At 60.0% G+C, this 57,671-nt stretch carries 43 protein-coding genes and 5 pseudogenes (1 of these 48 running past the window's edge); 19 read left to right on the top strand and 29 right to left on the bottom strand.

Translation table 11 applies throughout. The features are described from left to right. The 4 genes from gspK to KPG66_RS00220 form a co-directional block, all read left to right on the top strand. Positions 1–1,025, top strand: partial view of a type II secretion system minor pseudopilin GspK gene (gene gspK, locus KPG66_RS00235; RefSeq protein ID WP_013433861.1) — the 3' portion only. Its footprint begins 109 nt before the window's first position; 1,025 of the gene's 1,134 nt are visible here — the last part of the coding sequence; its start codon lies beyond the left edge, outside the window; it ends in the stop codon at positions 1,023–1,025. A 67-nt stretch (positions 1,026–1,092) separates the two neighbouring features. Further along, entirely contained in the window at positions 1,093–2,520 is a 1,428-nt protein-coding gene (gspL, locus tag KPG66_RS00230; RefSeq protein ID WP_041752922.1) for a type II secretion system protein GspL, read from the top strand. Then, complete coding sequence (gspM, locus tag KPG66_RS00225; RefSeq protein ID WP_013433859.1) at positions 2,496–3,026, top strand: type II secretion system protein GspM; 531 nt, start codon at positions 2,496–2,498, stop codon at positions 3,024–3,026. Before gspL ends, gspM begins: the two co-directional genes overlap by 25 nt. A gap of 15 nt (positions 3,027–3,041) precedes the next feature. Next, a complete protein-coding gene (locus KPG66_RS00220) occupies positions 3,042–3,821 on the top strand; it encodes a type II secretion system protein N (RefSeq protein WP_013433858.1) in 780 nt (259 codons plus the stop codon). 37 nt (positions 3,822–3,858) lie between these two features. Here the strand turns inward: KPG66_RS00220 and KPG66_RS00215 are convergent, their stop codons facing one another. Continuing rightward, entirely contained in the window at positions 3,859–4,005 is a 147-nt protein-coding gene (locus tag KPG66_RS00215; RefSeq protein WP_013433857.1) for a multidrug resistance protein B, read from the bottom strand. A 223-nt stretch (positions 4,006–4,228) separates the two neighbouring features. Here KPG66_RS00215 and KPG66_RS00210 point away from each other — a divergent pair, with 223 nt between their 5' ends. Further along, complete coding sequence (locus KPG66_RS00210; RefSeq protein WP_157864300.1) at positions 4,229–5,773, top strand: efflux transporter outer membrane subunit; 1,545 nt, start codon at positions 4,229–4,231, stop codon at positions 5,771–5,773. A 44-nt stretch (positions 5,774–5,817) separates the two neighbouring features. On the opposite strand, the gene KPG66_RS00205 is transcribed toward KPG66_RS00210, so the two are convergent. Both KPG66_RS00205 and KPG66_RS00200 read right to left on the bottom strand, forming a co-directional pair. Then, positions 5,818–6,003, bottom strand: coding sequence for a hypothetical protein (locus KPG66_RS00205; protein WP_041753952.1), 186 nt, complete (start codon positions 6,001–6,003; stop codon positions 5,818–5,820). Positions 6,004–6,068: 65 nt separating this feature from the next. After that, positions 6,069–6,410, bottom strand: a complete 342-nt coding sequence (locus KPG66_RS00200) for a hypothetical protein (protein ID WP_041752921.1) — start codon at positions 6,408–6,410, stop codon at positions 6,069–6,071. 225 nt (positions 6,411–6,635) lie between these two features. Here KPG66_RS00200 and KPG66_RS00195 point away from each other — a divergent pair, with 225 nt between their 5' ends. After that, positions 6,636–7,400 (top strand): phytanoyl-CoA dioxygenase family protein, encoded by a 765-nt coding sequence (locus tag KPG66_RS00195; RefSeq protein ID WP_013433853.1) that lies wholly within the window; start codon positions 6,636–6,638, stop codon positions 7,398–7,400. Positions 7,401–7,461: 61 nt separating this feature from the next. Here the strand turns inward: KPG66_RS00195 and KPG66_RS00190 are convergent, their stop codons facing one another. Beyond that, complete coding sequence (locus tag KPG66_RS00190) at positions 7,462–7,665, bottom strand: DUF3185 family protein (RefSeq protein WP_041753951.1); 204 nt, start codon at positions 7,663–7,665, stop codon at positions 7,462–7,464. Positions 7,666–7,833: 168 nt separating this feature from the next. After that, complete coding sequence (locus KPG66_RS00185; protein WP_041753950.1) at positions 7,834–9,285, bottom strand: MATE family efflux transporter; 1,452 nt, start codon at positions 9,283–9,285, stop codon at positions 7,834–7,836. Positions 9,286–9,743: 458 nt separating this feature from the next. On the opposite strand from KPG66_RS00185, the gene ada reads away from it, so the two are divergent. Beyond that, a complete protein-coding gene (gene ada / locus KPG66_RS00180) occupies positions 9,744–10,871 on the top strand; it encodes a bifunctional DNA-binding transcriptional regulator/O6-methylguanine-DNA methyltransferase Ada (protein WP_237069718.1) in 1,128 nt (375 codons plus the stop codon). Then, positions 10,822–11,100 (top strand): annotated as a pseudogene (locus KPG66_RS17820) (AlkA N-terminal domain-containing protein); the annotation flags it as partial. The gene ada and the pseudogene KPG66_RS17820, both read left to right, overlap by 50 nt. Positions 11,101–11,124: 24 nt before the next feature. On the opposite strand, the gene gshA reads toward KPG66_RS17820, so the two are convergent. Then, complete coding sequence (gene gshA, locus KPG66_RS00175) at positions 11,125–12,741, bottom strand: glutamate--cysteine ligase (protein ID WP_237069687.1); 1,617 nt, start codon at positions 12,739–12,741, stop codon at positions 11,125–11,127. Positions 12,742–12,877: 136 nt separating this feature from the next. Further along, a complete protein-coding gene (locus KPG66_RS00170; protein ID WP_237069686.1) occupies positions 12,878–14,506 on the bottom strand; it encodes an ATP-binding domain-containing protein in 1,629 nt (542 codons plus the stop codon). Positions 14,507–14,906: 400 nt separating this feature from the next. Between KPG66_RS00170 and KPG66_RS00165 the strand changes: the two genes are divergently transcribed. The 3 genes from KPG66_RS00165 (at position 14,907) to KPG66_RS00155 (ending at position 17,681) form a co-directional block, all read left to right on the top strand. Further along, positions 14,907–15,911, top strand: coding sequence for a sodium:calcium antiporter (locus tag KPG66_RS00165; protein WP_237069685.1), 1,005 nt, complete (start codon positions 14,907–14,909; stop codon positions 15,909–15,911). A gap of 49 nt (positions 15,912–15,960) precedes the next feature. Beyond that, positions 15,961–16,413, top strand: a complete 453-nt coding sequence (locus KPG66_RS00160; RefSeq protein ID WP_442929381.1) for a copper chaperone PCu(A)C — start codon at positions 15,961–15,963, stop codon at positions 16,411–16,413. 116 nt (positions 16,414–16,529) lie between these two features. Further along, positions 16,530–17,681 (top strand): methyltransferase, encoded by a 1,152-nt coding sequence (locus KPG66_RS00155; RefSeq protein WP_442929380.1) that lies wholly within the window; start codon positions 16,530–16,532, stop codon positions 17,679–17,681. A gap of 10 nt (positions 17,682–17,691) precedes the next feature. Here the strand turns inward: KPG66_RS00155 and metE are convergent, their stop codons facing one another. Further along, positions 17,692–19,971 carry a 5-methyltetrahydropteroyltriglutamate--homocysteine S-methyltransferase gene (gene metE / locus KPG66_RS00150; RefSeq protein WP_013433842.1) on the bottom strand — a complete coding sequence of 760 codons (2,280 nt, stop codon included), beginning with the start codon at positions 19,969–19,971 and terminating at the stop codon, positions 17,692–17,694. Between the two features lie 105 nt (positions 19,972–20,076). Between metE and KPG66_RS00145 the strand changes: the two genes are divergently transcribed. After that, the gene (locus KPG66_RS00145) at positions 20,077–20,976 is read left to right on the top strand and encodes a LysR family transcriptional regulator (RefSeq protein WP_237069684.1); all 900 of its coding nucleotides are present in this window, start codon (positions 20,077–20,079) and stop codon (positions 20,974–20,976) included. Positions 20,977–21,087: 111 nt separating this feature from the next. Here the strand turns inward: KPG66_RS00145 and KPG66_RS00140 are convergent, their stop codons facing one another. The 8 genes from KPG66_RS00140 to KPG66_RS00105 all read right to left on the bottom strand — a co-directional run bounded on the left by KPG66_RS00140 (position 21,088) and on the right by KPG66_RS00105 (position 30,067). Then, positions 21,088–22,245: an iron-containing alcohol dehydrogenase gene (locus tag KPG66_RS00140; RefSeq protein WP_237069683.1), complete on the bottom strand. Its 1,158-nt coding sequence runs from the start codon at positions 22,243–22,245 to the stop codon at positions 21,088–21,090. After that, entirely contained in the window at positions 22,242–22,550 is a 309-nt protein-coding gene (locus KPG66_RS00135) for a putative quinol monooxygenase (protein ID WP_237069682.1), read from the bottom strand. Before KPG66_RS00135 ends, KPG66_RS00140 begins: the two co-directional genes overlap by 4 nt. 33 nt (positions 22,551–22,583) lie before the next feature. After that, complete coding sequence (locus KPG66_RS00130; RefSeq protein WP_237069681.1) at positions 22,584–23,159, bottom strand: glycerol-3-phosphate responsive antiterminator; 576 nt, start codon at positions 23,157–23,159, stop codon at positions 22,584–22,586. A 9-nt stretch (positions 23,160–23,168) separates the two neighbouring features. Continuing rightward, the gene (locus KPG66_RS00125; protein ID WP_237069680.1) at positions 23,169–24,728 is read right to left on the bottom strand and encodes an FAD-binding oxidoreductase; all 1,560 of its coding nucleotides are present in this window, start codon (positions 24,726–24,728) and stop codon (positions 23,169–23,171) included. Beyond that, positions 24,725–26,404 (bottom strand): glycerol-3-phosphate dehydrogenase/oxidase, encoded by a 1,680-nt coding sequence (locus KPG66_RS00120; RefSeq protein WP_237069679.1) that lies wholly within the window; start codon positions 26,402–26,404, stop codon positions 24,725–24,727. Before KPG66_RS00120 ends, KPG66_RS00125 begins: the two co-directional genes overlap by 4 nt. A gap of 18 nt (positions 26,405–26,422) precedes the next feature. Then, positions 26,423–28,006 (bottom strand): FGGY family carbohydrate kinase, encoded by a 1,584-nt coding sequence (locus tag KPG66_RS00115; RefSeq protein ID WP_237069678.1) that lies wholly within the window; start codon positions 28,004–28,006, stop codon positions 26,423–26,425. Then, the gene (locus KPG66_RS00110) at positions 28,003–29,466 is read right to left on the bottom strand and encodes an MFS transporter (protein WP_237069677.1); all 1,464 of its coding nucleotides are present in this window, start codon (positions 29,464–29,466) and stop codon (positions 28,003–28,005) included. The genes KPG66_RS00115 and KPG66_RS00110 overlap by 4 nt, the downstream gene beginning before the upstream one ends. A 148-nt stretch (positions 29,467–29,614) precedes the next feature. After that, on the bottom strand, positions 29,615–30,067 hold the full coding sequence (locus KPG66_RS00105) for a hypothetical protein (protein ID WP_237069676.1): 453 nt from the start codon (positions 30,065–30,067) through the stop codon (positions 29,615–29,617). A gap of 706 nt (positions 30,068–30,773) precedes the next feature. Between KPG66_RS00105 and KPG66_RS00100 the strand changes: the two genes are divergently transcribed. Beyond that, entirely contained in the window at positions 30,774–31,649 is an 876-nt protein-coding gene (locus KPG66_RS00100; protein WP_272907000.1) for a helix-turn-helix domain-containing protein, read from the top strand. Between the two features lie 19 nt (positions 31,650–31,668). Here KPG66_RS00100 and KPG66_RS00095 read toward each other — a convergent pair whose 3' ends face one another. The 3 genes from KPG66_RS00095 to KPG66_RS00085 all read right to left on the bottom strand — a co-directional run bounded on the left by KPG66_RS00095 (position 31,669) and on the right by KPG66_RS00085 (position 34,770). After that, on the bottom strand, positions 31,669–32,448 hold the full coding sequence (locus tag KPG66_RS00095) for an SDR family oxidoreductase (protein WP_237069674.1): 780 nt from the start codon (positions 32,446–32,448) through the stop codon (positions 31,669–31,671). Next, positions 32,445–34,157, bottom strand: a complete 1,713-nt coding sequence (locus KPG66_RS00090; RefSeq protein ID WP_237069673.1) for an ATP-binding response regulator — start codon at positions 34,155–34,157, stop codon at positions 32,445–32,447. The genes KPG66_RS00095 and KPG66_RS00090 overlap by 4 nt, the downstream gene beginning before the upstream one ends. Positions 34,158–34,269: 112 nt before the next feature. Next, on the bottom strand, positions 34,270–34,770 hold the full coding sequence (locus tag KPG66_RS00085) for a molybdopterin-dependent oxidoreductase (protein WP_237069672.1): 501 nt from the start codon (positions 34,768–34,770) through the stop codon (positions 34,270–34,272). A 571-nt stretch (positions 34,771–35,341) separates the two neighbouring features. On the opposite strand from KPG66_RS00085, the pseudogene KPG66_RS00080 reads away from it, so the two are divergent. From KPG66_RS00080 to KPG66_RS00070, 3 genes and pseudogenes are all read left to right on the top strand, one after another. Next, positions 35,342–35,602 (top strand): annotated as a pseudogene (locus KPG66_RS00080) (helix-turn-helix domain-containing protein). A gap of 83 nt (positions 35,603–35,685) precedes the next feature. Further along, positions 35,686–35,862, top strand: a complete 177-nt coding sequence (locus tag KPG66_RS00075) for a hypothetical protein (RefSeq protein WP_442929379.1) — start codon at positions 35,686–35,688, stop codon at positions 35,860–35,862. 88 nt (positions 35,863–35,950) lie between these two features. Beyond that, a complete protein-coding gene (locus KPG66_RS00070; RefSeq protein WP_237069671.1) occupies positions 35,951–41,881 on the top strand; it encodes a DUF3320 domain-containing protein in 5,931 nt (1,976 codons plus the stop codon). 391 nt (positions 41,882–42,272) lie between these two features. Here KPG66_RS00070 and KPG66_RS00065 read toward each other — a convergent pair whose 3' ends face one another. From KPG66_RS00065 to KPG66_RS00030, 8 genes and pseudogenes are all read right to left on the bottom strand, one after another. Further along, positions 42,273–42,713 carry a CesT family type III secretion system chaperone gene (locus tag KPG66_RS00065; RefSeq protein ID WP_237069670.1) on the bottom strand — a complete coding sequence of 147 codons (441 nt, stop codon included), beginning with the start codon at positions 42,711–42,713 and terminating at the stop codon, positions 42,273–42,275. 533 nt (positions 42,714–43,246) lie between these two features. Beyond that, a complete protein-coding gene (locus KPG66_RS00060; protein WP_237069669.1) occupies positions 43,247–44,845 on the bottom strand; it encodes a hypothetical protein in 1,599 nt (532 codons plus the stop codon). 227 nt (positions 44,846–45,072) lie between these two features. After that, a pseudogene (locus KPG66_RS00055) lies at positions 45,073–45,872 on the bottom strand (IS5 family transposase). Positions 45,873–45,918: 46 nt separating this feature from the next. Beyond that, a pseudogene (locus KPG66_RS00050) lies at positions 45,919–46,053 on the bottom strand (IS5/IS1182 family transposase); the annotation flags it as partial. 204 nt (positions 46,054–46,257) lie between these two features. Next, the gene (locus KPG66_RS00045) at positions 46,258–48,018 is read right to left on the bottom strand and encodes an ATP-binding cassette domain-containing protein (RefSeq protein ID WP_237069668.1); all 1,761 of its coding nucleotides are present in this window, start codon (positions 48,016–48,018) and stop codon (positions 46,258–46,260) included. A 16-nt stretch (positions 48,019–48,034) separates the two neighbouring features. Next, positions 48,035–49,777 (bottom strand): asparagine synthase-related protein, encoded by a 1,743-nt coding sequence (locus tag KPG66_RS00040; protein WP_237069667.1) that lies wholly within the window; start codon positions 49,775–49,777, stop codon positions 48,035–48,037. Next, positions 49,749–50,519 (bottom strand): lasso peptide biosynthesis B2 protein, encoded by a 771-nt coding sequence (locus KPG66_RS00035; RefSeq protein ID WP_237069666.1) that lies wholly within the window; start codon positions 50,517–50,519, stop codon positions 49,749–49,751. Before KPG66_RS00035 ends, KPG66_RS00040 begins: the two co-directional genes overlap by 29 nt. Positions 50,520–50,645: 126 nt before the next feature. After that, a complete protein-coding gene (locus KPG66_RS00030; protein ID WP_237069665.1) occupies positions 50,646–50,789 on the bottom strand; it encodes a burhizin family lasso peptide in 144 nt (47 codons plus the stop codon). Positions 50,790–51,816: 1,027 nt separating this feature from the next. On the opposite strand from KPG66_RS00030, the gene macA reads away from it, so the two are divergent. The 3 genes from macA to KPG66_RS00015 are packed head-to-tail and all read left to right on the top strand — an operon-like array spanning position 51,817 to position 56,435. Beyond that, complete coding sequence (gene macA, locus KPG66_RS00025) at positions 51,817–53,007, top strand: macrolide transporter subunit MacA (RefSeq protein WP_237069664.1); 1,191 nt, start codon at positions 51,817–51,819, stop codon at positions 53,005–53,007. Positions 53,008–53,009: 2 nt separating this feature from the next. Continuing rightward, positions 53,010–54,986, top strand: coding sequence for a MacB family efflux pump subunit (locus KPG66_RS00020; protein ID WP_237069663.1), 1,977 nt, complete (start codon positions 53,010–53,012; stop codon positions 54,984–54,986). A 12-nt stretch (positions 54,987–54,998) separates the two neighbouring features. Further along, entirely contained in the window at positions 54,999–56,435 is a 1,437-nt protein-coding gene (locus KPG66_RS00015; protein ID WP_237069662.1) for an efflux transporter outer membrane subunit, read from the top strand. 378 nt (positions 56,436–56,813) lie between these two features. On the opposite strand, the pseudogene KPG66_RS00010 reads toward KPG66_RS00015, so the two are convergent. Then, a pseudogene (locus tag KPG66_RS00010) lies at positions 56,814–56,936 on the bottom strand (IS3 family transposase); the annotation flags it as partial. 224 nt (positions 56,937–57,160) lie between these two features. Continuing rightward, positions 57,161–57,671, bottom strand: a 511-nt coding sequence (locus tag KPG66_RS00005) for an IS3 family transposase (protein WP_237069661.1), incomplete at its 5' end; no start/stop codon positions are given.

Below are 57,671 nucleotides of genomic sequence, written 5' to 3'. Positions count from 1 at the left end.
CGCTCGCGGCCATATTGGTCTCTGGGATGCTGTGGCGGCAGCAGGTGCAGATCCGACGGATCGAGAACCAGCGGCTGTTGGCACAGGCGCGTTGGATTTCGCGCGGTGCGACCGATTGGACGCGGCTGATCCTGCGCAGTGAGGGCGACACCGCGCCGGGCTTTACGTACCTGGGTGGTATCTGGAGTGTGCCCATCGCACGCACGCGTCTGTCTGACTTCCTTGGCCAGATTGGCGAGGTACGTGCCGAGGAAGGGGCCGCAACGTACCTGTCCGGTTCGATTGAGGACGCGCAGGCGCGCTTTAACTTGCGTAACTTGGCCACCATTCCACGCCCCGGCGTCATCGCGGTCGATCCGAACCAACTGCTGGTGCTCCAGCGACTGCTGTCGTCGCTAGGATTGGATGGGCAATTGGCCGGCCGTGTCGCCAGTGCGGTGCGCGACAGCCTGGCGGGCTCCGCGACGCGCTTTCAGGTGAATGCTCAGACGCCGTTTGGCGCGAGTGGTGTGCCCGCTCAGCAGGCAGCGGCCGGCTCGGCGATCGGCGGCGAGTTGACCGATAAACCGGGACTCGAGGGCGGCAACGATGCGTCCGCGCGCCGGCCGATTCAGATGGTCGAGGCAACCGCGCTGCTGGATGTGGCCGGTTTCACGCCGGAGATGGTCGCGCGCCTTAAGCCGTTTGTGATCGTGCTGCCAACCCGCACGGTGCTCAACATGAATACCGCCAGCGCCGAAGTGATCGCCGCTAGCATACCGGGTATGTCGATCGGCGCGGCGCAAGCGCTGGTGGCGCGCCGCAGCACGGTGTTTTTTCGCAATACGGGCGAGGTGCAGCTCGCGTTACAAGCGGCCGGCATCCCCGCGGTGGAGAAAAACCTGAACACGATCGGCGTCGATACGAACTACTTCATTGTGCATGGCAAAGTTCAGCATGAGCGCGCCGAATTGATCCGTACAACTTTGATATACCGCGACGCGTTGACCAAGACCACGCGCGTTGTCAGTGTGAGGGATGAGTGATGCGCCAGCCCCGCGTCGCAATTTTTTACCCTGCCATTCAACCCCGTCATCGAACGAGGACTGCTTCTTGACCACGCTGATCGTCCAACTGCCGCCGCGTGACCCGGCGGTGCCTTCGCAGGAATGGCAACTGCCGGATCTGCCGTTCTTACTGCTCGACAAGCACGGCCGGACCCAACGCGCCGGCCGCGCGTCGCTGGCGTTGCTGCCGCGCGCCACCCGTACCGTGCTGATGCTGGCTGCACGCGATCTGCTGATGCTGGCCGCGACAGTTCCGCCGCTCAATGGACCGCGCTTGCGCCAGGCACTGCCCAATGTCATCGAAGATCACCTGATTCAGGACCCGCAGACCTGCCACATCGCGCTCGATCCGGCCGGGCCAATCGACGGCAAGCGGGTGATCGCCGCGATCGACCGCGGCTGGTTCCGCTTCATCTGTGATGCGTTTCGCAGCGCCGGCCATACCTCGCTGCGTGCGGTGCCGATCACGCGATGCCTGCCGCAACCGGGCGCTGTGCAGCACGCGCTGGACGCGATCGACTCGCAGGCTGCTGCCGGCGCGGCACTGCCCCGGGCTGCGGCCGACGGCAGCGGCCCGGCCCCGTCCAATGCTGAGCCGGGTGATGAAACGGGCGTTCCTGCGCATTTGCCGATCGTCGCCGCGATCCTCGGCGATGTCGTGCGCACGCAGCCGGCCGCGCTGCTCGGCGAGCCGGGCGAGTTGTCTGGCGCGTTCGGGCCGCATTGGGAGCTGGCGCTGGCGCGCGGCGCGCTGGGCGAGGGGTTTGCGGTACCGGTTGATGCGCTGGAGCCGACGCTTGCCGCCCTGGCCGCCGATGCGCCGGTGACCCTATACTGTCTCACTGGGGTGCCGGGCAGCGAGCCGCGCGCCGGCTGTGGCGGCAATGACGCGGCGGCGCTCGCCACGCATCTCGAGGTCCTGCCGCTGACGTTCGAGACGCTGGCACGCAACGCGCTGGCGCAGGACTTTGACCTATGCCAGTTCGAGTTCGCGCCGCAATTATGGAACCTGTCCGGCGCCACGCTCGCGCGCTGGCGCTTGCCGATCGCGCTCGCGCTCGCGTCGATCGTCGTCGCGGTGATCGGCGTGAACGTGCAATGGCTAATGTTGGCGCGGCAGCGTGATGCAATCAATGCGCAGATGACCGAGTTGTTGCTCAGCGCCTTTCCGAAAACCACGGTCGTGCTCGATCCGGCTGATCAGATGACGCGGCAACTGGATCAGTTGCGGCTGGCTGCCGGCGAGCCGGCGCCGGACGATTTCCTGTCGCTGGCCGATGCGCTTGCCCGCTCGCTGGGACCCGTGCCATCCAATACGATCGCGCAGCTGGACTATCGCAACCGCTCACTGGAGGTGACGTTCAAGCCGTCAGTCACCGTCGACAATGGGCTGACGCAGCGTCTGGCTCGCAATGGCGTAGCGGGCGAGGTGGACACCAGCACCGGCAAATGGACGATCAGGAGTGCGCGATGAAAAGCAAAAGCGCCGTAGCGACGGCTCTGGGCGATTTTTGGGACGAGCGTGCGCCGCGCGAGAAGAAGATGATCACGATTGGCGGCGCCGTGTTGGCACTGATTGTGCTGTATTCGGTGGCGTTGGACCCCGCGCTGAGTGGCCGCGCAAAACTGCGCGCTGACTTGCCCGCGATGCAGCGTCGCTTGGCGCAGATGACGGCCGACGCGAACGAGGCCCACCTACTCGCCGCGCGGGCGCAGGGCAGCGCGCCCACCGGCAATGCGCTTAAGGAGGCGTTGGCCGCGTCGCTCGCGCAACGCGCACTGGTGGCGACACAGCTAAGCGTGGCCGGCCCCAACGTCCAGCTTCAATTAAAGAACGCGCAGTTCGGCAGTTGGGTGGCGTGGCTGAACGACGTGCGCCGGCAATTTAAGGTCAAGGCTTCGGAGGCGCATGTCATTGCATTGAAGGACGACGGCCAAGTGGATGTCACCGCGACGCTGCAGCCGGCTAATACAAAATAATTCAACGGACCCACGATGTTTTTTTTCTGGCACCGGATCGCGCGCACGCTGCCCTGGATCATCGTGGGCGGCTTGGCGGTGCTCATCACGCTATTATGCATCGCGCCCGCCGCGTGGATCACGCCGCAATTCGGGCGGGCCACCGGCGGGCATGTGAACCTGGTGGACCCGGCCGGCTCGCTGTGGCACGGGTCAGCCACGCTGCTGCTGGCCCCCGGCAGCGATCGCGCCAATTCGACGCTGCTGCCCGGCCGGGTCGAATGGCATACTGCCTTTTGGCCGCTGTTTGGCGGTCGCTTGCACATGACGCTGCAGCATACCGAAGCGATGCACCAGCCGGTCACGCTGGACGCGTCGCGCAGCCAGGCCGTGCTCGGTGCCGGTTCGCTGGCGTTGCCCGCCACGTTGCTCACGGGTCTGGGCGCACCGTTCAATACGCTGGATTTGCAAGGCGACGTGCGGTTGTCCTGGACCGACATGCGCGTGCTGAACCAGCAGGCGTATGGACAGCTCACCGTGCTGCTGACCGACATGGCCTCGCGCGTGTCGCTGGTCCGGCCACTCGGCAGCTATCGTGTCACGCTGCTCGCGCAAGGCCCAGCGGCGACGTTGCAACTGGCGACGCTGCGTGGCCCGCTACAACTGAATGGCGCCGGGCAGTGGCAGCGAGGGCACTTCGCGTTCAATGGCGCCGCCCGTTCGACGAGCGAGGCCCGCGGTAGTCTGGCCGGGCTGTTGAACCTGCTGGGTCGCCGCATCGATGACGCGACATACGCGATCACCTTTGCGCGCTGAAGCCACGCGTTGAATCGCCCGTTGCGGCACATACGGTTCAGTGGCGCGGCGCCAGGCCGATGCCGCGCCGCGGCTTGGTAATCCAGACTAGACTGGCCAGGACAATGAATGCCAGGCACGAAAGCCGAAAAAAGTCGTTTGCCGCCATCATCATGCGTTGCTGCGTGACGATCTGGTTGAGCATCGCCGTCGTGCTGTCTGTCGCCGGCCAGCCTGAGGGCTTGCAGTGCGTCGCGATAGGCGTGCGTATGTGCGTATTGGCCGCATAGGCTTCACCGATTCCCGTAAACTTTTGTAACGTGGAGCGCGACGCGGATAACGCGCCGGCGTATCGCGCGGTTTATGCTGCGCATTGCGCGGCAGGCCGTTCCACGGGCCGAGCGCCGCATCCGGTTACAGGAATGTCAATGCATTTGGACTTTTGCTATTTTCCGGCGGCGCGCCGCGGCGCCGCTGCGCCGTGCCGCGCTCCTGTTCTACGCTGCGCGCTGGCGCTCGCCCTACTGCTCACCGGCTGCGCGGTGGGTCCCGACTACACGCGTCCGAGCGTCACGGTACCGGCGAGCTTCAAGGAGGCCACGCCTGGCTGGAAAGTGGCGCAACCAGCCGATCATCAAGACCGTGGCAATTGGTGGGCCATCTATCGTGATACGCAACTGGACACCTTGATGGACCGGCTCAATGCCGCAAACCAGACCGTCGCGCAGTTCGCCGCGGCTTACCGGCAGGCGCGTGCGCTGACTGCCGAGGCACGTGCAAGCGGGTTCCCGACCCTCAGTGGGTCGGCCTCCGGCAGCCGTGCCGGATCAGGCAGCGCGTCGCACGGCACGACGACAAGTGGGGTGGCGGCCGGCCACTCGCGTGTATCGAATAGTTTCAGCACGTCGCTGGACGCATCATGGGAGGCAGACCTGTGGGGTGGCATTGCCCGTGCGGTGGCGTCGCAGAAGGCCGGGCAGCAGGCGGCGGCGGCCGCGCTCGCCAATGCGCGACTGTCCGCGCAGGCGGCGTTGGCACAGAATTATTATCTGCTGCGCACGTCGGACGCACAACAAAAGGTGCTTGACGAAACCGTGGCCGCGTATCAGCGCACGCTCGAGTTGACCCAAAACCAATACAAGCAGGGCATCGTGCCGCGCTCGGACGTGATCCAAGCGCAAACACAATTGCAGTCGGCGCAATCCGTCGCGCTTGGCAATGGTATTGACCGGGCACAATATGAGCACGCGATTGCCGTGCTAGTCGGCGAGCCCGCCTCGACGTTTTCACTGCCGCCCGCACCGCTTGACGTGACCCCGCCGGCGATCCCCGTATCGTTGCCCAGCGCGCTGCTCGAGCGCCGCCCGGATGTCGCGTCCGCCGAGCGCAAGGCTGCTGCCGCCAACGAGCAGATCGGCGTAGCGATGGCCGCGTTCTTCCCCTCGCTGACGTTGTCGGCGCAAGAAGGATTCTCCAGTTCGGTGCTGGCGCAGTTGGTGCGGGCGCCGTCGCGGTTCTGGTCACTCGGCCCGGAGTTGGCTGCGTCGATCTTCGATGCAGGCCTGCGCAGCGCGAAACTCGACGCGGCACGTGCCGCCTACGACGAGCAGGTCGCGGTGTACCGGCAGACCGTGCTGGCGGCGCTTCAGGAGGTCGAGGACAACCTAACCTCGTTGCGGATCTTAGCGCAGCAAATCGCGCTGCAGCAAGCCAGTGTCGATTCGGCCCAGCAGGCGCTGGACATCGTGCTCAACCAATATAAGGCCGGCACCGTCGCGTACTTGTCGGTGCTCACCGCACAGGCGAGCCTGCTGTCTGCGCAGCAGGCGCTGCAGTCGCTGGCTGGCCAGCGCATGACCGCGTCGGTCGGACTGATCAAGGCACTCGGCGGTGGCTGGGACGTTGCGCGACTCGATACCGAAACCGGCTCGGTGGCGGCGCCGACCGCCGCTTCCGAGGTCTCGCGCAACTGATGCTGGCACGGCTCGGCCCATTATCTCAGGCACACAGGCAGCTTTCAGGCGAACAGCGGCAGCCCTTCGACCAGCACGATTGCAAACACGACGCCAAGCAGCGCGCCCAGGAGGCGTAACACGTTTGCGGTGAAGCGTGAGGCCACCGGCAACATGCCCAACGCGAACGCGCCGGCCAGCGCCATTGGGGCCAGAATGATGAACTCACCCGCCGTAAAATTGCCGGACATGGCGTGCTCCATGGATTCATGTCGTGCAACCAGTATAGGCGATGAACCGCATGCGTTCACGGCGCCTAGCGGCCGCCGAAATACGGTGACCAGGGGCCGGACGGGGGGGCATGGCGGCGCGGCGTGCGAACCAGACGAAGGTGGGGCGTTTGGCGCGGATGGCGCAGCGCCCGCGCCGGCGTGACGCGCACCGAGCGGCCCAGCGAGGCACGCCAGATGCTGTACAGACGTAGATGGACGAGCGAGTGCACCCACGCGCGTACGCTGCCGCTCCAGCGCTGCGCGATATCGCGCGACAAACGCGCGGTCAGCGCGCGCGTGCGCGCGACGTGGTGACGCAGCGAGCGCGCGGCGCGCCGTTGTGCGATACGCGTGATATGAGCGGCATGCCAGACGGTGACGGACATGCGTTTGGACAAACGAGCTGACATGATCATTGACTCGAGAGGGAAAGCGCCGAAGCGCTATTGTGTAGCGGTAACGGACTCAGCGTACACCCGAAATAGCTTATCCGACAGTGACACGGACCACGCCGCCGCGCGCGGGTTCAGCAGTTAAAAACAGGGTTGGAAGCATGCCGGGCGTACTGCACGTAAAATCATTGGAATCGAAGTCATTGAACCGGATATGCGATGGCGGAGCATTTCTCAAAGAGAGGTCAGGTCGAGTTGCTGAGGCAGCACGGTTTTGTCGTCGTGCCCGGCGTGTTGCCGGCCTCGCGTTGCGAGGCGATCAAGCAGGCGGCGCGTGCCGAGCTTGCGCAGCCGCAGGGGCCAGTCGAATTCGAGGCGGATCTATGCTATCCCGGCGCACCGCAATCGCACACCGCGCCCGGCGGCAACACGGTACGCCGCTTGCTCGACGCATACGCGCGCAATGCACTGTATCGACAGTGGGCCACGTCAACGGAAATCCGCGGCTGGATGGAATTGTATTTTGGTGAACAGGTAGCGCTTTCGCGCGCGCATCACAACTGCATGATGACCAAGCACCCGACATATGGCAGTTTGACGGGCTGGCATCGCGACATCCGGTATTGGGCATTCAAGCGCGAGGACCTCATATCGGTGTGGCTCGCACTCGGTACGGAGACCGTGGAGAACGGCGCGCTGTGGTTCGTGCCTGGCTCACACGCGGTGGATTTTGCCCCGGAGCGTTTTGATGAAGCGAAGTTCTTCCGCGCGGACGTGCCCGAAAATGCAGCGTTGATCAGCACGGCGGTTTCTCCGGCGCTGAACCCGGGTGACGTGGTGTTCTTCCACTGCAACACGCTGCATTCGGCGGGCAAGAATCTGGCTGACGACGTTAAGTTCTCACTGGTCTTCACCTACCATGGCGTCAGTAACGCACCGGTGCCGGGCACGCGCTCGGCGGCCAAGCCGGAAGTGCCGCTGTGAGCGCTGGCGGGCGGCGGGCACGCGTGGCATCCGGAGCGGGCGCGCGCTGGTCCCGCGCGCTTTAGCGCCGCGAGCTGAGCGCGAGTCCGACGATGCCGGCAACCAATGCCACCGCGCCGGCAGCGAGTAGCGTGATGGTGCGCTCGGTCGGCGTGCCGGTGAACAGGCGCGACACATCATTGCTGAACGAGTGCAGTGATGTGCCGCCGAAATACAACAGCACGATACCGCCAACAATGAGCGCGATCGATACAGCGTTGCCCATGAAAGTGTCCTCCGTCGTTGTGTGATGCTCGTCGAGCGTGACCGGATTATCGCCGATGCGCCGTGCGCCGCGGCGCACTGGATCATTTGATTGCGCATAGCCCTAAGACTTTTCGCATGAGTGACCAAGCTGCCGTGCAACGCTATCGTCCGGCATGCAGTTCCGGCTCTATCGCGACGAGTCGCCTGATTTCGACCCAGGCCGGCTAAGACATGGCCTCTGACGCGACGCGGCGCCGGTCGGTCCCGTCAACTGCGCGCCGAGACGCGGCAACACGCGCGCCAGCGTGATACCGCGCGCCGCCATGAACAGCAGCAGTGACGCCCATAGCCCATCGTTGCCGAACAGGCCGGGCAGCGTCATCGCGCCCAGCATGAACATGGCAAGCGAGATTGCCATCGCCCACATGAGATCCCGCGTACGCGTGGCGCCAATGAACATGCCATCGAACAGGAAACCCCAGACGGAGATCACCGGCAGTGCCGCGGCCCACGGCAGAAAGCGCACGGCCGTATCGCGGACCGCATGCTGATCGGTCAGGCAGCCGATGATCCATTCGCCGCCGCTCGCGTAGACCAGCGAAAAAAACAGTGCGCCGAGCCCGCCCCACACCATCGTGGTCCGCACGGCCTGACGGAGGGCGTCGCGTTGGCGCGCACCGATGGCGGCCCCGACCAGTGCTTCGGCGGCATGGGCGAAGCCGTCGAGCGCATAGGCCATGAAGGTCTGGAAGTTCAACAACAGTGCGTTGGCCGCCAGCACCAGGTCGCCTTGCGCCGCGCCGGCGTGCGCGAACCAGCCGAAACATGTCAGTAGGCACAGCGTACGCACGAAAATGTCACGATTGAGCGCAACCAATCGCCGCAGCGCGCTGGTATCCACAAGCGTGGCCCAGCGCAATGGCGGCAGCGCGCGCGGCCGCTTTCGCCACAGCAGCCACGCGCCCAGCACGAAGCCGCACGCGTCGGCCGTTGCGGTAGCTGCGCCGATACCGGCAATGCGCCAGTCAAAGACATAGACGTACAGCAGTACCGCCGCTACATTGACGGCATTGATAAACAGTTGAATGAGCAACGCAACGCGCACGCGCTGGCAGCCCAGCAGGAAACCCAGTATCACGTAGTTGCATAGCGCCAGTGGGGCGGCCCAGATCCGCGCGTGGCAATAGTCGCTGGCGTACTGCTGTAGTGCGTCGCTGCCGCCGATGAGGCGCAATGCGGTATCGATCAATGGCGTGCTCAGCGCGAGCACGACTAGGCCGATCACGATCGCCAGTGCCGACGCACGCAACAGCGTCGCGCGCAACGCGACGCTGTTGCGTGCGCCGAATGCCTGCGCCGTGAGCCCGGTGGTGCCCATGCGAAGGAAGCCGAAGCCCCAAAAAACGAAATTAAAAAACAAGCCGCCGGCGGCGACCGCTCCCAAATACGCCGGATCCGGCAGGTGGCCCGCGACGGCCGTGTCCACTGCGCCGAGGATCGGCTGGGTCAGGTTTGCCAGGATGATCGGTACCGCCAGCGCGAGCACGCGGCGATGCCACCGCACAGCACTGACCGGCGTATGGGACGGGGAGGCGGACAGCGACTGGCACGGCGGTAAGCGGTCGTTGGATTCGTTCATGGACAGCGCCATGTTGGGCAAGGTCGTGATGATGACGGGAAAGGGCCTGACGCGACGGATTCGCGTACTGTGGATAGCCGCGACATAAAAAAAGCCCGCTCATCGAGCGGGCTGAATCCATATCAGGAGGAGACATGGAGGAGACGGTTCCCACTATACGGATTCTCATGCTGCAACGCAACATCTGAACGTGGAAAATTTTAGAGTCAACCCACTATTCATCGATCGGTGATAGGTCCCTAATAATTTTGACCAAGCGCTTTGCGCTACCGAAATGACAGCGCAAGATACGTGGTGCCCGCGTACGGCGGCATCGATAAAGTGAATCACACGCCATCCATTGCCAAGGGTCCATCATGAACGATCGAGTCAACATGCCAGTTTGCCCGGCAGACCGGGCCGGTTCATCACGCGCGGTCGCGCCCACGTCTGCGTCGAAGACGTATCATTCGCTCGTCATGACGCACGATACAGCCAGTCAATCCAGCGGCGCGCCGGGCGATTACGCGAGCGATGATGCGCGTTGGGCCGCGGTGCGCGCGCACGATCCATGCGCCGATGGGTATTTCTTCTTTGCGGTCCGCACGACCGGCGTGTTCTGTCGGCCGTCGTGCAAGTCACGTGCGCCGCGGCGCGAAAATGTGCGCTTCTTCGAGTCCGCCGACGCGGCCATGGCAGAGGGCTTTCGCGCATGCAAGCGCTGCCAGCCGCTGCGCGCGCCCCGCGAGGTCGAATTGGTCGCGCGGGCCTGTTCGGTGCTGGCCGAACGGATCGACGAGCGCGTCACGCTGGCGCAACTCGGCGACGCGGTCCACATGAGTCCCTACCATCTACAGCGCGTCTTCAGTCGCATGATGGGTATCTCGCCGCGTCAATACCACGCGAATTTGCGCGCTGAGCGGCTGCGTGAAACGCTGCGCTCGGCTAGCAGCGTGACCGATGCGGCGTTGGGAGCTGGCTTCGAATCTGCGTCGCCGCTGCGCAATGCCGCACGAGGGCATCTAGGCATGACCCCATCGGCGTACCGCAGACAGGGCGCCGGCATGACGATCGCCTATGCGATCGCTTCGACCCGGCTGGGTCCGATACTGATTGCGGCCACCGAGCGCGGCCTGTGCAAGGTGGCGTTCGGCGATGATGAAGCCTCACTGCTACACGCATTGCACGAAGAGTTTCGCCATGCGAAGCGAGTCTGCGACCCTGAACGCCTCGCGCACTATGTCGAGCGGATCGACGCCTACCTGGACGGACGCGCCGATCCGACGCACTTGCCGTTCGATGGGGTGGCGACGGCGTTCCAGCGCCGCGTCTGGGATGCGCTGCGCCGGATTCCGTACGGACAAACGCGCAGTTATACCGAGGTCGCGGCCGAACTGGGTGTGCCCAACGCGGTGCGGGCGGTCGCCGCCGCATGTGCCGCAAATCCGGTGGCCTTGGTCATTCCTTGCCATCGCGTGGTCCAGAAAAGCGGTGCGTTGGCCGGCTACCGGTGGGGGCTGCAACGCAAGGCGGCGTTGCTCGACGCGGAACGGCGCGATGGCGATGTCCGCGCTGCAACGCCCGGCTCGGAAACCCTCGATGTATAACGTGTTCACCACGTCGATCGCTTATCGGCCGCCGTACGATTGGCATCGCATGGTGGGCTTTTTTGCCGCGCGGGCGACGCCTGGCGTTGAATTCGTCGATGCGCAGGTCTACCGGCGCGGTATCGAGATCGACGGCGCGCTGGGCACGCTTGAAGTGAGGCACGACGCGCCCGGTGGTGTGCTGCGCGTGACGGTGCGCGGCGCCGCCCTCCTGATGCACAGCGTGCGCCGCGTGATGCGCTGGCGGTGGGCATCAGACGCTGGTCCGGTTCAGCGTGTACGCGCGGTAGGACGCAATGAACTGATCGAAGTGGCCAACTTCAGTGTGCTCGATCTCGGCTTGTTGCTGCAGCGAGTGCGCCGCCAGGGCCGCGTAATGGGCATGCAGCTCGCGCGGCAGCGGCCGGGCACGCATCGCCGCGGCGTGTTGCGCGCTGTGCTCGAGCGCGAAGCGCACGAACGAGCGCCCGGTTGTGCGCATGTCTTCTAATACACGTGCCGAAGGGGTCAGCGCGAAGTCCTCGACCTTCGCGCGTTGCGCGGCCAGTGCGTCGCCATATCGGCTGCCGCCCTCCTGGGCGTCGAGCAACGCCGCGGCCGGCCCGATTCGCTCGAGCAACTCGAGGGCCCAGTCCCGCAAGGGCACCGGGCGGCCGCCTCGGGACAATGCAAGTCCCGGACGCCGCCCCTGCGTCACCACACGGGCGAAGTTGTTGCCTGCTTCGGTACACTCCGCCTCGTGGAGCAACGCACTCGCGTCCAGCGCGCAAAATAACAGATACGCTTCGATAAAACGCGCGGTGGTGGCCGAGATCCCGGTGGCCTCGAACGGATCGATATCCAGCAGACGCACTTCAATGTATTGCACGCCGCGCGACGCAAGCGCGTGCAGCGGTCGTTCGCCCGGTTGCGTGACGCGCTTCGGGCGGATCGTCGAATAGAATTCGTTTTCGATCTGCAGTACGTTGGTGTTGATCTGCACCCACTCGCCGTCGCGCTGGGTGCCAAGCTGCTCATACGGCGCATAGGGCTGGCTGACCGCGCTCGCCAAGTTGTGTAGATAACCGTCCAAGCTGTTGTAGTCCGCGCGCAATGCAGCCTGCGCGGACGTATTCTGATAGCCCAGGTCACTCATTCGGAGACTGGTCGCGTACGGCAGGAACAGCGTGTCGGCATCCCATGTATCCAGCGCATGCGCGCGCGCGCCCACGAAGCTGCGCGACAGCGCTGGCGAGGCGCCGAACAGCAACATGAGCAGCCAACTGCTACGGCGGAAATTGCGGATCAGCGCAAGGTAGGCATCCGACTGGTACTGGAGCGGCGAGCCGTCAACCCGCTCGTGCTGTTGCAGCAGGCGCCAAATGTCTTCGTGCAACGAAAAATTGTAGTGAATGCCGGCGATGCACTGCATTGCCCTGCCATAGCGCAGCGCCAGCCCGCGCCGATAAACATGCTTAAGCCGGCCAATATTCGACGTGCCGTATTGCGCGATCGGGATCTGTTCGTCGGGCGGCAGCACGCCGGGCATCGACGCGTTCCACAGCAACTCGTCGCCGATCGATTCGTAGACGTAGCGATGCAGCGTATCGAGCTGCTCCAGCATCGCATCGACGGCGTGCCCGGCCGGCGTGATTATCTCGAGCAACGCTTCGGAATAGTCGGTTGTCAGCTGCTCGTGCGTGAGCGCCGAGCCCAAGGCGGCCGGATGCGGCGTGGGCGCCAGCGTGCCATCGCGCTGGACTCGTAGGCTCTCCTTCTCGACACCGCGCAGGCCTTGCGCCAGCAACGGTCGATGCGCGGGCTGCGCCAACAACGCCAGGCGTCGGGCGTACCCATCCGTCGTCGGGAAGGCGGGCGTGTTCTTGAGCATTATTGGTATGGTGTACTGGAGGCCGGTCTGCCGCGGCGGAGGGATTCGCGAGTAGTGGGCACTTTAACATGCGCTGCGAAGCGTTGCTGACGTTATGCTAGGCAAGGTTAAGCGGGCAGTCGGGGGGTATCCCCGTTCAGCGCTGCGGCAGCCGCGCCGCGGCGCGGGTGGACATCACGACGATCAGCTTCATCGTGGCGCGAGTTGCTCCGACAAAAAGCTTGCGGGCGGCTCGCTCATCGAATGCATCGAAATCCACCTCGGTCAGGATTACACAGGGCGCGGCCTGGCCCTTGAAGCGGTGGATCGATTCGTACAGCACGTCGCCGTCGCGGTACTCGGGGTTGCCGAACAGATCGTAGCGGCCGGTGAAGCTGCGCAGCCGGTGCGGCCCGAGCTGTTCCAGTGCGGCAAAGCGTGATTTTTCACGGCCGCGGAATGACAGCAGCGCGATATCCTGCTTGCGAAAACCCAGCGACAACGCCTGAGTGATGGCGCGCTTAGTCGGCTCAAGGGGATCGTCGCCGTCATAGGTCGACACGGAAACGTCCGAGCCACCGAATGGACTGCCGCTTTCGATGGTGAACGACGGTCCGATCACCTCGCGCAAGTAGTCGAAGATCTCGCGTGGGCTACGATAGTTGACGCAGGCATTCAGCGTGACCCAACCCGGTAACGGGACCGGTTCGCGCATATATAAATTCTGCATCGGATCCTCCAGCCACCACCATGCGCCGCTCGGTGCTAGCAGCCGTTGCAGCGCGGCGACCCAGTGCGCGCGGAAGTCCTGTCCCTCGTCGACGATCAGCACATCAAAGCGCCACGCATCACTGGGGGGCACGTCGGCAAAGCGTGCGTCGAGCCAGCCGAAGACATCCGGGGATGCAAAGTCTGGCTCCTGCCCGCTGTCGCGCACGACCCAGTCGCACAGCTGGTGGTAGGTCGCGACCTTCGCGCCCGGCGGTGCGACGCGCGCGATGTGGTCCGCCAGGGGACGGTTGAAGCAGACGTACAGCACACGCCGGCCCTGAGCGAGCGCGTCCTTCATCACCTGGATTGCCAATTGCGTCTTGCCCGAGCCCGCCGTGCCGGTCACGCGCAGCCTGAACGGCTCGAACGACAGGCGCCGCGCCCATTCGGCCAGGCCGCCGGAGAGCCGCGTGACCAGTGTGTCCGCCTGCCCGACCAGTGCGCTGGCGTCCGGTGTGAGCGCAAGGTGATCGGACAGGAAATGATGCAGCTTGGTAGCACAGTCGAATGGGGCCTCGTCGGGCGGCAACGCGCGCTGGATGACCGCGGCGAGTTGATCCTTGCGCGTCGCGTCGACGATGCGCTCTGGGGTGACACCGGCAATGCCCGGGTCGCGCACGATGTAGTCCGGGCAATACAGCAGCGCCTCGATGCAATAGGTGCCGGCGCCGAACGCCGCGGTGAAGCGCCGATGCAGGCCTTCGATCGTGCGGGCCAACTGGACCGCGACATTGCGTTCCTTCTGCAGGTAGACCTTGACCAGGCCTGTAGACGTCTCGCGCAGGAATCCCGACTTCTGCTCGATCACCATCAGGCGCCCCGATGGCCCTACCACGACGAAGTCCGCTTCGCCAAATACCGAGAAGCCCTGGTTCACGCGGGTCCAATGCACGCCGTGATAGACCGTGTAGCCGTCCGGCAGTTGCTTGGCCAGCGTGGTCAACGTTTCGCGCTCGCGGGCTGCGGCGCCTGCTGCGTCCAGGTGTTTCCAGTCGTCGGGAATGATGCGCGCCATGTTCAGCAGTGTCTCGAATAAGGGCTAGCGGGTACGCGGTGCTGCGTAGCATTCTATGCGAGCTGCCGCGTGTCGGTTAGAATGCGCAGGTCTTTGGGGAGTAGCCTTTCCTGCGTTGCCGGGTCGCGGATGCGATGCGGCGGCCGGCCTGAGTGGCCGCGCCGCGTCAGTCCGACGCCAGCACGCCAGGAAGATCGCGCCAACAGTCTCCGGCTCATGCCGTGGTGCGCTCGGCCCATGCGGGTTTGGCCAGACCATCGACGCCGCGCCTCGTCCCGGTCGGACCGTCGCGCCGCGTCATGGTTCATGTGTCCGACCGTGGAGATATCGTGCACCATCCCCGTTCCCCCTACCCGCCTGCCCGTTTGGCCATGCCGCCCGTTGCGACGGGAGCGTGCGCATGACTTGGCTCGTGCTCGAACTCATGCTGATGCTCGCGGTGATCCTGGTCGCCGCCGAATTGTTCACGAACGCGCTGGAACACCTGGGCGAGCGGATGAAGCTATCCGAGGGCGTGACCGGCTCATTGTTCGCGGCGGTCGGCACCGCGCTGCCCGAGACGTTGATTCCGCTGATCGCCATTGTGTCGGGACGCGGCGAGCGGCTCAACGAAGAAATCGGTGTGGGCGCGATTCTAGGCGCGCCGCTGATGCTCGCGACGCTGTCCACGTGCCTGATGACCGTTGCGGTACTGCGCCAGCGTGGGCTCTGTGGACGGATACGGCCGGAGGTCGGCGGTATCAATCGCGATCTCAACTACTTCCTGTTTGCGTTTGCGTTATCGGCCGCCGCGATGTATGTGCCGCATACGAGCGTGCTGGTGCGGGCAGGGTTGAGCGCCGCACTCGTGTGCGTGTATCTGTGCTACGTGTATGCGACGTTGCGTGCGTCGCAAGCGTTGGTGGCCGGCGGGCATGGCACCGAGGCGCCGCACGTCATGCATCTGTCGCGCTTCGGTATCCCGACCCGGCTCGTGACGATCGTGCTGCAGCTGGCCATCGCGCTGGCCTTGCTGATCGGCGGTGCGAAGGGATTCATTGATGGCGTGGACGGGGTCTCCCAGCTGCTGGGCGTGTCGCCGCTGCTGTTGTCGCTGCTGATCATCCCGATCGCCACGGAGTTGCCCGAGAAGATTAACAGTATCTTGTGGGTGCGTCGCGGCAAGGACACGCTCGCATTTGGGAACCTCACCGGTGCGATGGTGTTCCAGGGCACGCTGCTGCCAGCGCTGGGCATCATGCTGACGCCATGGGAGCCGCGCATCGAGGTGCTGACCGGCATCGCGATTACACTGGTCGCGGCAGCGTGGTGCCGCGCGCTGTCGCGCGGTCGCGGCCTGCCAGTCTGGGCGCTGCTGTTCAATGGCGTGCTCTATGCGGTCTATCTGGCCGTGACATTGGCATAAAATGCGGCGGTGCTGTTCGATTTTTCGCCGTTCGATTCCGGAGGTAGGAATGCAGGTCAAGTCTCTGATAGGCGCCACTGCGGCGCTGTTTACCATGCTGAGCGCTGCCGCGCAGGCCGCCGGGCCGGTGGGGGTGCAGGTGAGCGGCTGCTGGGTGCGCACGATGCCGGCGACCCTGCCGTCATCGGCCTATTTCACGATAAAAAACGACGCAGACACGCCGGTTTCGCTCAAGGACGTCGATGCGCCGGCCTTTGGCATGGTCATGATGCACCAGACGCGGAGCAACGGCAGTATGTCGCGGATGGTCCATGTCGATGCGATTGGCGTGCCGGCCCACGGTACGCTGAAGTTTGCGCCGGGCGGTTATCACGTGATGCTCGAACAGCCCAAGAGCGCATTGAAAGTCGGCACGACGATTCCGTTGACGCTCGATTTTGGCGCCGACGGCAAGCTGGACGTCCAGTGCGAGCTTCGGCCCGCCTCGGCGTCGGCGCATTGAGGTGGGCCGCTGCGCCCCTCGGGTGGCCGCACGCCGGTGGATCGAGCGGGTCGTCAGCGTCGGGATCGTCGGTCTGGGCGTGCGGATGACGTTTGTGACGACGGGCGGGTGACACGATGAACGGACTTGAGTGCTCGATGCTGAACTGGACCGAGGGGGGCCAGACCCACCACGCGCGCTGGCGCTCGCACGCCGGGCTACCGCCGCCTCGGCGCGTCGTGCCGGCCGACGACACGCTCGGCGCCGATCACGCCTATCGCCTGGCATGCGAGGGAACCGCGATCCTGTGGCAGGGCGACTTCAATAACGCGCGGCAGCTATTGCAGGCCATCGCGCGGCGCATCGAGCGTCGTCGGCCCAAGCGCGGTGCGACGCCACAGGAAACGTTCAACCTGCATCGGCTGGCGCAAGCGCAGCGGGCCCGCACGCTGGCGATGCTGCTGGTGCCGCTCGATGCGCATTACCGGATACCGCTGCGCCGTGCCCCGGACCTAAGTGGTGCGTGCGCGCACGCATACGGGCCGCCGCCCGGTGGTGACGCGGTCAGCGTCGTTTCGCTGCGCGAGTTGCTGGGGATGGTCGGCGCGTTCGAGTGGCATCGCAAGGGTGTGGTCATCGACGCACTCGGCGGCGACCGGATCCATCCGCACTATGGCGTGTTCTCGCCCGTACGCGGCGAATACCTGGATCTGATAGCGCAGGCGCCGTTGCCGGCCGGGGCCGATGCGCTCGCTTTCGACATTGGCACCGGCACCGGCGTGATCGCCGCATTGCTGGCCCGGCGCGGCGTGCGGCGCGTGATCGCGACGGACGTCGATTCGCGCGCGCTAGATTGCGCGCGCGAGAACGTCGCGAGGTTGGGGCTGTCTGCGCAAGTGGAGGTCGTGCGGGCGGATCTTTTTCCGTTATCGCGCCGCGCGCCGCTGGTAGTCTGTAACCCGCCGTGGGTGCCGGCGCGCCCGAGTGCATCGATCGAGCACGCTGTATTCGATCCGGACAGTCGCATGCTACGAGGATTCCTCGCCGGTTTGCCGGCGCATTTGGCCCCCGGCGGCGAGGGTTGGCTGATCATGTCGGACCTGGCTGAGCATCTTGGCTTGCGCCCACGCGAAGCTTTCCTCGCGATGATCGACGCGGCCGGCTTGCAGGTGCTTAACCGCGTCGATATCCGGCCGCGTCACCCCAAAGCGTCGGACGCCGCGGATCCGTTGCATGCGGCGCGGGCCCGCGAGGTGACGTCGCTGTGGCGCCTCGCGGGCCGAGGCTGATGAACGCGCGCTACGCGGTGCCGCGCAACGTATGCGCGGCGGCCACCATGTTGCGCAGCGCCGGGATGACTTCAGCCCATGCGCGCGTCTTCAGCCCGCAGTCCGGATTGACCCACAGGCGCTCGGCTGGGATGCGCTCGGCCGCCTTGCGCATCAACTGGACGATGTGCTCCTGCGTCGGGATGTTCGGTGAATGGATGTCGTACACGCCCGGTCCGATCTCATTCGGATAGTTGAAGTGATCGAATGCATCGAGCAGTTCCATGTCTGAGCGCGATGTTTCGATGGTGATGACATCTGCGTCCATCTCTGCAATCGACGCGATGATGTCGTTGAACTCCGAATAGCACATGTGCGTGTGGATCTGCGTGTCGTCGCGCACGCCGTTGGCCGCGATGCGGAATGCGCCGACCGCCCACTGCAGGTACTCATGCCATTGCGACTTGCGCAGCGGCAAACCTTCGCGCAAGGCCGCCTCGTCGATCTGAATCACGCGCACGCCCGCACGCTCCAGATCGAGCACCTCTTCGCGGATCGCTAGCGCAAGCTGCTGGCACGACACGGCACGCGGCTGGTCGTCGCGCACGAACGACCAGTTCAGAATCGTCACGGGCCCGGTCAACATACCTTTCATCGGCTTGTGAGTCAGCGATTGCGCATATTGGATCCACTCGAGGGTCATCGGCTTCGGCCGGCGGATGTCACCGAACATGATCGGCGGTTTCACGCACCGCGAGCCATACGACTGTACCCAGCCGAACTGGCTGAACGCATAGCCTTCGAGCTGCTCGCCGAAATACTCGACCATGTCATTGCGCTCGGCCTCGCCATGCACGAGCACGTCGAGCCCCAGCGCCTCCTGTTCGCGCACGCTGCGCGCGATCTGCTCACGCATGGTCGCGTGGTAGCTCGCCTCGTCCAGTTCGCCACGACGGAAACGGCTGCGCGCCTGGCGGATTTCTTCGGTTTGCGGAAACGAGCCGATTGTCGTGGTCGGATAAGGCGGCAGTTGCAACTGCTCGTGTTGCTTGCGCGCGCGCTCCGGATAGGGGTTCGTGCGGCGTTCCATGTCGGCGTCGATGCGCGCAAGCGCCGCCTTGACGGCTGGGTTATGCACGCGCGCCGATACCTTGCGCGCCGCGATGGCGGCCTGGTTGTCCCGCAGTTCAGCCTCCACAGCCTGCCTGCCGTTGTTCAGTGCCGTAGCCAGCACATTCAGTTCGTCCAGTTTTTGCAGCGCGAATGCAAGCCATGAACGGAGCTCGGCGTCGAGCCCGCGCTCACTGGCCAGGTCCACCGGCACGTGCAGCAGGGAGCACGACGGCGCCAGCCAGAGCCGCTGGCCGAGTTGGCGGTGGATCGGCTCGAGCCAGTCGAGCGTTGCGACGAGATCGGTTTTCCAGATATTGCGGCCGTTGACGACACCGAGCGACAGCACGCGCTCGGCCGGCAGACTCGCGATGACGTCGCAGACTTCATCGCGTGCATTGAGCGTGTCCACGTGCAGGCCCTGCACGGGCAATGCGCACGCAAGCGGCAGGTTCTCCTGCAATTGCCCGAAGTAGGTGGCTAGCAGCAGCTTAACGCGATCGGTGCGTAGCGTGTCGTAGGCGTGCACGAACGCTTGCTGCCACTGCGGATCGAGCTCGGTGACGAGGATCGGTTCGTCGATCTGCACCCATTCAGCACCGCACGCGGCGAGTTCGGCCAGCAATTGCGCATAGACCGGCAGCAGTCGCGGCAACAGCGCGAGTTTGTCCGAGTCGTCCTTAGCCTTGCCGAGCCACAGGTACGTCAGCGGCCCGATGATCACCGGCTTGGCTTTCACGCCAAGGCGGCGTGCCTGTTCGAACTCGCCGAGCAGGCGCGATGCGTCGAGCGAAAAGGTCGTGGACGCGCTCAATTCCGGCACGATATAGTGGTAGTTGGTATCGAACCACTTGGTCATCTCGCCGGCCTGCACGCCGCAACTGCATGCGCCGTCCGTGGCTGAACGCCCGCGTGCGATCCGAAAGTAGTTGTCCAGCGAGTCACCGTCCAGGTTGCGTACCCGCTCCGGTAGGTTGCCGAGCGTAAAGCTCATGTCGAGCACCTGATCATAGAACGCGAAATCGCCCACCGGTGACCAGTCCAATTTCGCCTGGTTGGCCCAGTGCTGCTGGCGCAGTTGAGCGCCCGCTGCTTTCAGTTCGTCCAGTGAGGACTGTCCCTTCCAGTAAGACTCGAGCGCGAATTTCAATTCCCGCTTCGCGCCGATGCGCGGAAAGCCCAGATTGTGCGTGATGGCCATGATTCGATAGAGGTTGAGTCAAGAGTGCGTCGATCATAGGGGTTGGGATATATGAAAAAAAGTGGCATTATTTCATTGTCCCATTAAATATACTCATGCCTCGAGATGCTCGAACGTATTCACCTGGCGATCGTGCGCGAGGTTGACCGGCGCGGTTCATTGACCGCTGCCGCCGAAGTGTTGTGCCTGACCCAGTCGGCGCTGAGCCACACGGTAAAGAAAATGGAGCAAATGCTGGGCACGGCGGTCTGGCGCCGCGAAGGCCGCAACCTGCGGCTGACGCAGGCGGGCGAATACCTGTTATCGGTCGCCAATCGCGTACTGCCGCAGCTGGAGCACGCGCAGGCGCGCTTGGCACAGTACGCGCAGGGCGAGCGTGGTACGCTGCGCATCGGAATGGAATGCCACCCCTGCTACCAATGGTTGCTGAAGGTTGTGTCGCCGTACCTGGCGCAGTGGCCGGACGTCGATGTGGACGTAAAGCAGAAGTTCCAGTTCGGCGGCATTGGCGCGCTGTTCGTCTATGACATTGATATTTTGGTCACGCCCGATCCATTGCACCGCGCGGGCCTTCGTTTCGAGCCGGTGTTTGACTACGAGCAGGTGCTGGTGGTCCAGCGCGGACACGCACTGACACGTGGCACGCACGTCGAGCCGGCGCAGTTGACCGGCGAAGTGCTGATCACCTATCCGGTCGATATTGACCGGCTTGACATATATGCGCAATTTCTGGTGCCGGCCGGCGTGCGGCCGAAGCGTCACAAGACGATCGAGACCACCGACATCATGGTGCAAATGGTCGCCAGCGGCCGCGGCGTTGCCGCGCTGCCGCGCTGGCTGGTGCAGGAATATGCGAACAAGATGCCGATCGAGCCGGTGCGGCTGGGACGCGACGGCATCGCCAAGCAGATCTTCGTGGGTATGCGCGAGGCGGATGCCGACACCGACTACCTCGCCGCCTTCGTCGCGCTTGCGCGGCATTCAGCCCACTATGCGGCAGCGTAGCTGACCCGCCTTGGCTCATGGTGGCCGGTCACGATCCGCTGCAGGTTCAAATGACCGCTGTGGTGCCTGCCGTGAAAGACGTGCGGGCCGAGCACACGAAAACGTAGGGTCTTACCAGGCCTGCTCGTAGATGGCGAGGGCGTCGGCTTCGCCAACTTCGCGAGGATTGTTCACGAGCAGGCGGGTTTGCAGCATCGCGTCGGCGGCCATTCTCGGCAATTCGTGCCGGCCGACGCCGACTTCGCGCAGCGTCCTCGGGATCCCGGTGGCGGCAATCAGCGCATCGATCTGTGCAATCCATGCCGCTGTCCTGGCTTCGTCGCTGCCGCGTGCGTCGGGCGCGATGATTTCGGCAAGCTGCGCATACTGCTGTGCGGCCGCGTTCGCGTTGAAGCGCAGCACGTGGGGTAGCACGAGGGCGTTGGACAAACCGTGCGGCACGTGGAACAGGCCGCCGATCGGATACGCGAGCGCGTGTACGGCGGCCACCGGCGCATTGGCGAAAGCTTGTCCGGCCAGCATCGCGCCGAGCAGCATTGCCTCGCGCGCTGCGCGGTCCTGCCCGTTGTCGCACGCCGGCAGCAGGTGGCGGGACAACAGCTCCAGCGCCTGCAGCGCGAGCCTGTCCGATAGTGGGTTCTTCAGGCGTGCCGACGTGTACGCCTCGATCGCATGCACCATGGCATCGATGCCGGTGGCCGCGGTCGCCGCGCGCGGCAGGCCAAGCGTGAGTTCCGCGTCCAGAATCGCGACATCAGCGAACAGTTGCGGCGCGACCACGCCCATCTTGCGCGCCTCGCCGAGCGTGACGATCGACACCGCGGTGACTTCCGAGCCGGTGCCCGCGGTGGTCGGCATTTGCACCAGCGGCACGCGCGTGCCACGTACGTTGCCTACGCCGTACATCTCGGCCAGCGGTTGCTGCCCGGCCACCAGGACGGCGATCAGCTTGGCCACGTCCATTGACGAGCCGCCGCCGAGTCCGAGCACGATCTCGGCACCGACGGCCGAGGCGCGTGCGGCGGCGTCGAGCACTACCTGTTCGGGCGGATCGGCCACCACGTCATCGATGACGGTGACATGCCAGCCCTGTGCAGTGAGGTCCGCTAGCGCGGGCCTGAGCAGCCCGCTGCGATGCAGGAGTGCGTCGGTCACCACGCACAGCCGGCTGAGCGTGCCGAAGTGCTCACGCAGCAATGTGCCGAGCCGGCGTGCCGCGCCGAACTCCACGATGACCGTTGGCACGGTCTGAAAGCGAAATGGGATCATTGGCTGGCTCCGTGCACCATGTGGCTGCTGACCTCGCGGCGTTTGAGTATCGGAATGATTTGCTTGTAACCGATCTGCTGAAAATGCGGCGTTTGCCGATGTTCGTCCAATCCCGTTGCGTCGGTATACTGTTCGAGGATCACAAAATGGTCAGGATCGTGCGGCGAGCGGAAGAACTGGTAGTCCAAGTTTTTCGGCTCATCGCGCGTGGCGCGCGCGAGCGCGTCGAGCAGCGCCAGCACGCGCTCACTCTGCCCGGGCTTGGCGAAATAGTGGGCAATGACCTGCAAGTAGGGTGGCGTCACCGTTGATTTCCTCCTCCACGGTCCATCGCGCGTTCAGCGCGGCGTAGTCAGATTCCATAATTGACTGTCGCTGGTGGACACCGCCACCGCGCCGTGCGCCTGCGCCTGGCGCACATCGTGCTCATTGCAGATGAAGCCCGACGCGACGATCGGCGGCAGCGCCGCACGGTCTTGCTCACGTAGGTGCGGCAGCATCGGTGCCGGCATCAGCTGCACCAGATTGGGATCGCTCTGCTCGATCGCTTTGACGCTGCGCGGCCACGTCGAGCGATCCGTCACGAAGACCTTCTGCATTGTCATCAGGCCGGCGCGGTTGGCGCGCTGCACCGTCGCCACGCGCGTGGACACCAGGCTGGTGACGCCAATATCAACGAGATAGTCAACGCCGCCCTTATCCTGCGACAGCCCATCGCAGCTGTCGATATTGACGATCACGCACTTGCCGGCGCGCGTCAGCGCGGCCACGACCGCCTGCAGTTTGCGCAACTCGACGTTAGCCACGATGCCGACCTCGGCCGCGCTGCTGATGAAGCTGTCGAGCTGCTCGGCGCCGTACAGTGTCGCGATGACAGGATGTCGGGCGAGACGCGCTCCGAGGGATTTGTCCATATCGAAATATCAGCTTGCCGGCGAGACGATGTCGTCATCCAGGCCGAGCTTACCAGGATTGAGGATGTTCTTCGGATCCAGCGTACGCTTGAGTGCTTGCAGCACGGGGAACGCGCTGCCCAGCGAGTCGCGCATGTAGGGCGCGCGCAGTAGACCTACGCCATGGTGGTGGCTTAGCGTCGCATTGTATTGGATCAGCACGGCATTGGCCGCGTCCCACGCACGGCGATACCACGCGGCGCGCTGCTCGATGGCGACTTCGCCACGCAATGAGAAGTACAAGCACGCACCGTCCACATAGGCATGCGACTGGTGCGCGGAGCCCGCCAACGTACCCGGTACCGATTGCAGCGCATCGACTACGTCACGATAGATCGCGGCCAGATCGCGCCAGCGCCCCGCCATCTCCAGCGTGTCGGCGACGAACCCCGGGCTGCGTTTGAAGCCCTCCGCGCTCTTGCCGGTCAAGTACCGCGTGTCGAGCCACTTCTCAAAGATCGCGTCCCCGGCCAGCCGCTGCCCTTGCGGCTCGCACACCTGCTCGCAGACTCTCATCCCCGCATCCACGAGTTCGCGCGTGCCCTCGTCGGCGATCAGCAGCACATTCGTGTCTGGCAGGCCGAATTGCACGCCGCTTTCGAGTGCATCGTACAGACGCAACGCCGCCGGATGGGCGCCGCGCTGCATGATCTCGCGGCACGCGTGCAGGCCGGCGGCGAACGAGTCGAAGCCATAGGCGATCGCCCGACCATAGTCCGGCAGACGGTGCAGCTTCAATCGTGCCCGCACGATGATGCCCAGCGTGCCTTCGCTGCCGATAAACAGCTGCTGCAGGTCCGGCCCGACCGCCGCGCGCGGATAGCCGCCGACGCTGATTAGCGAGCCGTCGGCCAGCACGACGTCCATGCCGTACACCATGTCCTCGATCTTGCCGTAGCGCGTGGACAGCTGCCCGGCGCCTCGGCAGGCGATCCACCCCCCTATGGTGCTGATGCCAAACGACGACGGCCAGTGTCCCATCGTCAACTTGTGCTCGCGCTGCAGCGACGCCTCGAACACGTCGCCGAACATACCCGCCTCCACCTCGACGAGTTGGCTTTCATGGTCCACGCCGAGCAGCCGGTTCAGGCCGCACAAGTCCAGCACGATGCCGCCACGCACCGGCAGTGCCGCGCCGGTGACGTTACTGCGCCCGGCCGACGCCGTCACCGGAATCGACGCCGCATGCGCAATGCGCATCACCGCCTGGATCTGCGCGACGCTGGACACGCGCACGACGATGGCGTGCGGCGTGGCCGGCTGGCCGGCGGTTTCCGTGACCATCGAGGCGGCCCACCAGTCACGGGTCCACGCGACCACTTGCGCCGGCTGCGTAATCACCTCGTCGGCGATTTCCCGCAGCGCGTCGCATTGCTGCTCCGAGACCTGCACCGGTGCGCGCTGCATGCCGCCGGCCGGCGCGTTGTCCGGCACACTGGACAGGTTCAGCGAGTACGGTGGCGGCGTGTGAGCGCCGACGACATAATTGCCACGGTTGTAGCCGCGCTGAATGGCTTCCTTGCTGATCATCCGTTATCTCCGATGAGGACCGATTTCTCGTATTGGACGGCCGCGACGTAGTCGCGCACCTGGCTGGCGACGAGCGCGTCGGACAAGCCGAGCTCCGCCTTTAAAATCTGGCCCACGCGCGGTGCGGCGCGAGCTGACGCATCGCGCGCCATCAATCGCGCGCGTGTGCGCCGCGACAGCACGTCGTCTACGCTGCGCGCCAACTCATGGCGCGCAGCGTAGACCACTTCCGCTTCGCTGTACGGCAAGCCCTCGACGATCGGGGCGAGTAGCGACGGGTGCGCATCGATCAGGTCGCTGACGAAACGCGCTTCGGTGCCGTAGCGCTCGCCCAGATGCGCGGCCAGTCCGCCCGAGGCGACGATCGCCTGCGGGTCGTAGCCGGCCGCGCCCAGCAGGTAGGCCGATTTCGTGCGGCATGGCGCGCGTTTGCCAATGACTTTCTGCGCCGCGTCGATGGTTTGCTCCGCCATGTGCCGGGAGGTCGTCAGCTTGCCGCCGACAATCGTCACCAGGCCGTCGGGCGCGACGCGGATTTCGTGGTTGCGGCGCATCTCGATTGTCTTGCCGCCAGGGGGGCCGACCAACGGTCGGCAGCCGGCGATGCTGCCCACCACGTCGTGCGGCTGCAGGTCTGTCTTCAAAGCCGAGCGGGCGCCTTCCAGCAGGAAATCGAGTTCTTGGCGCGTGCAGTACACGTTATCCAGGTCACCGTCGTAGTCTTCGTCGGTAGTGCCTAGATACGAGACGTTGCCCCAGCGGGTGATCGTCGCACGCCGATTGCGGCCCGGCACCGGGATCGTAACGGTGCAGTCGTTGCGGATCTTTAACCACGGAATCGCCACGTGTACGCCCTTGGCTGGTCGTACCTGGAGCGCTGGTGTATCCCCTTTGCGGCGCCCGTCCCAGTCGCGCAGCCAGACGCCGGTTGCCATGATCACCACGCCGGCGCGCACGCGGATCTCGCAGCCGTCGGCATGCACGATGGCACCGTCGACGTGTCCTTGCTCGTTACGGGTGACCTCGGCCACGCGCGCATGATTGACCACCGCCGCGCCGTGAAACGCCGCGGTGCGTGCCAGCGTCAGCGTCAGCCGCGCATCGTCCACGCGCGCATCGAAATACAGGAAGCCGCCGCTCAGGTACGCTTCGTTGAACGTTGGACAGTGCGACAGCACTTCGGCCTTGGTCAGTTTCTGGTGCAGGATGCCTTCGCGCCAGCCGCCAGCGAGGTCATACGTCCACAACAGACCCTCGAAGGCCTTCGCCAGGCGCTGGTCGAACACGCCGTCGCGCTCCATCACCGGGAACAGGAACGGCAGCCGTTGCACCAGGTGACGCGCATTGCGGCGCAGGCGCTGCCGTTCCAGCAGCGAGTGGCGCACCAGGCTGAGATTGCCTTGCTCGATGTAGCGCAGGCCGCCATGAACCATCTTCGAGGATTTGGACGACGTCCCGGACGCAAAGTCGCTCTTCTCGATTAAAGCGACGCGATAGCCGCGCAGGCTCGCGTCCAGTGCCGCGTAGGCGCCGGTGACGCCGCCCCCGACGATCAACATGTCGAATGTGTCATCGCTCAGGCGCGCGAGCTGTTCCTCGCGTACCACGCGCAGTGGCGACGTGGTCGTCATCGCAGCCCGATCCTGCCTGGGCCGTCTGGATGGCAAGAAAATCATACTGGTGAATCTCCGTACTCAACCGTGATCGAAATCGGCCGCATGAGCAAGTTCAGATTGGATGCGCGCGTGCCATTTCGCGCGCCGCTGTTGCCGCAAGCCGGTGTCGGGCGACGGCTCGAACACCGCGTCGGTGACCAGCGTGGCGCGGGCTGCGTCCAGCGAGTCCCACAACAGGCCCGAGGCGCCGGCCAGAAACGCCGCGCCACGTAGGCTCGCACGGTCGCTTTCGCGGATACGCTGCACCGGCAGGCCGCTCAGATCCGCCTGGATCTGCAGCAGCACGTCGCTGCCCGACAGGCCGCCGCCGACCACCAGCTCATGCACGTCGATACGTGCCACCGCCTGGTTCGCCTCCATGCATGACGCCACCGAATGGCCAATGCCCTCGAGGAGGGCGAACGCGATCTCTTCCCGCGTGGTCGCAATCGATATCCCGGACAGCGATGCGCGGGCGCTGGGCTCCATCTGCGGCACGCGCAACCCGGTCAAGGCGGGGACGAATAACACGCCGTGCGCCGACGACACAGGGCGGGCCAGGGCGCTGATTTGCTCTGGGTGATCGAACCAGCGCAACGTGTCGCAAACCCAATTCAGCGCGGAGCCCGTCGTGGCGACGAAATTTTCGAGCGAATAGTGTGAAACGCCGCCATGGCGGCGCGCTGTCATGGCCAGCGTTGCGTCGTATGATGGCTGTTGCCCATGCCCATGCCCATGCCCATGCCCATGCCCATGCCCATGCCCATCCATGAGCGTGGTGTACGGTAGGGCCGGGCCCGTTAGCAGGTCGACAAAGCTACCCGTACCGTGCACGCACATCGATTGCCCACGATCGAGACACCCGAGTCCGACCGCGCCGGCAAACTGGTCGCCCGCGCAGGCCAGAATCGGCACATCGAGCCCGAGTAAATCGGACCGGGTGCGGCCAAACGTGTCCGCGTCCTCGCGCAACGCCGGCAACAGCTCGCGCGGAAAGCCCAGCGCATCGACCCAGGCGTCGAAATACCGGTGCTCGCCCAGCAGATAGGCGCTAGCTGAAGTCGCATTGGTCGGCGTGGTCACACATGCGCGCTCGGTGGACAGGTGCCACAGTAGCCAGGTGTCAATCGTGCCAAACGCGAGTCGGCGTGCGTGGAACGCATCGGCGACCGCTGGCACCGTGCGCAGTTGATGGGCGGCCCATAGATACGGCGAGCGCACGCCGGCGGGCCGACCCACGCTCGCCCTTAACCTGCGGTCCCATGTGGCGGCTAGGCGGTCAAGCTCGGCCGCATGACGCGTGTCCTGCCAGACCATCGCGGGGACCAGTGCCCGTCCCGTGTGCGTGTCCCATAGCACGGCCGTTGCCCGTTGGGTGGAGATGGCCGCCGCGACAACACGCACCCCTTGCTGGGCGGCCTGTGCCAGCGTCGCGCGGCAGACTGCGATGGTCTTGTCCAGGATCGCATTCGCATCTTGCTCAACGACCCCTGGTTGCGGGCTGTCCACGCGCAGCGGCAGATATTCGAGGCAGAATACGTGTCCACTGGCATCGACTAGCGCGGCCCGTGTACCAGACGTGCCTTCGTCGATCGCAAGGATGGCGTTTCGATGCGCGGTCATAGCGGGGTCTTCTCGATGACGGGGTTCGTGAGCGCCGGCTTGGACGGCGGGATGTCCTTGAAATGAGGTGCGTCCGGCTCGTTATCTGGGGTGATCACCGTGCGCGTGGGATCCCAGCGAATCGCAAAGCAGATCGCACTGGCGGTAAGCGGCACGACGGCCAGGATCAGAAAGGTCTGCTCCAAGCCGTAGCGTTCTAGGAACAGCGGGAAGACGAGCAGTCCCAGCGCCGCACCGATCGAGCCGAGCGCGCCGACAATGCCGTTGGCGCTGGCACGCAGTTCGCCGCGGAACGACAGCGATGACAGAGTCTTGCCATTCGCCCCCGGCCCGCCGGAATGAAACAGAATGAACAACGATGGAATGACCACGCACGCCCACAGCGGCATCCGGGCATGGAACAGGCCCAGTATCAGCAACATCGCGAAGACCGCTGCAAATCCGATGGCCGACGCGTGCCGCAAGCCCAGCCGGCGTGCGATTAGCGGCGAGGCGAAGCCGCCCGCGATACCGAATACGTTGAATACCAGTGCGCCGAGCGTCGCGTACACAAAATCCTTGCCGAACAGCGCCGCGCTGATCAGCGGCAAATACCAGCCGATGGCGAAGTACTCGATCGATTGGCCGATCTGCACGGTGGCCGCCAGAATCGTGCGCGGCAGGTACACGCCGCGAAAGATCAACAGCACGTTGGCCAGCCCGCGCGTTGCCGGGTTGATCAGTGGCACGCGCTCATGCAGCGGCGCAGCGACGAATGGACGACCATAGATTTGCGTCATCGCACGGACCGCGTCATCCAGCCTGTTCCTGCGGGCGAGCCAAATCGGGCTTTCAACCAGGAATGCGAACTGCATGAGCACAATGGCGACACCGAATACGACAGTGGCCGCCACCGAGTAGCGCCAGATCGCATCCCCGACGTTCCATGAGTGGAACAGCAACGCCAGCAACAAGTTCGTGCATACCGCCGCGTACCACATGCCTTGCCACGCGTTTAGGCGGCTTTTCAAGCGTGCTGGCGTGAACTCGGCCAGCATCGCCATGGCGATCGCGAAATCGATACCGTACGCCATGCCGACGAAGAAGCGTCCCAGCAGGATCACTTCGAAGTTCGGTGCGAGCACCACCAGCACCGCGCCGAGCACCGACAGTAGTTTTGCGATGATGAGGGGGCGAATCCGGCCCCAGCGGTCCGCCATCCAACCGCCGATTGGATTGAACGCAATCGCCACCCATGAGGCGAACGACGTTAACAGCGCCACCTGCGCCGCCGTCAAATGGAGGTCGCGCGTCATCGGCCCGAGGCCCGCGCTCAGCGCTGAATTGGCGAATGCGTCGAGAAACAACCCACCGAGCGACAGCCACCAAATGAGGCCAGCGCTGCCCACGATGCCGGGCCGCGAGTCGAGGAACGATATGATGTCTTCAATGCCACGAATCTTGATCGCGATTGCTTGCACTGCCGGCCTCCATTCTCATGATTCTGTAAGAGGCCAGAACAGACAACGCGATCGATGCGCGCAAGAGACCATCTTACAGATAGTCTCTTATCTAGATCTGTGCGCCCACTTTACGGCGAGTGTGGGCGGCGTGTCAAGCGCGGAGGAACTAGCCGGATCCCGCGCCCATAGATTGGCGATAGCGCCGTAAGACGTCGATGTCGTGACCCGTCAACGCGCGTGGCTCGTCCTGGATGGCCTGGCAGTAGGCCAGTACTTGCGCATCGTGCCGCATCCCCTCCAGCAGCAGTGTAGCCGCCGGTTCGTCATCTTCGCCCAGCGGCTGATATCGATTGCTGCGCATCGCGCGCAAAATGGCCCAGAGCACGGCCAGATGGCCGGTTAACAACGCCATGGCGATTTTCCAATGGCCGCCGCGGCCCGCGTCGATATCTTGTAGCGCGCGGTAGATAATCATCATGCACAGCAGTACGATGATCGCCGCCGCGCCGATCTGTAACCATTTGGCCACCTCGAACGCGACGGCACGGCGGTTCAGTTCCTCATACGTCAACGGCCGTTCCAAAGTGGCGCTCGTGCGTGTACCTGACTCAAAGCTCATGCCGCCACCTCCGATGCCGCTGTGTCCCACTCCCGGCATCCGTGGCCTCCGACATGCAAAGGCGGGACCGGTCCATTCGTGTCTCGCTGTACTGTCGCCTGCTGTCCAGGCCTGCCTGCACTACGCTCGTTCATTGTCAGCGTTGTTGCCTCCACGTTAAGAGAAATGGCCACGTGGCTTTTGCTTTCACATTAGCCAGCATGATCAAACCGTGCGGATAGGGTTGCGTTCCATTAGGAGCGGTTCGATGTTGTAGACGCGCCGGGTGGTTTGAATGAACCCGACGGCGCAATGCGGCGATGATTGCCATGCAACAAATTGCATGGCCTTTTGCGTGATCAATTGTTTGACTGCATGGGTTTTCGTCAATTGAGGGCAACCGGCTGCGCAATCCATTTAGGCGTGCGTCTTACCGTTGCACTATCGGCTTATCGAATCTGCGGCGAACCACGCTGAATTGATGCCGGCACGGGCCACTCAATCCATCGCGTTCGACTGACCCCATGCCGTCATGTCGGATTGATTGCATTCATGACGAGTACCATGTGCATCCAGCAATAACAAACCAAATATTTGTACGAGGTGCAAGTATTAGCGGCTAAACATCGTATGTCAAGCAATATATTAATGAATTTCTTAAAATAATGTTGCATGTCATGCAATTTTTCTCCTAAAGTTGGGGCGGAGCAGACGACCCGGACATTACATGTTTCCAAGCGAAGACAAGGTTTCAGAAGAGTCGCTAGCGATTGCCATGCGAATCCATGATTTGCTGAACCGGCATGGCGTTGGCAAACGCCAGCATGCGGCGGAGGTTCAGCGCATTCTCGGGCTGAGCTATTCGCAGGCGCACCGGAAAATGAAGGGGGCCAATCCGTGGACCATTGCGCAGGTCAAGGCGGTGGCACAAGCGTATGGCGAATCTGCGGCGATACTGCTCGATGGCATCGACTCGAGTGAGCCGGTTGGCGCAATAGCCGCGAAGATGCAAGAAGCGGTGTTTTATGTTGGCGATGCTGTCTATCGTTGCTTAGCCGATATTGGAGAGCGGGCGCATGACGTGTCGGGGCTGGAGTTCGTTGCGCTCAAGGACGGCAATCGATGGAAGGTGTTTCCGGTTGAGGCGGCGCCGGAGGGCGACTATTTCGTGGTCGAGCAGATTCTGATACGCGCTCGAAGTGCGCCTGAGGCGAGCCCGGTCATTGCGATACTCGACGACGATGCGCTATTGACTGCCGAGATGTGCTCGTATTTCCATTCCCGTGGCTATGTTGCCCGACCGTACAACACGGAGGCGACGTTTCGCGCGGCGCTTCGCGAGAACGTGTTTGACGGATTCATTGTTGACTGGCTACTGGAGAGCGGCACGGCCGAACAGACCATCCAGTCGATCCGGCAGTCGCGCCACGGCGACGCGCCCATTTTGCTGCTGACCGGCAAGCTCGTGACGGGTGAGGCGAACGAGGATGACGTGGCGCGGGTGATCCAGCAATACGATGTGAAACCCTTTGAGAAGCCCGCGCGGCTGAACTGGGTGGCGGTGGAGCTGGCGCGGCGACTCAAGGCGGGCGCGCCTGGCTAGGACCGCGGTGCGTGATGCGTTAGGACCGCGGTGCGCGATGCAGATAGATGACGTCTTGCTGCACGGGTATCAGGTTCTGGCCGCTATCGACGACGAAATCGGTGCCGTTGTAGGCCGGGGAAGCCAGCAGCAGGACCGCCGCTGCGACATCGGCCGGGCCGGCCACCCTGCCCAACAAGTTGGACTGGTGGGCCGCGTACTTGAAGTCCGCATCGGTCTGGCTGTCGCTGGGCAGCATCAGCCCGGGAAAGACTGCGTTAATGCGTAAGACCGGCGCGGCAGAGATCGCAAGCATTTGCGTCAGGTTGCCGAGCGCGGTCTTTCCGACCGTATAAGTGAAGTGGTCGCGGTGGAAGTTGCCTTTCACCTTTTGGTCCACGACATTGACCACTGCACCGGTTGCACCCGCGGCCTTCGCGCAGTCGTGGAAGGCCCGCGTCAGCAGGATCGGCGCCCTGCAATTCACTGCCCATGCCTGATCCAGCGCTTGCACGGAAAAGTCGACGAAATCGTCTTGCCAAAAAACCGCTGCGTTGTTGACCAGCAGGTCCAGCCGGCCGAAGTGTGCGAAGACATCCTGGATGAGTTGGTCGATCTGAGCGGCGTCCCGTAGGTCGCCGTTAAAGGCAAGTGCGTCATATCCGGCATGCTGCAGCGCCAATGCGGCCGTTTCCGCCTCGTCGCGCGCTGTGTGCGCGTGCACCGCCACGCGATACCCGTTTTTTGCGAGATGCTCCAGGATTTCCCTGCCGGCCCGTTTGGCCGAACCGGTCACCAGTGCTACCTTACCGACGCTCATGAAGACTCTCCATCCAACAGGTTTCCGAATGCGGTGCGCAGCGCGTCAATCCGGATCGGTTTCATCAAAAGATCGTCGAACATGGCCAATTGCGTTTCACTGAGCAGCTCCGGCGCCGATGCGCTCATGCCAATCAGCTTTGAATGAGGCGCGCCGGTTTTGCGGATCCATCGCGCCAACGAAGCGCCGCCTTCCCCCGGCATCTGCAGGTCAATGAGCGCGACATCCACTTCCCGCTGGCTGAGCATGACTCTGGCTTCCCACGCTGAGTCCACGGCGGTAACGGCCAAACCCAAGCTGCGCATGAGCGCGACCAGCGCGTCGCGCATCTGAGGCTGATCATCCACCACCAGCGCCTGCTTGCCGCTCAGCGGCGTGTTCGGCAGCGCGCTTTGCCTGTCGTCGCTCGGCTGCCCGCGACGTATCAACGAGTCGGTCGGTTCGCGAAACGTGACTTCGAACGTCGATCCAACGCCGAGCGTCGACGTAACGGTAATATGACCGCCGAGCAGTCGCACCAGCCCATCGACAATGGCCAGACCCATGCCGATGCCCGCGTGGCTTCGCGTGTTGCCGTCGTCAAGCTGCACGAACGGCTCAAACAACTTTTCCTTGGCCTGCTCCGGGATGCCAATGCCGTGGTCGGTTACTGCGATCCGCGTGACGCACTCCGATGCCGCAATGTGCTGCGTCGCACGGATCAGCACGTCGCCTTGAGTCGAATACTTGATTGCGTTGTCGACTAGGTTAAGCAGGATCTGCCGTATCCGTTGCTGATCGGAGTGAATCAACCATACGATGCCGCACGTGTCGATCTGCACAGACAGCTGCTTGAGCGCGGCCATCGGCCGCATCTGCGTGGCGACCTGCTGCACGATATCGATTAGATCCACCGGCGCGATGCGCAACTTGAGCTTGCCTGCGTCCAGCCTTGCATAATCAGCCAGGTCTCGCAGTTGCGCGTCGATTTGTTCGGCCGCTTGCTCCATTCGCAACACGGCGCGCATGCTCCTTGTCGACAGTTCGGCATCCGCGAGACTCGAAAGACCGGCCGATATCGTTTGTAACGGTGTGCGGATCTCGTGCCCGATCGCCCCCAGAAACGCACTCTTGGCTTTCAATGACGCATTGGCTGATGCCGTCGCGCTTTGCTCGGCGATTCTCCAGATCCGCTCCCGCTGGGCGGCGCGCATGCCACGATATGTGGCGATGGTCAACGCGATTAATAACGAACTCGTCAACGAAGCTGCACCGATACTGATCGCCCACAGCGCCCGGCGCTTGTGTCGGAAGTCCTCCAGCGCAATGTCGCGACGTTTGTTTTCCGCTTCGCCAATGCCTTGCGCAAATTGCAGGGTTGACTCATCTAGCGCGTGCAGGTGGTCGGCGATGACACGCGCCGTCGACCTGTCGCCCGGTTGCAGATTGACGATGAGCGGATCGATCGTTTGCAGGCAATGTTCGATTGCCGCGACGGCCTGCACATAGTCCGGCACGCTCAGTTGTACCTGCGTGGTATCCGACGGCTTCGAAATAAGCGAGAACTTTGACACCAGGATCTCATAGGAACGCTGGATCTCATCCAGGTCCTGGCTGTCGCCGCTTGCATATCGCAAAAGCAGGTTTTCCAGGCGATCTGCATTGAACTTGAACTGAGCGGGTGCCCAGTAGTAGTTTTCCTGCGGACCGGCCAGCTTGTACACGGACATGGGTTCCGTGCTGGTCCATTGAAGTGCCGTATAGCCCCATGCCGCTATCACCAGCGCGAGCGCCACCCCCAACAAGGTGCCTGCCCGCGACCAACGAGGCCATTGACACGTATCATTTGACCTCAATCGACTTCACCTGCCACACGAACCGCCCGGCGACCTCTGAGCGATTCAATTCCTTTGGGAACTTGTCGCGGGGGTAGACAAGAAACAGCGGACCAAAATCCCTGAGCGTCAGCTGTTTGCCGTTGATTTGGTCGGCTAGAATCACGCCGTACCGGTGCGCGTCGCTGATCGGGACCGCATACGATACATAGCCATCGTGTGCTGTCACCCGGAGCGTCGTTCCCTTTGCGCCCACCTTCGATAGCACGTCGCTCAAAAGCACGCCGGAAAACTGCGACGAGGGCGTCCAGTTCGTGGCCGTGGTGAACTGGGCACGCGGCATTGACCGCCATTCCTGTTCCGTGAAACGGTACATGTGAGTACCTGGCACATTCGTGCGTTGGATATTGCCGGTGACGTCCAGTTGCATCGGCGTGGCCTGCGCGAGGCCGCCGAAGACGAACAGGACGAGCGCGAGGCCTCTCGCGAGCGTTGCAAACTTGTTCATGCAGGTTCTCCTGACGAGCCCATTGGCTCAAGCGGTATCTCGGGATTCACATGCTAGACAAGCGGTTCAACTGATAGCCACGGCGGCTGGCTGTGGAATGCGACATGCAAGCCGTCGCTCAAATGATTAAACGCACTCGTGGACAGCCGACCGCGTTGACTGCAGTGCATATAGGGTATCGGCAGTGGGTTTGCTTGCTCGTCGTTGCGGGATCGACGCAGCTTTTCGAAAAATCAGCGTACCCGTCCAAACCAGCCGGTGCGCCGCACACCTTGCAGCTACAAACGGCCACATCGCTATCGCTATCAGATAGGCGGATCCTCGGTGCAGCCATTCATAAATAGACAGATTTGTCTGGACGAGGTTGGAAACTAAGCCAGCATATCGTCGGTGCCCGTGTGTCGCAATGCTTGCGTCTGTCCTTTTTACAAAAAGACAGAATGCTTGCTTTTTATGACGAGGTGGTGGGTTCAGTGATGCGGTGGTTAGCCCATGTTACCCCCGCTTTTTTGCGTGCGGGTCGTGACTGGCGTACCGGTGAAGCGTTTAGCGAAGCATTCGCGTATTGTCAATGTGCTGCTGGGGGTTCCAACCGCTTGTGACTGCTTTGCAGCTAGGTCAACTGCTGAAGGCGGCTCGTAAGCGTGGCAAGCTGACACAGGCCGAGGTGGCGACCCGATTGGGGCTGAACTAGAACCGCGTTTCCTATCTGGAACAACACCCGGAATCGCTGAGTTTCAAGCAGTTGCTGGGCTGGTGCACGGCCGTCGGGCTGGAACTGCGGCTGGGCGAGCGCGAGCGCCTCGAATCGACCAACAAGACGCAGTGGTGAGATGGGGCGGCGCTCGCACAGTCAAACCCTGACGCTTTGGGCCAACGGCGATTACGTGGGCCGAGCAGGACCTTAAGCTTGCTATGGCGCTGCTGGGCAAGAACCGGCACTATCATATGCACGCCATCCAGCGCCGGCACTTCAATAGCACGGCCCAAAAGCTCGGCTATGGAGGAAACGCGGAGCCATTGCTTCAGGAACGGGTCGTTCGGGCGCCAAAGGTGGTCGCGCAGGTGCAAGCGGAACTGCCGCCAGCGTGATGCCCGCGGCAATCGTAGCAACGGGTAAGGACAGGCGACAACCACGCAAATTACCTTGTCGTTTGAACACAGTATGGGGAACGGAGTGATGACGCAGGAACAGGCAGATAATGCTAAGGATCTGACGACCGACACCGACGGAAAGCTACCTGACGTTCAGGTTATTGCCGACCTGACGATAGGATATGCGGCGATTCAGAATCATGTTCCGGTCATCCGTGAAATTCGGGTCACAAATAAGGGTGAAACAACGCTCTCTGATATTGAACTCATGGTCAAATGTGTGCCGGCTTTTGCCGAAAGTGCCCGTTTTCACTTCGAGGCATTGATGCCTGGAGAGAGCCGTCGCCTTGCACCGGTCGACCTACGCCCTGATCATCAGTATTTCAGCCAGCTCGACGAATCTGAGCGAGCGGTCATCACAGCAACGCTGCATGCTCGGGAAACGGCACTCGTAACGGCAACGCACAACATAGATGTGCTCGCCTACGACCAGTGGGCCGGCACACGGTCGCTACCCGAACTGCTTGCCGCGTTTTGCATGCCAAACTCGCGGGTCGTAGACAAGCTTCTCGCACGAGCATCCGGGTTGTTGCGCCAGACGTCGGCCGACCTGACCATGGACGGATACCAGTCCAAGAATCGTGAGAAGGTCTGGAAACAGGTGTCGGCTATCTACAGCACGATAGTTGCTGAGGACATCCAATATTCCAACCCGCCGGCGTCGTTCGGCAATGACGGTCAGAAAATTCGGACGCCGGAACGCATTCTGGATGGCAAGCTCGCGACGTGCCTAGACCTCGCCATGCTGTTTGCGTCTTGCTTGGAGCAGGCGGGCCTGCATCCCGTTGTGCTGTTCAAGGAAGGTCACGCCTGGGTCGGTGTCTGGCTGATAGAGACCAGTTTCCCGACCGCATTGGTAGACGACGTTCAGGCTGTTCGCAAGCGGGTGAAATCCGGCGAGTTCATGGTTTTTGAGACCACCAGCGTAGCGGGCGGACATAAACCGTCCCTTCGCTGGGCCTGCGCTCGTGGTCAGGAACACCTGAATGACGAGGATGAGTTCGCGTATGCAGTAGATATCCGGCGCGCACGCGAAGTCCAGCTTCGTCCCCTGCCATCGCGCTCGTCGCAGGTCGATGCGTCTGCTGTCCCGATTGCCAAGGCCGAAATGCCCATCATTGAGGACGTGCCGCAATTGCCGCCGCTGGACCCGGTCGTCGTTCCACTGCGCGATAATGTTACATTCGACACACCTGAAGGCCGACTGGCGAAATGGAAGAGCAAGCTGCTCGACCTGACGCTTCGAAACAAGCTTCTGAATTTCAAGCCGACCAAGTCGACACTGCGCGTCATCTGCCCTAACCCGGGTGCGCTAGAAGATCGGCTGGCAGACGGAAACGAATTCCGCGTTCGTGCGAAACCAAAGATGATGTCCGGTTCGGATGGTCGCGATGCCGATGTGTACACCGGACGGAACGGTACGGCGGCAATGGATGACCTAGCGACCGACGCGCTTGATCGAAACGAAATCATCATAGACATCGACGAGGAAGCGCTGGAAAGCAGGCTTCTCGAGATATTTCGAACGGCCAGCACGAGCATGGAAGAAGGCGGGGCCAATACGCTGTTTCTGGCTTTTGGAATGTTGGAGTGGCAAGAGAGCCAGGATGCCGAATCCAGCCACCTAGCGCCTATTTTGCTCATCCCAGTCACGTTGTTCCGCCAATCCGTCCGGAGTGGTTTCCGCCTGGCCCGTCACGACGACGACGCGCTCGTGAATCCGACGCTGCTACAAAAGTTGCAGCAAGATTTCAGCCCGAGGCTACCGTCGTTCGACGATTTACTGACTGATGATCGTGGTATCGACGTCAACCGGATTCTGCAGATCTTCCGGCTGCATGTGGGCGAAATGAAGGGATGGGAGGTCAAGGAGCAGGTGCATCTAGGTATCTTTTCGTTCACGAAGTATCTGATGTGGAAGGACCTCCAGGACCGCCAGAAGCAGCTTCAGGAAAACAGCGTTGTCGCTCATTTAATTAACAATCTCGGCAAGGCATTGGCTGACAGCGCGACTGGATTCGAGCCCAGTACCCTGGATGAGAAGTTCCGACCTCAAGACCTATTTACGCCGTTGCTATCGGATTCGTCGCAGTTGCGTGCCGTTTGCGTCGCTGCCGAAGGCAAGAATCTTGTCATCGAGGGTCCGCCAGGTACGGGTAAGAGCCAGACCATCTCGAACCTGATTGCGCACTTGTTGGCGACTGGGAAGACCGTGCTGTTTGTCTCGGAGAAGATGGCCGCGCTGGAGGTCGTACATCGTCGGCTCAGCAGCCTCGGTTTGGGGCCATTTTGTCTTGAGCTGCATTCGTCCAAGGCTAAAAAAAGGGATGTTCTGAAGCAGCTTGGCGTCGCGCTTGATGCTGCCAGCACACGTACGGTGAAGGATTGGGAACGGGAGTCAGAACGGCTTCTAACGCTTCGTGCAGACCTCAATGGCGTCGCGCGTGCGCTACATCACATCCATCCGAACGACCTGACCATTTACGAGGCCATCGGAACCAGCCTGCAGTATGCGCAGTGGCGGCCTGGCGCGATGCCGTGGGCGGATGCAGATGTACATGATCGTGCTTGGCTCGAGGCGCTGCGTGAGAGCTGTCGCCAGATGGGCGCTCTGGCTGGCCAGTTGACCGGTTTGCAGAACCATCCTCTGGCAGCCGTCCACAAAACCGAATGGATGGCGTCCTGGCAGCAAGAGTTTCTCGACGCGGTTTCGGCGTTTGAAGCCCAAATCAAGAGGCTGGATGAGGCTGCATCGAACCTGCTGGATCAATTGGGCCTTCCTAAAATTGCTTTTTCCCTGAATGGGCTGGGCCAATTGGATGTACTGGCCGACGCGCTCTCTACCGCGCCCACCGTTCCTATCGAGGTCGCCCGGTCGGCGCATGACGAATCTACGCGCAACCGACTTGCCAACCTGCGGCGCCATGGCCTCGCGCGCAATCAGGCATGGGAGCCGCTGAGCAAACACTACGTGGAAGACGTGGCCACCCTAAATGCGTCGGAGCTGAAACTGCAGTGGGCGGCGGCGACCCATACCTGGTGGCCGAAGCGCCTATTTGCCCGGCGTGCGGTTACCGGACGATTGCGACTGTATCGACAGGACCAGCGTCGCCCACCAGGTGGCGATGTTCCGTCCATCATTACGGCATTGACCGCCGTCAATGCCGAGGACAAGATCATCGAGTCTATGTCTCATGACGCGTCGCAATTGCTCCATGAAGCGTTCGCTGCGTCGAAGACGGACTGGAACGCCGTAGAGTCGGCTGAGCGGTGGGCGACGTCATTTGCGGACGCGGTAGCGGCAATCGCGGACAACGACATCGAGTTGGCCCAGACGCTCCGCGCAAAGCTGCAGCTGTTTGTTTCCGACAACCGGGGCATGCTGAAAGCAGGCATGCCTCTCGGCTCCAGTTTGTTGGCGTACCGCGATTGCTATCGGGACGTCATGACTCAACTCCGCCAGGTCATTGAGCTTGGACACTGTCAGGCTAACTTCGGACTCGATCCAGCGGCCGCCAGCGTGATTCCTCGGCTGTTGAACCTGCTTCAAAGATGGCAATCTGCTTCGCGGCAACTGCAGCCGTGGTGCCTGTGGCGGAAATCCCGCATCAATGCAATCAACAGCGGGTTGCAGAGTATTGTGGATGCACTGGAGGCTGGCGAGGTGCCATTGTCCGCTGCGGCAACGTTCTTCGAATACAGCTACCAGAGCTGGTGGCTGCGCAAAGCGATTGACCGCGAGCCGGTGCTCTGCAACTTCTCGAGTGCCGAGCATAACCGCAAGATTGCTGAGTTCAACGAGGCCGACGAGCGGTTTCAGAAGCTGACCCAGCAATATATTGTGGCCAAACTTGCGGGTCAGATTCCGACGAGCCTCGAAGTTGTGCCCGGTGCTGATGCTGAACTGGGGAAGCTACGGCGCGAATTGCAGAAGCAGCGCAAGCACATGCCGATTCGGCAGCTGATGCAAAGCCTGCCGAGTCTGATGACCCGGCTGAAGCCATGCCTGCTGATGTCACCCTTGTCAGTTGCCCAGTATCTGGACGCGTCGCACGCTCAGTTTGATGTGGTCATCTTCGACGAAGCATCTCAGATTCCGGTGTGGGACGCCGTCGGTGCAATTGCGCGCGGCAAGCAGCTTGTCTGCGTCGGCGACCCGAAGCAACTGCCGCCGACCAGCTTCTTCTGCCGGTCAGATGACTCGGAAGTCGGGGCGGATAGCGACGATGTTCAAGACCTTGAAAGCATCTTGGACGAGTGTCTCAGTATCGGCCTGCCTGAGCTGCGGTTGAAATGGCACTACCGAAGCAAGCATGAAGGGCTGATTACCTTCAGCAATGTCACGTACTACAATAACGAATTGGTCACGTTCCCGTCGCCGATGACAAATGACCAGAGCGTGCGTTTTGAACGCGTACTGGGTGTCTACGACCGCGGTGGTTCGCGAACTAATCGGGCGGAAGCCGATGCCATCGTCAAGGCAATTGAGCGGCACTATCTGGACTCGGCGAAGCGGCATCTGACGCTCGGCGTAGTGACCTTCAATCAGGCACAGCAAAGCCTGATTGAGCGGATGCTGGATGGACGCCGTCGAGCGTCTCAGCAACTAGACCAGGCTATTGCACAGGCGGCGCAGGAGCCGCTGTTCATCAAGAACCTGGAAAACGTCCAAGGTGATGAGCGGGACATCATCTTCTTCTCCATTACCTACGGCCCCGATGCATCGGGCAAGATCAGCCTCAACTTTGGGCCGTTGAACCTAGAGGGCGGCCATCGGCGTCTCAACGTGGCCGTATCACGTGCTCGTGTCGGCGTCGTGATTTTTAGTACGCTGCTTCCCGAGCAGATTGACCTGTCGCGCGTCCGGGCTGCCGGCGTACGAGATCTGAAGAACTACCTGGAGTTCGCCATTCGAGGCCCACGCGCCCTGGTGGAGCAAAATGTGCCGACTGGACGGGAGCCCGATAGCCCGTTCGAGCAGCAGGTGATTTCCGCACTTCGTGAGAAAGGTTGGACAGTCCACCCGCAGGTTGGCGTGTCCGGATACCGGGTTGATATTGGCGTGGTCGACCCGCGTGCGCCGGGACGCTATCTGCTGGGCGTCGAATGCGATGGCGCCATGTATCACTCCGGCGCAACTGCGCGCGACCGTGACCGGCTCCGCCAGCATGTCCTTGAAGGGCTGGGTTGGAAACTGTATCGTATATGGTCCACGGACTGGTGGTTGAATCCGCAAGAGCCGATACGAAAGCTTGTGGCCCGACTGGAAGAGTTGGTAGCGACGGTGCCGACCGAGGACGAACCGCCTGTTGAGCTGCCGGAAGAGGAGAAGTATGAAGAAGCGCCGCATGCTTTGTATGCCCGGGCCGGATTGGTTGTCGAGTCGATTGCGCCTGCTACTCAGTTGCCCGAATACGAACTGACCCGCTTGGACAGAGGCAACCCCCACCTCTTCTACGAGAGCTGCTCGATGCCGACTTTGGCCGGGCAGTTACTCAAGGTAATCGAAACGGAAGGACCGGTATCGCAGGCGATAGTGTTCAAGCGTGTGACGCGGGCTTGGGGGTTGTCTAGGGTTGGTAGTCGCATTGAGGCTCATTTGATTGCAGTGATGCCCAAGCAGGTGACCCGTACGACGGACAACGACATCACTTTTTATTGGCCAGGGCATGCTAACCCAAGCACCTGGGAAGGTATCCGGGTACCAGGAGGTGACCCCGAAACGCGCCGCAGTATCGATGAGATTAGCCTTGAAGAATTGGGTAATGCGGCTATGTATATATTGATGCAACAAGGTGGTACGTCGCAAGAGGGATTGGTAAAAGCGGTTTGCCGACTACTCGGTGTGGCTAGGGCAACTGCCGAGGCCGGCATACGGATTTCTCGGGCGCTGACCCACGGACGCGTCCAGGCAACAGTGGTTATGGAGGGCGGGTCTATTCGGTTGCGGAACTGAGTTAGCGTAGGTAGGCGTTGTTTCGGGGACGCGTTGATGTTCAGGATTTGGTCTACTCGCCGAATAGGCCGCTGGTTACTGGGTCGAGGAATGGCCGCGCCGGCTTCCAGCTGCTTCGTATTCGCGTGCTGGATCGGTGCTGATTTGTGACATGAAACTTCACACAAAGTGTGGAAGAGCTATTTTTAACGTGCTGCTGACAGCCCGCACCACTTTCTCGTCAGCACTCACCGCCAATAAGCTAGTGTAGCGTGCGCCACTGAAACAGTTGGTTTGCATTGACACGGTGCTGCGGGGTAACCATCGCTCTTGCCTGTTATTAGTCGTATTCACAGTCTTATGCCTACCCGCTATTGTAAGTGGCAGAGTGTGTCCGGACTTTCAAAGGACGTTAAAGTTGCCGGATTTGTCGAAACCGTTGAGCGAGGCGCTGGCGTTCTTCGATAAATTTTTCGATTGCTTGCTCAAGCGCATCAGGCTTAAGCGTCTCGACAGGCAAACCGAGATGATAGACGAATGCGTCCATCGGTTCAGAAATTGAAATTACACCGCCACGCGTGCCTACTTCCAAACAATTCAAACGCAACATATCGGCAAGAACTTGCCCATCCTGAGCATCATTCAACGGCGCAAAGGGTGCGTATATATACAGTTTGTTTGATTCAGCATTGAACCTTAGGTACAAACGCTCCCCCCACGCTAGCTCGATCCCTGCCTCGTCATTGGCATCCAGTGTCAAGCCGGCGATGCGGTGACGTTGACCAAGTGCTTCAAGACACCTGCGCACGCGTTCTTTAGCTTGAAAGTGCATGACTGCAAAAAAATGATTCATAGTATTTTTACTGCCAATAGATGCAATAGCGCATGACCGTTCAAAAAGTGAAGCGCTGTTTTGAAGATCTAAAAAAACTTTTTATGAAAAAATTAATTTCGCGGCATGTAAGCGTTAATTTAATTTCTGTGGATTAATCGGTGACCATGCGCATGATTTCTGTGCCGCTCAGAATAACAAAGCGGAAAAATGTGTGAATTTTATTGGCGTCCGGCTGCGCTGATTAATAGCCGACATTTTTGTAAAAAATATTGATTAAATATTTGTTAAAAATAAAAACTCAGATGGTTTGCGACATCAATGTCGATGTGCATTCTTTCGGTTGCCCACTTACACCCGTGCGGTTTCATTTGTTTATGCATTTTATTCTATAATTAATTCCATGTTAAATATAAGTTTTTGTATTTTCTTGTCGCAAGCGAAGTCTTTTATCAAGCTTAATGCGGTTGGGGATATTTTGCTCTAATCCTAAAAATGTTTTTGTTGAATTATGCGCGCTGAAAATACAATTTAAAATTTAGTCAAATCATTGTTCATTCCGAGTAATAGCGAGAGCGCCCAGAAATGCGGAGGCGCCCGGATTGTTGAAAAGCCGATAGTGGTGAACCAATGGGGTCGGACACCGTTGAAACTGCTGATGAAGCTTTGACTGAAGTCGCTCCTTCAAGGGGGCTCTTGGTCCAAGTATTAAAAATTGTATTAGATTGATTGTCGGAAGATTGTTGTTTATGATAATCTAATATTATACGCTCTATAATACATGCTGCGACGTTGTGTGATTCCGGGCTTGGGTGTTGCTCAATATATCCTTGATCTTTAAAATGCTCCATGAGTTTGTTTAAACTCATGGTTTCCCCATCAAATTCAACTTGGGTATCCTTTTCTGCTTCAAAAAGCTCCTTAAGGGTTTCGGGGCGCATTTTTTTCCAATAGTGATTGAGTTCATCCTCCTGGCCCTTGAGTTCCTTCTTCACAATTTTTCCTTCCATTAAGGCGATATTTTTGAAAATATTTCGACCGCCTTTTTGTTTGAGTTTTTGGATTAAGCCTTGCTGTATTCCCATAAGCATGTCTTCTCCGCCTGCAACCATATATGCAGCATAGATTCCATCTTCCCCTTTTTTGCGAAATGGAGATTTTATAGAAACGTATTGTTGTGCTGGCGATGAAACTGATCGCTCGTTTGCTGTTTTTGGTTTTTGGGGGAAATATTCATTTTTTTCGAATCCAAAGTGTTTTGGAGGAGCTTCACGTGTAGGATAACCAACTCCAAGACCGATGATGGATTTTTGAGTATTTTTATGTTTATTGTTTAATTGAGTTTTAATGCCGGGATTGGTGTGTCTAGTATTTTCGGTTAAAGCAACGTCCTGATCCATCATTATAATTTGCTGAGGACGATATGGCAGTGTATCTGCAAACGCCAAGGCTGCAGCGCGCGCAGCGCCGAAACCGGTCAAGCTACCGCCGTACCACCCGACAAGGTGCAAATTTTTATATTGCTCCATCATTTCGTTAAGAGCAGCCTCATAGCATTTGAACTCTGTCTCATGAACAAGCAAATAAATTGATTCATCTCGCATATATTTTGGATGCCATGCGAGGCTGCCATCTGTTTTGCTTTTAAGGTCGCCTGCAATTTTATTTGCGCTCCCGCCGCTTATAACAATAATTGGCACTTCATTCGACTGCAGATCATGTTCTTGCCATTTATGTTCTTGTGTACCTTCTCTTTTTCTGAATGAGAACCAGCCAACTGAATCACTTTGAGAAGCAAGTTCCTTACATGTGGCAATTCTTTTTTCTAACACTTCTTTCATGTATTCAAAATTTTTATTTTTATCACCTGATATGTTGACGGGAGCATATTTGCATTTTGGTCGTGTTTCTTTATTGGCCCAGGTAGTGTTTAAATTTATTTTAATTGCAGGTTTCCCTGTAGGTGCAGTGCCAGAATTATTTTTTATATCAGGAGCGTTACGATCTCCAATAATGTTGATTCTAGAGGAATGAGGTCTTGAATTTTTTAATGGGCTCTGGCGATCTGTCGAAACAGAAGCTTGTGCCCCCAACGATCTGGGCAGCCTGGAAGAATTTGTAAAGCTACTCTTTGAATTTTTTTGTTTATACATAATTTCCTGCTATTTTGATTAATCAAAATATTGAGATATAATTATATTTCCACTTCTCAAAAAATAAATCCCTTTTTTATTGGCGTATTTTTCTAAGCAATGCACGGAGCATTTGGACTGTCAACCAACGGTCAAACCTTCAATGTAGAATAATTTGGGTGATCTCTATTTGTTTTGGCGGCGATCGGCTAGGTTATGTCTGATAAGCCTAAAATATCAGGAGCGTGTTATGCACTTTGCAAGATAGGCGCGGCATGAACGAGCATGAGCATGGCAAAGACGACGAAATGCAAGCCGACGAGCGTTTCGGGCAACCGCTCGTCGTCGCGAGCGAGCCTTCGAAAGCGATTGAGCCATCCGAAACTGTGCTCGACGACCCATCGGCGCGGCAGCAGGATAAAGCCCTTCTTTGCCTCTGGCAGTTTGATAACCTGCAATTCGATGCCTTCATCCTGCGCGGCTTGCGCAGGCTCTTTTCCTGTATAGCCTTGGTCGGCGAAGGCAAGCTTCACGCTTTGCCCGCTCACAAGTTGCACCTCTTATGCCAACACCTGAACCTGCGCGCGCTTGCTCATTGGCCGGCGTGACATGAACCGCCAGCCAATGCCCGAGCGTATCGACGGCTCTATGCACCGTGCTTGCCCGTTTGAGCTTATCGCCGTCATAGCCTGCGCGTGGGCCACTCTCGCAGCTCGAGTGCAACGTACGCCCGTCCACAAGACCACCGCACTGGGCTGACCTTGACGAGCCTGCGCAACACGCAGCACCGAACGCAAATCTTGAACCATCGCTTCGAAGCAGCCCGCTCACAGCCAGCGTTGAGTTTGCTGATACACCACGCCTCCCATGGCGGAAAGTTCGCCGGCAGCATGCGCCACGCAGCGCCTGCACGAGCCAGCCAACGCAGCGCGTTGCACAACTCGCGCAATTCATACCGTCTTTGCGGTGTGTCTGGCTCCATCAACGTCAAATACGGAGCAGCGAAGCGCCATTCTTCGTCCGTCACGCCGCTCGGATCACCCGTTATGGCATACGGTGTCAGCAATGATGAAGAGCGCAATATGCGCGTTCCATGCGCTCATCGCCGTGCTCAATCGGTCCCAGTTAATCAGATCGGCCAGTCGAACCAACGGATGCTTCAAGTTGATCTGCTCGCGCAGCGGTTGGCGAAACAAATCTCCCTCTGGCACCGGCGTCTTCGGACCCATCCGAACCTCGTCGAAATTTGCAGGAATCTCGCCTCAATATGCCTGCCTCTTGCAAATCCCACAACACCATTCTGGCTTCAGAGCCTTACTGCACCAGCGTCTGCGGATTATTCAGGACCGGCTAATAAAATTTAGGAAAGGTGGACATTGAAAAAATGTGTGAGGCTACGAATATGTGCTAATTCCGGCCGGCTTATATGGCCTTTATTCTGTTGCCGATAAACTGGTTTGCTTACGCCAAAGGCTGGCATAGACACCATGTTGCGCCAATAAACTACTATGCGTGCCAGCTTCCACAATAGAACCCTCGTGCAAGACTAAAATTAAGTTAGCATGCTGGATAGCGGAAAGCCGATGTGCGACAACGAGCCGGGTGGTTTGATGGTAGCGTTCGTAAAGATGCTGAAAGATATCAGCTTCGGTATGTGCATCAAGTGCCGTGGTCGGCTCATCAAGGAGTAGTAAGTGGCTGTTCCGCAATAAAGCACGGGCCAATGCCACACGTTGTCGTTCACCACCAGACAATTTGTTACCCCGCTCGCCAATTGGCGTGTTAAGGCCATGACTCGCCGCGGCAATAACAGGTGTAAGCGCAGAACAACGAATGGCCTGTTCGAGTTCCACATCGGAGGCTTGCGGACAGGCAAAACAGATGTTTTCGCGTATTGAGCGATCCAGCAAATGGGCATCCTGCGTCACATAGCTGATCGACTGACGCAGCTGTGATTCAGAAAAGGACTCGATTGGCTGGCCATCAATGAAAATTTGTCCGTCGTCAAGCTTGTACAGACGCAATAGCAATCTTATGAGCGTGGACTTCCCAGCACCGCTCGAACCGACAAGCGCAACGAAGGCACCGGCGGGAACCAAAAAACTCGCGTGGTGTAATACACGTTTACCGGACGGGTGACGAAAGCTGGCGTTGCGAAATTCAATGGAGGGCGCACCCTTGAAAAGGTTTCGAGTGATGGGTTCAAAGCGCCGTCTAACACTCAGTACGTGCAGTAACTCCGACAAATTGAATAACCCGATTTGGGCTTCTCGTACCGCATAGCCGAACGTGCTCAGTGGCAAGGTAAATTGCAGTAAGTAGCTGTTTAATAGCACAAAATCGCCAATCGTCAGCTGGTGTGCGAGGATATCGCTGCCCGCCAAACAGGTAAGCGTGGTCAGCCCGATACCAACGATGAGTAGTTGGAGTGCGCCAAACATCTCCATTTTACGCGTGATATGAAGGCTCGCTCTTTCGCGTACTTTGAGGACACGATCAAGTTGGATCAATTCATTGGCTTCATTTGAAAAGGATTTAGCCGTGTCCGCATGCGTTAGCGTATCGACCAAACGAGCAGATGCCCTATCCGATGCCCGATTTTTCTTGCGTTGCAGTAACTCGCAGCGCTTAGCCGTCAACACAGTTGAATAAAGATAAATTGCCAAAAAACCAAGCAAGACGGCCGCATAGACAGGACCAAAAAGCGAAAATACGATGATGTCGGCAACTACGATTTCGACACAAAGTGGTGCGATGCTCCAAAAGATTCCGATAAGCGCGCGCAGCACACTGTCTTGCGCACGCGAGACCTCGCTTACAGATGCCCCCGTTTGATGATCGCTCAGCGACGCAGCCGGCTGAGCGAGCACTTGGCTGACGTAATTGAGCGTAATCGTGCGTTTGATACGCTCATGAATTAACACAAACAAGTACTGCTCGCAGCGGCGCATTGCTTGTGATAGAAACCATGCCCCACCGTAGGCAACACATAAAAGGTAGACGTTCACCGCCGAAAGTGACGCATCGGAAAACCCGTCAATGAGCCACTTAAGCAGCATTGGCGCGATAACGGTAAGCCCAATCGAGCATCCGGTACAGGCAATGGCTGCGATTGTCTGAAGCCGTGCATGCCACTCAGGCGTCCACAAACAGCGCAGTAAGAAAAGGATCGTTTTGAAGGCGTTGTGCCGCATGTCACTTTAACCGCTGTTATTGCCATCCTTGGATAAAAAGCTCGACGGCGTATAGATGAAGAAGGTCCATAAAATAATTACTATGGCCTTTGCTGCTATTGTCAATTGCGGCACGTGTGCGCTTTAAATCGAGATAACCTTCTTTGGCTAGAAATCCCTCGAGGCAAAGCGTCATCAGGTGGTCTTTATGGTCGCGTATGCCCAGTAAATCGATACCCGATGTTTCGCCTTTGTTTCGCCGCCACAGGTTCGGATAACTTGTGGCAGCTGAGACGGACTTCCTCAGAACGATGCGGTTATGTGCCCCTTCGAAATGATCGTAGCTTGGCGTTGACAGCGCAAACTCCACCATCGGTTGACAGAGGAACGGGTAGTGCGTTCGGGAGGTAAATGGATAAGATGGCGCCCGGATATCGTCAAGCGACAAAAAAGCCAAAAACAACTGGTATAGTTTGCCGGGCAAACGAATCTTCGTTTGCTGAAGGAACGGGTGGAGAGGGGTTCGGCGATCGAACGGTTCGTGCTGCGCATCTGTGGACAGAAGGTCGAATGTACCGCTGATATTTTCAGAAGGATCCGCAGAACACAGCGATCGAGCCGCGCTTGTTACCACTTCAACCAAGGAGGCTCTGCGAATAAGTGCCAAGTCCATCGCGACACGAGCGAGTCGCCGCCATTGCCATGCCAGTGCCGCATCGGCAAGCGCACCGAAAGGCGGAGGGGACAGAAAGAGGGAATCTCCTCCATGCCCGCTGATAAGTTGGGTGTTTTCCCGCTTTTCAAGTTGGTTTGCAAAATATTGATTAAACGCGAGCAAGCAATATCTGATATGCGGTTTGGCGACACGCGGAACGGATTGAACGGGAGCAAATGATAAGATCTTTGCATCCACCTCATGAAGGCAAGCCCGCGTACTTTGCGCAACAGCACGCGCATGTTCAAGCTCGTTGGATGAAGCCACATCGGCGTGGTAATAATGCGCGCAAAATAGCGGCTGTTCAGCGGACGATAACGCTCGCAGCGCGAGCAGCACGGCACTGGATTCCAGCCCCCCGGAGAGTTCTAAAACGGGCCGCTCGGCCAATGAGACAAACTTGTTAAGATAGTTTTTTAAAATGTCAAACGGGGTCTCGCCGTGACCCTTTATTGCATGTTTGAGTGGGTCCCAGACCGTCAAGAGTTGCGGCTTACCGCCATCGGTATAGGAAACAGCGCATCCTACCGGAATTTCATTGATACGATCAAAAGGCAGCTCACCGTTTTGTACGGAACCTGTCCGCAACCATGTTGTAAAAAACGCTTTATTCCATGCTGGTCGCTCGCCATTTTCCACGAGTGCTTGATGCAAACACGTGATTGTATCTGAAAACAGCAAACCATGACGGCTGGACCACGACCAATATAGAGTCCACTGACTACTTGGATCGCTGCAGCAGATGAATTTCCTGGCAGCCTGGTCAAAGCAGATAAATAAATATTTTCCCCAGAACTGGGCCATTAACCGTGCAGGGCCTTCTGCCGCAATCTTTTTTAGATCATCTTCCTGGATTTCACTATGGTTTAGCTTCGAAAAAGCTGCGCCATAGAAGCAGTAGAAGTACGTACCCAATTGCCCGCGTATGACACGCTGGCCAGCACTATCTTGCTGATGCCAAAGTGCGCCTGCAATCCGGTTGGATTGATCGTGTACAAGCATCCAGTCCCGGTTCTGTGCCAAAAAATCCTGCGTATTAGGATAGGCGATGCCGAGAAGAGCCATGGGAAAGATCTAACAGGGGATGAGGAAATTCCAAAATGACGGAAAGTTCTTTTCTTCTGAGCGCGCTGTCGCCAATCACTACATCCGCGGCTTCCGACCATGCATGCGCATAAAAGGGAAAGGACTGGACGCCAATAACCAGTTTTAATGCCAAACCGGCACGCGCGCACAACAACGTCAGCGCGACGGACCATTCCAAACACTTGGTTGACCGAGGATAAAACAGGCATGCCCAATTGAGCGTGTTCACGAACGGTGCATACTCTTCTGGCTGACCAAAAAGCAGGCGCTCTGCAGCCTCATGGTGAGCTTGGTCGCAAAGTCGCAGCAGTCCGGCAAGTCCATGCTGTGCGGCGCATTTATGCACAGATCGCAAGATAAGTGTGGCTTTGGCAATGCTTGCCCAGGTGGGCCGATGCGCGAACGCCTCATCCGGCAACTTCCAGCCATTGGCAGACATCCCCCCCGTTTTCGGAGACGGGCTAAGCGCGTTTAACTTGGCGTCAATAACTGGGAATAGATTGGTGCTAATCCAGTTAGCACGCTTTAATTTTTCCAGAATGGCAGTGCTCTGAATACCACCAGTCTGCGCAAAAAATTTATCCTCGAGACCGAGGTGCGGTGCCAGTGCTGCGGACTGTGTATCGGACAAGACAGCGTATCGATCCCGCACCACATCGAGCAAAATGATTTGTTTGGAAAAACAGGTTCCAAATACATTGGGCATCAAATGATGCGGCATTTTATATTATTATTTCATAATGTGGCTACCAGGATACGCTAAGCAAACCTTCACACCACTCACAATGGATGCTAAGTCCACATAGACTGGTGCTCGGAATATTGCTTAGCGTAGTCTTTCAAGCTATTAATCTAGGAAGCGGCCAACGCCAGCTTCCTTATATTTCCCTGAACCGCCTAGAGTCGATTCGGAAGCACACAGCTCCATCAGCGACTCATCATCCAACGGGAGGTCCACTGCTTCCTGATGCATACCTTGGTGCTGATCCATGAGAATCTCCTTTCCGTAGCTAAGAAAGCGCCACCCATGTATATAAGTGGCTACCAAGCCTATGTCGATTAAACGGCATAGGTGCAGACAGCCTAATGAAGAAATAGAATGCTGCAAAGGTTAAGTGTTGTTTTTTTGCAAACCTTATTGACGCTAACAGCAAAATGTGAAATGTGAGCATGAAAATTGAAGGGGATACCGCACGCATCGCACCGAGGAAATGCCGCATATCGTGGCTGAGTACTGGTGCAACACTGTCCTAAATTTAAGATACCTTAAGAATTAAGTCGTGATAGAAGCTTCTTTATTTTTGCCTGGAGAAGTGATGGGCTGGGAGACTTCATTTGAAGAGTATCGGGGACATTCGAATGAAGCAGTGCGGCATAGCGATCGTCGCTGCAGGTTGATCAGCTATTGCGGGGGCCGAATGTTGCCAATTCAACACAACGATGTTAACCCGCTGGTGTCACACCTAGAACCGCAGCGCGTGGTCGTGCGACACAAAGTGCTACATCACTTTGTGTCAAGGTCGCCATGGTCTAACTGAATGATGAAACGGGTTTTGCGAGGAAGGGCAAGAATTCAGTAAAACTGACTAAACTTATCTGCCACCCAAATGGACCAATGATCCGACCAGGCGGCAGCAGATCGGCGTGCCCGATGAGAGCGACTCAGTCGCGGATGGCGCGGTTTTCATCACTATGTGACGCTATGTATAGCCGGAGGGTTCTTGTCGCTCAATGTTTCATTCAATGGCGCGGTAAAAAAACACCGAAATGGGTTTCCTTCGCCTCACCCCAGGACCATGTTCCACGTTGTGCCCCAACCCGTGCAGCGCCACATGGCTGACACCATCGCCACGTTGTTCATCTCTTCAGACAGCTCCAGCAATGTTCCTTCTGCTGTGCCTCACATCCGAGATTTTATGAAGCAGTAGGTGAGCACGATGTGGCCTGTACCTTTCGGTATCATAGTCCGTACCTTATTGCATTCACATGCTCGGATTTGCTTGAAAATTCCGCCATACATGGAAAAAAATTTTCGCCATTGGCGCGCCGCGGTAGTTGGTGGTGTTGCCATCGTTCTAGTTGCCGCGCTGTCACTGCATTTTTTTGCGCGGGACAAACATGCGCAATACCTGAGCGCGAAAGTCGAACGCAGCGACCTAGAGAACGCGGTGCTCGCGACGGGCACGCTGCAGGCGTTCAAGCAGGTCGACGTCGGCGCGCAGGTGTCGGGACAATTGAAATCGCTAAAGGTCAAACTTGGCGACAAGGTTAAGCAGGGACAATGGCTCGCGGAGATCGACCCGGTGCTCTCTTACAATGCGCTGCGCCAAGCGCAAGCCAACGAGCAGAACCTTGCTGCGCAGAAACGCGCGATGGCCGCTCAGCTGATGCAGGCCGAGCTTGCATTCCGTCGCCAACAGCAGATGCTGCCGGAAGACGCGACCTCGCGGCAAGATTACGAAGCCGCGAAATCGGCGCTCGAAGTGCAGCGCGCGAATCTCGCATCGCTCGACGCACAGATCCGCTCGGCCCGTATCCACACCGAGACCGCACAGGTCAATCTCGGCTATACGCGGATCATCGCGCCGATGGACGGTGAGGTCGTTGCCATTGTCACGCAGGAAGGTCAGACCGTAATCGCACAGCAGCAGGCACCGGTGATCCTGAAGCTTGCCGATTTCGACACGATGACCGTGAAGGCTCAGGTATCTGAAGCCGATGTAGTTCGTGTGTACCCGGGTCAAAGCGCGTACTTCACGATCCTTGGCGAGCCTGACAAGTGCTACTACGGTAAGCTGCGCGCGATCGAGCCCGCGCCGCAAAACTTTCTCGACACGCAAGGGACATTCGGTGCGATGGGCGGCGGTGCGTCCAAGTCGAATACCGCCGTGTTCTATAACGCGTTGTTTGAGGTGCCCAATCCCGGGCATCGACTGCGCATCGCAATGACCGCACAGGTCAGCGTGCTGCTCGGCACCGCGCGCAACGCGCTCACCATCCCGGTCGCCGCGCTCGGCGCAAAGGACAAAGATGGTCTGTACACGGTCCGCGTGCTGGGCGCGGGCGACAAGCTTGAGACTCGCAAGATCCGCATCGGCATCAACAACAACGTGAAAGTCGAGGTGCTAGCTGGCTTAAAAGCCGGTGAGCGTGTCGTGATCGGCGATGCGTCCGATACGGGTAACACGGCGTCGGACGTGGGAGTGTGACGATGACCTGGCCACTGCTGCAACTCGTTGGCGTCACCCGACGCTTTCCGGCCGGCGATCGCGACGTGGTCGTATTAAAAAACGTAAGTTTGACGATCAACGCGGGTGAGTTTGTTGCGATTGTTGGCGCGTCGGGCTCCGGCAAGTCGACGCTGATGAACCTCCTCGGCTGCCTCGATCATCCGAGCGAGGGCAGCTACCGGGTCGATGGATGCGAGACGCACGAACTGGACAGCGATGAACTCGCGCGCTTGCGTCGCGAGCGCTTCGGCTTTATCTTTCAGCGCTACCACTTGCTGCCACACCTGAGTGCAGCGGCGAATGTCGAAATGCCGGCCGTCTATGCGGGCAGCGTGCCCGCTGCACGGCATGCACGCGCTAAGCGGTTACTTGCGCGTCTTGGATTGGCTCAGCGCGCCGGGCACCGGCCAAGCCAGCTGTCTGGCGGACAACAGCAGCGCGTTAGCATCGCACGCGCGTTGATGAACGGCGGTGAAGTCATTCTCGCCGACGAGCCGACGGGCGCGCTCGATTCGACAAGCGGTCAAGACGTGATCCGGATTTTGCAAGAGCTAAACGCGCTCGGCCATACGGTCATCATTGTCACGCACGATGAGCATATCGCCGCGCACGCACGCCGGATCATCGAAATCCGCGACGGCGAACTCGTCGCGGACCGGCCTAACACGCCTGTCGCAGATGGCGCGTTAGGGCCGGTATGCGCCACCGTGGATGCGCGGGCCATCTCACCCCCACCGCCCACGGGCAGCTGGTCGGCAAGCGCCGGTCGCTTTGCCGAGGCATTTCGGATGGCATGGCTCGCGCTCGCATCGCACCGACTGCGCACGATCCTGACAACGCTCGGCATCATCATCGGCATTACGTCGGTCGTGTCAATCGTTGCGATCGGCGAAGGCGCGAAGCGCTACATGCTCGCCGAGATTGCGAGCCTTGGCCCGAACACAATCAGCTTCTATCCGGGCCGTGACTGGGGCGACAATCAGGCACACACGATCCAGACGCTCATGCCCGCCGACGTGACTGCGCTTGCTGAACAATACTACGTCGACAGCGTGACGCCCGAGACGTCGCGCAGTCTGCTGCTACGCTACCGAAACATCGACGTCAACGCACTCGTGAACGGCGTCAGCGAGCATTACTTTCAGGTGCGCGGGATAAAACTCACGCAAGGTGTCGGTTTCGGTCCTGACGGCGTACGCCGTCAGGCACAAGTTGTGGTGATTGACCAAAACACGCGTCGCAAGCTGTTCGGCGCAGACTCGAATCCACTTGGCGAGGTTATTCTTGTTGACAATCTACCGTGCGTTGTGATCGGTGTGACGGCGGACAAGAAGAGTGCATTTGGCGACGTGAAGAGCCTAAACGTATGGGTGCCCTACACGACGGCAAGTGGTCGGTTGTTCGGCCAGCGCCATTTCGATAGCCTCACGGTACGGGTACGCGACGGTCAGCCGAGCACGACGGCCGAGAACAGCCTCGTGAAGCTGTTGATGCAGCGCCATGGTCGCAAAGATTTTTTCACTTACAACGTGAACAATGTGGTCAAGACGGCTGAGAAGACCGGTCAGACGCTGACGCTCTTGCTATCGCTGATTGCGATGATTTCGCTCATTATCGGCGGGATTGGTGTGATGAACATCATGCTCGTATCGGTCACCGAGCGAACGCGCGAAATTGGCATCCGGATGGCCATCGGCGCCCGGCAAAGCGACATCATGCAGCAGTTCCTCATAGAGGCCGTGATGGTGTGTCTGATTGGCGGCGCAATGGGCATTGTACTGTCATTTGGCACACGTTTCGTATTCGCTCTGTTTGTCGCCCAATGGACAATGGTGTTTTCCATCGGCTCGATCGTCACCGCATTCCTGTGTTCGACACTGATCGGCGTCGTGTTCGGCTTCATACCCGCACGCAATGCAGCGCGGCTTGATCCGATCGATGCGCTCGCGCGCGATTAAGGCGACGCTCTCATGATCCACCTTCTGACCATCTTCCGCCACCTGCTCTCGCTCGTATGTGCCGCCGTGCTGCTCGCTGGCTGCGTGAACGCGCGTCGCCAGTCATTGCCCGCCGTGAAGCTGCCCGCACATTGGAGCGCGTACAACGCGGCCGGTGCGACGACAAAGACGCCTTGCTCCGCCGCCTCTGACACATCTGAGCCTTGCGCAACTGCGCCGATTCCGACCGACTGGTGGCGCGGCTTCGGGGACCCCGTGCTCGATCGGCTGATCGACGACGCGCTTGCCGTGAACAACGACCTCGCCGCCGCCGCGATCCGCGTCTATCGCGCACAACTGCAAGCAGGTCTCGTTGCCACCAACCTGGCACCCACCGTGACGCTTGGCGGCAACGGCCGCGTATCGCGCATGCCCGATTCGCGCCAGACATCGCATGCGAGCAATCTGTACGGCTCGCTTAGCTACGAGCTTGACCTGTGGGGCAAGCTTGCCGCGCAGCGCGACGTGGCGCGTTGGAAAGCCGCCGCGACGCAGGCCGACCACGACGCGGTGCGGCTCTCGCTGATCGGCACGATCGCTGCGCTGTACTGGCAGATTGGCTATCTGAACCAACAGATCGCGCTTGGCAACGCGAACATCGCGTATGCGCAGCGCACGCTCGCGCTGGTACGTACACGCCACGCGGCGGGCGCGGTATCCGGCCTTGACGTCGCGCAGGCCGAGCAAAGCTTGTCTGTGCAGCGTGCGGCCCAGATGCAACTGATTCAGCAGCGTACCGAGAGCCGTCATGCGCTCGCGATCTTGTTTGATCGCCCGCCGCAGGCAAGGGCCGCCGAACCGGCCGCGCTGCCCCATCGGGCGCTGCCGGTGGTGCCAGCGGGTCTGCCCGCCGACTTGCTTGGGCGGCGTCCAGACCTGCGCGCGGCGGAGTGCCGGCTACGCGAGTCACTTGCGAACGTTGACGTCGCGCGTACCCGTTTCTATCCGTCGTTCACGCTAACGGGCTCGGTCGGCACGTCAAGCGCGAGCCTGGAGCGTGTGCTGTCGAATCCTGTCGCGGCGCTTAGCCTTGAACTCGCGCTGCCGTTCATCCAGTGGAACACGATGCAGCTGCAGATCAAGGTGTCGCGGACACAATACGAGGAAGCCGTCGTCAACTTTCGCCAGCAGTTGTACACCGCGCTCGGAGAGGTCGAGAACGCATTGTCCGCACACGTTCAGCTTGAACGTGAAGGCGAACAGCGCACGCTGTCGCTCCTGCAAGCACAGCGCGCGGAAGCGCTCGCGCGGGCCCGCTTCGTAGCCGGTGCAACCAGTGTGCAGCCGTGGCTCGACGAGCAGCAGCGGCTGCGCGACGCGCAAAGTACGTTCGCGCTCAACCGCCTGAACCAACTTAACAATCAAATGAATCTATACAAAGCACTGGGGGGCGGTAATGACTCGTTTTAACCCGAGTTCTCAGACCACTGTCTTACGAAAATCTCCGAATCCCCGAATGCTATCTTGGTAAAACATAGCTTAGCTATGGAATATCCGTGCATATTTTCCACTTTGTCTTACGAGGTCATCATGAGATCCTTCCTCAATGAGTCGCCCTTGGTTTAATACGAAGATGCACTCGACAAATCGGGTCAATGCGAGTCGATGGCTAACAATAACGGCGGTTCTTTATTCAGAGAGTTTGAGTATCAGTCGCGTGATGTCAGCCTCGGACTCAGGATTGAGTGCCGACGTAGGTTCATCGAAGACAAGCAAATCCGCTTCACCTACATGCGCCATTGCGCGCGCGATAGCACAGTATCTCGGGCACGCGCTGGCGACGTTGCTGAACACATCGGCCGCACGCTCTTGCAATTGCCGCTTCCATTCCGTGAACTGATTCGGGTGCACATTGAATGGGTGCGCCAATTCCACCAGCGTTCGCTCAGCCTTGACCGCCCCTAGTGCCACCTTTGCCTTGACCGCCGATGAGTGCTGCCATCTCGTTCTCTTCGTCGTTTCCCGGGTTCCTTTGCCAGCATTATCGCCGGCTCAAGCCCCGGACGTTCCACTTACCAGGATGTCCGATTTTGCAAGGCCACCTCGGCTAACTTGGAACTCGAAACTTCACACGATATGTGGAAGAGCTGACCTGCCCCCTTGGTTAGTGCCAGCCGTCTTCTAGCAAAGTCCTTTTAAACCAGCTCCTGGAAAGCGGCAGGAGCATCCGCTGTTGCCCGATATTTCGCCGCGAACTCGGCGGGCGAAAGGTAATTCAGTGCGCTGTGCGGCCGTTGCTCGTTGTAGTCCTGGCGCCACGCGGCGATAAGCGCGCGAGCGTGCGCGAGGCTCGTGAACCAGTGTTCGTTAAGGCATTCATCGCGAAACTTGCCGTTGAACGATTCGATGTAAGCATTCTGCGTCGGCTTTCCGGGTTGAATCAACTTCAGCGTGACGCCATTCGCATACGCCCATTGGTTCAGCGCCCGGCTCGTGAATTCCGGGCCCTGGTCGGTGCGCAACGCCTTGGGATAGCCGCGCAAACGCGCTGCCTGCTCCAACGCTCGAGCAACATACAAGCCCGAGATGCCATGGTCCACAACGATATCGACAGCCTCCTTGGTGAAATCGTCGACGACAGTCAAGCACTTCAGAGGCCGTCCATTGGACAGCGCGTCCATCACAAAATCGATTGACCACACCTGG

Source organism: Mycetohabitans sp. B2, from assembly GCF_021733735.1.
GTDB lineage: Bacteria > Pseudomonadota > Gammaproteobacteria > Burkholderiales > Burkholderiaceae > Mycetohabitans > Mycetohabitans rhizoxinica.
This window is presented reverse-complemented; position numbering and strand designations above follow the sequence as displayed.

Bases quoted from the DNA above. Each gene is read 5' to 3' on its own strand.
- gspM (WP_013433859.1), top strand. From the start codon at position 2,496: ATGGACGATCAGGAGTGCGCGATGAAAAGCAAAAGCGCCGTAGCGACG.
- KPG66_RS00220 (WP_013433858.1), top strand. From the start codon at position 3,042: ATGTTTTTTTTCTGGCACCGGATCGCGCGCACGCTGCCCTGGATCATC.
- KPG66_RS00215 (WP_013433857.1), bottom strand. From the start codon at position 4,005: ATGCTCAACCAGATCGTCACGCAGCAACGCATGATGATGGCGGCAAAC.
- KPG66_RS00210 (WP_157864300.1), top strand. From the start codon at position 4,229: ATGCATTTGGACTTTTGCTATTTTCCGGCGGCGCGCCGCGGCGCCGCT.
- KPG66_RS00205 (WP_041753952.1), bottom strand. From the start codon at position 6,003: ATGTCCGGCAATTTTACGGCGGGTGAGTTCATCATTCTGGCCCCAATG.
- KPG66_RS00200 (WP_041752921.1), bottom strand. From the start codon at position 6,410: ATGTCCGTCACCGTCTGGCATGCCGCTCATATCACGCGTATCGCACAA.
- KPG66_RS00195 (WP_013433853.1), top strand. From the start codon at position 6,636: ATGGCGGAGCATTTCTCAAAGAGAGGTCAGGTCGAGTTGCTGAGGCAG.
- KPG66_RS00190 (WP_041753951.1), bottom strand. From the start codon at position 7,665: ATGGGCAACGCTGTATCGATCGCGCTCATTGTTGGCGGTATCGTGCTG.
- KPG66_RS00185 (WP_041753950.1), bottom strand. From the start codon at position 9,285: ATGAACGAATCCAACGACCGCTTACCGCCGTGCCAGTCGCTGTCCGCC.
- ada (WP_237069718.1), top strand. From the start codon at position 9,744: ATGACGCACGATACAGCCAGTCAATCCAGCGGCGCGCCGGGCGATTAC.
- gshA (WP_237069687.1), bottom strand. From the start codon at position 12,741: ATGCTCAAGAACACGCCCGCCTTCCCGACGACGGATGGGTACGCCCGA.
- KPG66_RS00170 (WP_237069686.1), bottom strand. From the start codon at position 14,506: ATGGCGCGCATCATTCCCGACGACTGGAAACACCTGGACGCAGCAGGC.
- KPG66_RS00165 (WP_237069685.1), top strand. From the start codon at position 14,907: ATGACTTGGCTCGTGCTCGAACTCATGCTGATGCTCGCGGTGATCCTG.
- KPG66_RS00160 (WP_442929381.1), top strand. From the start codon at position 15,961: ATGCAGGTCAAGTCTCTGATAGGCGCCACTGCGGCGCTGTTTACCATG.
- KPG66_RS00155 (WP_442929380.1), top strand. From the start codon at position 16,530: ATGAACGGACTTGAGTGCTCGATGCTGAACTGGACCGAGGGGGGCCAG.
- metE (WP_013433842.1), bottom strand. From the start codon at position 19,971: ATGGCCATCACGCACAATCTGGGCTTTCCGCGCATCGGCGCGAAGCGG.
- KPG66_RS00145 (WP_237069684.1), top strand. From the start codon at position 20,077: ATGCTCGAACGTATTCACCTGGCGATCGTGCGCGAGGTTGACCGGCGC.
- KPG66_RS00140 (WP_237069683.1), bottom strand. From the start codon at position 22,245: ATGATCCCATTTCGCTTTCAGACCGTGCCAACGGTCATCGTGGAGTTC.
- KPG66_RS00130 (WP_237069681.1), bottom strand. From the start codon at position 23,159: ATGGACAAATCCCTCGGAGCGCGTCTCGCCCGACATCCTGTCATCGCG.
- KPG66_RS00125 (WP_237069680.1), bottom strand. From the start codon at position 24,728: ATGATCAGCAAGGAAGCCATTCAGCGCGGCTACAACCGTGGCAATTAT.
- KPG66_RS00120 (WP_237069679.1), bottom strand. From the start codon at position 26,404: ATGATTTTCTTGCCATCCAGACGGCCCAGGCAGGATCGGGCTGCGATG.
- KPG66_RS00115 (WP_237069678.1), bottom strand. From the start codon at position 28,006: ATGACCGCGCATCGAAACGCCATCCTTGCGATCGACGAAGGCACGTCT.
- KPG66_RS00105 (WP_237069676.1), bottom strand. From the start codon at position 30,067: ATGAGCTTTGAGTCAGGTACACGCACGAGCGCCACTTTGGAACGGCCG.
- KPG66_RS00100 (WP_272907000.1), top strand. From the start codon at position 30,774: ATGTTTCCAAGCGAAGACAAGGTTTCAGAAGAGTCGCTAGCGATTGCC.
- KPG66_RS00095 (WP_237069674.1), bottom strand. From the start codon at position 32,448: ATGAGCGTCGGTAAGGTAGCACTGGTGACCGGTTCGGCCAAACGGGCC.
- KPG66_RS00090 (WP_237069673.1), bottom strand. From the start codon at position 34,157: ATGTCCGTGTACAAGCTGGCCGGTCCGCAGGAAAACTACTACTGGGCA.
- KPG66_RS00085 (WP_237069672.1), bottom strand. From the start codon at position 34,770: ATGAACAAGTTTGCAACGCTCGCGAGAGGCCTCGCGCTCGTCCTGTTC.
- KPG66_RS00075 (WP_442929379.1), top strand. From the start codon at position 35,686: ATGGCGCTGCTGGGCAAGAACCGGCACTATCATATGCACGCCATCCAG.
- KPG66_RS00070 (WP_237069671.1), top strand. From the start codon at position 35,951: ATGACGCAGGAACAGGCAGATAATGCTAAGGATCTGACGACCGACACC.
- KPG66_RS00065 (WP_237069670.1), bottom strand. From the start codon at position 42,713: ATGAATCATTTTTTTGCAGTCATGCACTTTCAAGCTAAAGAACGCGTG.
- KPG66_RS00060 (WP_237069669.1), bottom strand. From the start codon at position 44,845: ATGTATAAACAAAAAAATTCAAAGAGTAGCTTTACAAATTCTTCCAGG.
- KPG66_RS00045 (WP_237069668.1), bottom strand. From the start codon at position 48,018: ATGCGGCACAACGCCTTCAAAACGATCCTTTTCTTACTGCGCTGTTTG.
- KPG66_RS00040 (WP_237069667.1), bottom strand. From the start codon at position 49,777: ATGGCTCTTCTCGGCATCGCCTATCCTAATACGCAGGATTTTTTGGCA.
- KPG66_RS00035 (WP_237069666.1), bottom strand. From the start codon at position 50,519: ATGCCGCATCATTTGATGCCCAATGTATTTGGAACCTGTTTTTCCAAA.
- KPG66_RS00030 (WP_237069665.1), bottom strand. From the start codon at position 50,789: ATGGATCAGCACCAAGGTATGCATCAGGAAGCAGTGGACCTCCCGTTG.
- macA (WP_237069664.1), top strand. From the start codon at position 51,817: ATGGAAAAAAATTTTCGCCATTGGCGCGCCGCGGTAGTTGGTGGTGTT.
- KPG66_RS00020 (WP_237069663.1), top strand. From the start codon at position 53,010: ATGACCTGGCCACTGCTGCAACTCGTTGGCGTCACCCGACGCTTTCCG.
- KPG66_RS00015 (WP_237069662.1), top strand. From the start codon at position 54,999: ATGATCCACCTTCTGACCATCTTCCGCCACCTGCTCTCGCTCGTATGT.